Raw genomic sequence first — 51979 nt, forward strand, 5'->3', positions numbered from 1 at the left:
CTCGCCGTCGGCCTGACCCGCCTCATCGGCTGGACCAACATCACCGCCGCCACCGACCACTACCGCAGCCACCCTGCCGACGGTCTTCAACTACTCGGTCTCACCACGTGAGAACGCTTCAGCCCTGGCCCGTGGCCGTCGGTGCGGGTGAGATGCATGACGGGGGCGTTGGCGGCTGGTGTGCCGTAGGCGTGGGCATTGACGAGCAGCTCGTCGTCGGCCCGGTAGATGGAGCTGTACAGGACCGTGCGATGCAGCCGAACCTCGACACCGTCGACGTTCACAAGTGGCCGGAACAACGTCAGCGCGTTCTTAACTCTGGCTGCCATCACCTCGGCCCCGATCCCCTCGTCGGCTCCCCGTACGGCCACTTCCGGGCTCTTGGGGTCACCCAGGAGAATGCAGACCTTGATGCCGGCCTCGGCTCGCTTGGTGAGGGTAGTAAGGATCGCTGAGTCTTCGGCGAGGAACAGGGCGCTGTAGGCGAGGATGTCGATCTCCTCGCGGGCTTTGGCGAAGTGGTTGCGCCAGACCGTCTGCGGGATGGCCCAGCGGTGGGGGTAGATCGCTTGGATGCCGTTGGCGAGGGCTTGGTGGCGTGGTGCGGCTTCGGGCCAGAGGTCGGCTTCGTCGACGTGGAGGAGGTCGGCGACGGCCCAGCGGTGGCGGGGGTAGGGGGTGCGGCCGTTGAGCCATCGGGTGACGGTTTTGGGGTCGACGGCGAGGGCGGCGGCGACGTCGGTGGTGTTGAGCCGGGCGGCGGCCAGTGCGTAGCGGAGGTTGTTGTTCATGACCGGTCTGCTCCTCTCGCGGAACGACCCTGCTCTGCGACGTTAGCATCAGACGTCCCTAGACGTCCCTAAGTTGTGGTGTTCCCGCCCCCAGCGGCGGGGCGAACCTCGACGCACACGAGGAACCGCACAGGACGTCAGGGAGGCCGAAGGTGCAGACGAGCAGGTCCATCAGGGAGCAGCAACGCATCTACGCGGAGCGGCTGCTGGTCGCGCTGGGCGAGCAGCTGGCCGTGCGGGGTGTCACGCATGTGCTGGTGATCACGCAGGATGGGCGGCCGGCCTTGGACGTGACCGACAGCCGGTGCCGGATGCGGCGGGTGTTCGTGCACTTGCCGTTCTGCTGGTTCTACTGGGGCGATCAGCAAGACGAGCGGGTGTCGTTCCTGAAGATGGCCCCTGCGGTGGATCGGATCGAGCAGGCCGCGCGCGAGGGGTGGCGGGAGGGCGAGCAGGGTGACCTGTCCGTCGACTTGAACAAGATGCTTGATGCCTACCGCGGCTGATCCGGTGGCGGAGGGGCGGTGGCTGACCGGCGGGCGGGTCTATACCCAGGTCGCTGATCGGCTGCGTGCGCGGATCCGGGCGGGCGAGTTCGCGCCGGGTGAGGTGCTGCCGTCGGAGGCGGAGCTGTGCCGGGTGTTTGGGGTGGCGCGGAACACGGTACGGCGTGGCCTGGCCCTCCTGGAGGAGGAGGGCTTGCTGATCACGGTCCCGTCCAAGGGGCGGGTGGTGGTCGGGGACGGCTCGGCCGCCTCGTACCGGTATCAGGTGATCGCTACCCGGTTGCGTGAGCAGATCGTGTGCGGTGACCTCGCGCCTGGTGCGGCGCTGCCCAGTGAGACGGAGTTGCAGCGGCAGTTCGGGGTGTCGCGGACCACCGTGCGGCAGGCGTTGGCCGTGCTGGAGGTCGAAGGGCTGGTGGTGGTGGAGCATGGTCGGGGGCGGTTCGTCCGGTAGGAAACGCGGGTGAGGGAGGACGTCCCAGGACGTCTAGCCTTGCCCTCTGCTCCGCTTATGTCCCTGATGCCTATCGTGAGCTCCGTGGGACATAGCGAATGGGCATATGGCCTGGCCAAGGACCTGCTGGGGACGTCGTTGCCCCGGCGATGGGCGCACACGCAGGGGGTTGCCGAGCAGGCCGATTCCCTGGCCTCGATTCTCGGTGCGGACGCTGACACGTTGTTGGCGGCTTGTCTGCTGCATGACATCGGGTACGCGCCGGACGTGGTCGAGACCGGGATGCATCAGCTTGACGGCGCTCGGTACCTGCGTGACGTGGCTGGGGCGGATGAGCGGTTGTGCCGCTTGGTCGCGTACCACTCGTGTGCGGACAACGAGGCTCGGCAGCGGGACCTGTTCGACGTGCTGGCCAAGGAGTTCGATCAGGAACGGCCGGACCTGGCGCGGGCGCTGACCTACTGCGACATGACCACCGATCCGGATGGCCGGCACCTGGACGTGCTCGACCGGCTGGCCGAGATCCACGCACGCTACGGGCCTGAGCATGTGGTGAGCCGGTCGATCACGGACGCGACGCCGTGCATCGTGTCGTCGGTGCGGTCGGTGGAGGCTGCGCTATCCGATGTGCGGCAGGTCGACACCGGCTAGGTAGTGCTCGATCCGCATCCGCATCGACCGATCCATCGGCAGCGACGTGACCTTGTCCCGGGGCACCCAGTGGACTTCTCGGGATTCGTCGCTCGGGGTCGGCTGGCCGCCGGTGGCGCGGGCGGTCAGGACGATGGAGAACTCTTGGCGGGCCTCGCCGTTGCTGGTGTAGAGGATGACGTGGCGGGGGTCGCTGTAGGTGCCGACCAGGCCGGTGATCTCACACGTGATCCCGGTCTCCTCAAGCGTCTCGCGGACGGCCGCCTCTGGGATGGATTCGCCGAGGTCGATCGCTCCTCCGGGGACGGCCCAGTTGTCGTTGTCGGTGCGGCGGATCATCAGCAGGTCGCCGGCCGGGTTGGTGACGATGACGTTGACGGACGGGACCAGGCTGTTGGGTTCGGGTGCGTCGGGGTCGTCGTAGAAGTCGATGCGCTTGGGCACGGTCACGCCTCCACGGTGACGGCTCCGGCCCAGATCTTTTCGAAGCTGTCGGCGTAGGTGGTGACCATTTCCCCGCCGGCCACTCTGCGCAGGTGGAGGACGGGGGCGTTTCCGGCGCGTGTGCCGTACACGTGCATGTTGACCAGGTAGTCGTCGTCGGCCTGGTAGATCGAGTTGTACAGGATCGTCTGGTGCAGCCGAACCTCGAAGTTGTCCAGGCCGAGCAGCGGCCGGTAGAAGACCAGGACGCTGCGGATCTGCGCGGCCATGCTGTCCCCGACGCCTTCGTCGGCTCCGCGCTGGGCGACTTGGGCGCAGTCGGGGTCGCCGAGCAGGATCCGCACCCGCACACCCGCCCGCGCCTTCTCTCCCAACAGGCGGACCATGGCGGCGTCGTCGGCCAGAAACAAGCCGCTGTAGACCAGGACGCCGATCTCCTCGGACGCGGCGGTGAACAGACGTCCCCACGCGTCCCGGGGCACCGCCCAGCGGTGCGGATAGATCGCCAGAACTTCGCTCTCGGAGGCGGCGACGACCTGTTCGCGCGACAGGGCCTGCGGCCACAGGTAGGTCTCGTCCACGCCCAGGTAGGAAGCGGTGGCGAAGCGGTGTTTGCGGTACGGCTCGCGGCCCTTGGTAATCCACCGTTCGACGGTTTTGGGGTCGACCTCGATCGCCTCGGCCAGGTCCGCGACGCTCACGCCCTTCTGCAGCAGGGCCGCGCGTAGCCGTTCGTTCGCCATTCCACCTGCTCCCAAGGACATCCGGGGACCTGGCCATCGTAGGCCGGACGTCTTGAACATGTCCCGTCGTGTAGTGATCTCGTCCTGACGCTGCGTCGCATTCTCGGTTGCACAACGCCACAACGGCACCAACCGAAGGAGGGGATGCAGCCATGAACAACGAGATCACCATCCCGGGCGAGACGCCCTCGTGCGAGTGCGGCAACGCCCTGGGACACGGCCAGGTCCGATGCTCCAAGTGCCTGGCCCGCAACCGGTGGGCGCGCAAGGAGCGGGCCCGCAACCGGCGCAACCGGCGACGCTCGGAGAACCGGCGTCCTCCGCGTGCCCCTCGTGGGCTGGCGCAGGCGGGGGTGACGTGGTCATGACCGCGATTGCGCTGATCGTCGCCGGGGTGCTCGGCGTCGCGCTTCTCGCAGGGTATGTGACGGTGCTGGTCGGCATCCGCCGGGAGGACAAGCGCCTCAGTCTGCGTCAGGCGCCTGACGGGGCGGCGGCGTCGCTGGCCCGCAAGGTCACCGGCTGCTACGCCCGGGGCGGCGTGTCGTGGACGTAGCCAACTGCTCTTCGACCTTGGCCAGCCGCAGCGATAGGTCCTGTACGGCGGCGCGCAGCTCGGCCACCTCGCCGGCGGTGTCGCCGTCGGCCGGTGGGGGTTGCTCGGTGGTGTCGCGGACGAACACGCCTTTGCCTTGCTGGCCGATCACCAGGCCCTCGGTGCGCAGGACGCCGACGGCGAGTTTCACCACTGACAGGGACGCGTCGTACTGCTCGGCGAGCTTGACCGTGGACGGCAGCGGAGCGCCGGGCGCCAGAGACCCGCCGCGGATCTGCGCGCGCAGGTCGTCGGCGATCTGGAGGTAGCCGGGGCGTCCGGTGTTCTTGACCATCGCCCTTCTATCTCACCACGAATGTTCGACCTGGCCAACCGAGGGAACGTTGACAACCGAGCCAACTAGGTTAACTATGTTGCTCACGATGAAAGAGGAGGTCACCACCCATGCGTTCCGTCCCGATCCCCGTGGATGTCAGCAAACTCGCCATCACCTGCGTCAAAGCACCCCGCCCCAGGGTGCTCAACCGCGACACCGGCGAGATCAAGACCGACAAGAACGGCAACACCGTCTACGAAGTCACCGTCTCGGTCGAAGACGAGTTCGGCCGCATCGAACTCGTCAAGATCGGCATCACCGGCGAACCACCCATCACCGTCGGCGACCAGATCAACGCCGTCGGCCTGCTCGGCTACGTCTGGGAGATCGCCGGCCGATGGGGCATCGCCTACCGCGCCAACGCCCTACTCCCAGTACGGGAGGCCGCCGATGCGTGAAGCGCTCGAAGTACTCGCAGTCCCCGCAGTCCTGGCCTCCCTCGCGGCCGGGCTGTGGGCCTGGCGCCGCTACCACTACCGCTCGTTCTGGCTGACGGTCGGCTTCCCGCTCATCGCCCTGTCCGTACGAGCGTCCTGGCGGCGGGTGGCACTCGGCTGCGGGCTGACCAAGAAGCGGCAACACTGGTGGTTCACCACCGTCCCAGGAGCGATCGCCTCCACCGGCCTGGTCAAAGTCCGCCGCCGCTTCCAGCGGGTCGCCGTCGACACCAAACCGTTCATGTGGCTGCCCCTGCCGACCCGGCACGGCTGGCGCGTCACCCTGCACACCCTGGAAGGCCAGACCCCCGGCGACTACGCCGACGCCGCCGAACGCCTCGCCCACTCCTGGGGCGTGCACGCCGTACGCGTCTCCTCACCCCGGCCCGGCCGCGTCGTCCTCATGGCCACCATGCGCGACCCGCTCATCAAAGTCGACCACCTCCCGCCCTCCACTGACCTGCTCAAGGTCACCGTGGGACGGCTGGAAACCGGCCAGCCCTGGGTGATCGACTTCCGCACGGTGCCGCACTGGCTCAACGCCGGGGCAACCCAGTCCGGCAAGTCGAACCTGGCCAACACCTTGATTGTCGGCCTCGCGCCGCAGCCGGTGGCGCTGGTCGGCTTCGACCTCAAAGGCGGCGTCGAGTTCACCCCGTACGCGCCCCGGCTGTCGGCGCTGGCCACCTCGCGGGCAGAGTCCGTCGACCTGCTGTGCGACCTGGTCGGCCTGATGATCGACCGCATGGGGCTGTGCCGCCAGGCCGCCGCGCGCAACATCTGGCAACTCCCGCCCGCTATCCGCCCGGTCCCGGTCGTCGTCCTGGTCGACGAGCTGGCCGAGCTGTACCTGATGGCCGACAAGTCCGAGAAAGACGAGATCGCCAAAACCTCGACCGCGCTGCTGCGGGTGGCGCAGCTCGGGCGGGCGTTCGGCATCTACCTGTTCTGCTGCGGTCAACGGATCGGCTCCGACCTCGGACCCGGCGTCACCGCCCTGCGCGCGCAGTGCTCGGGCCGGATCTGCCACCGGGTCAACGACCCGGAGACCGCGACCATGACGCTCGGCGACCTCGACCCCGCCGCGCTCGTCTCCGCGCGGGCCATCGCCGCTGAGACGCCCGGCGTCGCGATCGTCGCCGGACAGGACGGCCAATGGTACCGCGCCCGCTCCTTCTACGTCACCGAGCAAACCGCCGAACACGCCGCCCGCACCCACGCCCACCTCACCCCGCCCTGGGACGAGATCACCACCCACCTACCTCAGCCCGTCAACGCCTGAACCCAAGGGAGGGAGGAACGATGCGACGCTTCGCCTGCTGGCTGCTCGACACCGGCCCGGTCCTCGTCCTGGCCGCTATCGCGGGTGCCGGATCGTTCACCCACATCCGCGACACCGCCAGCCAGCACGGGCAGACCGGCTGGATGTCCTGGGCCGTCGCCGTCTGCATCGACCTGACCTGCGTCATGGCCGCCCGCGAACGCCAACGCGACAAGAAACACCACCGCACCCGGCACAGTCGCGTCTCCTGGCCCGTCCTCGTCCTGACCGGCGGCATCGCCCTGTCCCTGGCCGCCAACCTCGCCCAAGCCACACCGACCGTCTGGGGCTGGATCAGCGCCGCCACCCCGGCCGCCGCGTTCCTCATCGCCATATCCATGCTCGAACGCCGCACCACCCACGCCCGACCCGACCACCGCCCCGACGGCGTCGTCCTCGACCGTCCTGGCCCCGTCCCCGGCCCCGCAACTCGTCCCGCACCCCGCCCAGGACGAGGACGACGCCCAGGACGAACGGGACGGCGACCTCGCGCCCGCACTCGTCGACTACGCCCGCCGCGTCGCCGACGACCACCACGCCAAACACGGCCGACCCATCACCCGCGACGCCCTACGCGCCCACCTCGGCGTGTCCAACCAACTCGCCTCCGACCTACTGCGCACCCTGCGCACCGCCTGAAAGGAGACCCCGACCGATGAACCACGACCACCGCACCGCCCTCATCAACGGCCTGCTCGACCTGGCCGCCTTCCTCGAAACCCACCCCGACCTACCCGTCCCGCCCAGCGTCACCGTCCACCACTTCCCCCGCCAGGACAGCGACGACGACCAGCGCGCCGAGATCGACCAGCTCGCCGCCCTCCTCGGCACGGACATCAACCACGAGGACGCCTCGCGCGGTCACTACGCCACCTCACGCATGTTCGGCCCGATCGAATACCGCGCCGTCGCCATCCTGGCCGCCGCCCGCGCCCGCTACGACGCCGAGACCAGCTACCGCGGCTGCATCCAGCCCGACCCGACGCCCGCCGCCGCCTGACCAGGAGCACGACTTATGCGTATCCGCATCGACGGCACCCGAGCCGAGATCATCGACGCTCTGTTCCGCCTATGCCTGCACTTCACCGTCCAGGCCGTCTCACGCGCCTACCCCGACCGCGCCCACCCGCACCACTGGCGGGTCTACCTGACCACCCGACCACGCGAAAGGAGATAGCCCCGTGCCCGAAACCCTGCCGGTGATCCACTTCCGCTGCTGCACCTGCAACGGCACCGGCATCGACACCGACAACGCCCGCTGCACCGACTGCGACGGCACCGGCATCGACAACCACGGCGCATAAGCGCAGCGCCCCCGGCCTGGCCGCACATCCGCCAAGACGACCGCCAGGTCGGGGGCCATCCCCATCACCCGAACGAGTGAGAGGAGGTCTCCATCTTGCCTGCAACCCACACCAACGCGCACGCCATCACCGGCATGATCACCCGCCTCAACCGGCCCGACTACGACCGCTGGGCCAGCCAAATCCGCCACACCGGCGGCTGCCGCCAGCCCATCCACCTCCGCGGCAAGGTCGACCACTACGACCAAGCCACCGGCAAACTCCTGCACCGCTACACCACCCGCAGCGAACCCGACGGCGTCCTACGCGTCCCATGCAAGACCGCGCCGCGCCACCCGCTGCCCCGCCTGCGCCGAGACCTACCGCGCCGACACCTACCACCTCATCCGCGCCGGCCTCATCGGCGGCAAAGGTGTCCCCGACACCGTCACTAGCCACCCGACCCTGTTCGTCACCCTGACCGCCCCGTCCTTCGGCCCGGTCCACACCCGCCGCGCGCATGGCGGCAAGGTCCAGCCCTGCCACGCCCGCCGCAACGCCATCACCTGCCCGCACGGCCGCGCCATGTCCTGCACCGAACGCCACAGCAAGGACGACCCGCGCCTGGGCGAACCGCTCTGCCCCGACTGCTACGACTACACCGGCAGCGTCTTGTTCAACGCCCTCGCGCCACTGCTGTGGAAGCGCTTCGCCGACTCCCTACGCCGCCACCTGGCCAAGCTCGGCGGCCTCCTTCTCAAGGAGCTGCGCCACCACCTGACGCTCTCCTTCGCCAAGGTCGCCGAATACCAACGGCGCGGCGTCGTCCACTTCCACGCCGTCATCCGCCTCGACGGCCCCGGCGGACCCACCGCACCACCACCGGCCTGGGCCACCACCGACACCCTGACCCAAGCAATCCACCACGCCGGCAATGCCGTCTCGGCCACCGCACCCCCCTATGCCGACCAGCCAGAGCGGAACCTGCGCTGGGGCGACCAGCTCGACATCCGCCCCATCACCTTGAACGGCGACCTCACCGATCAAGCTGTCGCCGGCTACATCGCCAAGTACGCCACCAAAGCCGCCGAATGCGTCGGCACACTCGACCACCGCATCAACCCCCTCGACGACCTGACCGCCTACAACCTGCGCGACCACGCCCACCGCCTCATCACCTCCAGCATGCAGCTCGGCACCCAACCAGAACTGGCCGAACTCCGCCTCGCCGACTGGGCCCACATGCTCGGCTTCCGCGGCCACTTCTCCACCCGCTCCCGCCACTACTCCACCACCCTCAGCGACATCCGAGCCGACCGAGAACACCACGCCCGCGACACCGACATCACCACCGGCCGCCTCCCCCTCTTCGACGAAGACACCGTCCTCGTCATCAGCGAATGGCAATACGCAGGCAAGGGCCACTCCCGCGGCGACCAACTCATCGCCGCCACCATCGCCGGTGCCCAGCTCGGAGGCACACATGACCTCTGAACTGCTCACAGTCCCGCAAGCCATGGCCGCGCTCAAGGTCAGCCGCTGGACGCTCTACAACCTCATCCGCTCCGGCGAACTCAACTCGATCGTCGTCGGCGTCCGCTGCCGCCGCATCCCAGCCGAAGCCCTGAACGACTACGTGACCCGACTCTGCGAGGAGGCCGCCTGATGCCCACAAATGCCTCACCCGCCACCCCGGAAGAGCCCAGGAGCCCCCGCAGGCGCCGCCGTACTCGCGCCAACAACGAAGGCTCGATCTTCCCGTACAAGAACGGGTGGGCGGGCTACGTCTGGGTCACCACACCGGAGGGCAAGAGAACTCGAAAATGGGCCTACGGCAAGACCCGCGAGGAGACCCACGAGAAGTGGCTCAAGCTCCACGACCAAGCGCGAAAAGGCCCGGTGGCCACCAAGCACGAGACAGTGGCGGCCTTTCTCAAACGCTGGCTGAGCGAAGTCGTGGAGCCCAACCGCGAACCGACAACCTATGTGGCTTATGAGCCCCTGGTTCGGCTGTACATCATTCCCGGCCTGGGCAAGAAGCGACTCGACAAGCTGACCGTCCGCGACGTACAAGCCTGGCTCAACACCCTGCCCACCCTCTGCACCTGCTGCGACCAGAAGAAGGACCACAAGCGCCCTGAAGCCAAGCACCGATGCTGCGCCATCGGGAAGTGCTGCAAGGGATACCCGGCCCGCTACACCATCATCGGCATCCGTCGTACCCTACGAGCCGCCCTCGGCCACGCGATCCGTGAGGAGCTGATCGCGAAGAACGTCGCAGCTCTGACCACCCTCCCCAGCGCGAGCAAGACCAAGAAGAAGCGGCAACAGGTCGTATGGAGCGTGGACGAGGCCCGTCGCTTCCTGGAGCACGTCCAGGACGATCCGCTGTATGCCGCGTACGTGCTCATCCTCGTCCTCGGCCTACGCCGTGGTGAGGTTCTCGGCTTGGCCTGGGACTGCGTAGACCTCGACGGCGAGGAACTCCACATTGCCCGTCAACTCACCAGAGTGCGGGGGCAGCTCCTACTCCGCGAGAAGACCAAGACCGATGATTCGTCGGCCTCGCTCCCGCTACTGGGCATGTGCGTCTCGGCCCTGAAGCAACGTCGCGAGTCGCAAGACAAGGCGCGAGAGAAGGCCGGCGACAAGTGGAAGGACTCGGACCTGGTCTTCACCACGAGGTACGGCACGCCCATCGAGCCGCGAAACCTTAACCGGGCCTTCGAAGCGCACTGCAAGAACGCCGGTGTCCCACGCATCCGCGTCCACGACACCCGGCACACCTGCGCCTCGCTCCTGGCCGCCCTCGACGTCCACCCACGCGTTGCGATGCGCATCCTCAGGCATTCGCAGATCAGCGTGACCATGAACGTCTACACCCAGATCCCAAGCCCCGAGACCCGTAAAGCGCTTGAGAGACTCAACCGGAGCCTGAACGGCTGAGCGGCACCGGCATCGCCGGAAGTAACACGACGAAACCGAGTGCGGCAGATCCCGGTAGTCGGGAGTGCCGCACTCGGCATGTCACCCTAGTGTCTGGGAAGACTCAAGAGATTGTTCGTCCAGACGCCATCCGCCTTCGTACGGAGGTACTTCGCACCGTGCGGCGGCACAACCACGTGGACATCGGCACGGTTGCCCCGGGCGTCTTCCACGTAGGCCTTCCCGTTCTCTTTCTCGATCCACTGCACGAGGTCTGCGCGCGAGTTCTCGCCCGTCTTGCTGGTGCTGGGATTGATCCACCAGAGGCGCACGATGTGCTCGTGCCGAGCACCGCCCTCAAGGCGGATGTGGGTGATACGGATGGCCATGTGTAGGCTCCTCTACGTACTCATTCATGCGGGTACCTAGGGAGGCCTTCGCGTACCAGGCGGGGGCCTCCCCCATTCCACGGGCTCTCCAGCCAAGAACGCTGAAGGAAACCCGGTCTTGCCTTGGGTATCGACACCAAGACGGAGGCCCACGGGGCACGGTTACCCCCTTCCGCTCTGCGGTGGAGGGGGCACCGACTATTAGCGCTCACCCTGTATGAGTGCTAGGTAGATTCCTACCAGAAGAAGTCACCGCTCGCCACTTGAGCCATCCCTTTTCCCACATTTATCCCGAGACTCTGTTCGACGCAGCGAGTACCACCTGAGGACCAAGTGCACAAATGGTCGCAAATCGACCCGGCTTGCGCTGTCCACAAGTCCGGTTGGCATCAGAAGCTTCCACTCTCCCGATCATCGGATCGTATGAGCTCGTGGATGCTTTGAGGGGTGGGTCGATAGGGAGAACGGGTGACGATGAACGATGGCCTGCCGCGCAGACGCCAGGTGAGCGTGTCCGGGTCATCCTTAGGCATCGGCTGCAACGCCCAGTCATACACTCCTATACGGATTTCCCACCCGCTAGGCGGACTGTGGCGCTCCTCCGCCGTGTAGTCCCCTCCATCGCCTTCTTGGGCAGCCCACACCCGCAAAGAGGTCTCAGGACCGCGGGACCAAAGCTCTTCTAAGTTGTTCTTCACCCACAGCTCTCGCCAACGTTCGGTCCACGCACCAATCGTGGTCTCAAAGATGACAACCCCACCAGGCGGTACTCGCACTCCCCGATGATCGGCAAGGGGCTCAGGTACAGGCTCGGGCCATAGCGGGGTTGATCCGCCTACGCATGCCCACCGATCGTCCACAACGATCGTGCGCGTGTCCTCGTTGACGAGAATGCCGCGGACAGGAGCCTCAAGCCAGTTCCCTTCGAAATCCGTCTGATCGACGAACTCGAAGACGTGCTGGTCACAGATCTCCTTCCCGAGGTAGGTCAGCCTCCAATTTTGAGGGCGTTCCAAGCTGATGTAGACCTTCACACGTCCGGAGTCGGCTTCGGTCCGCGCCTGCTGAACGGCTGCAAGCTCATCAGCGTCCGCACTACGAGCAGCTGCATTGGCAGAATCAGCAGCAGCCTTGGCCGAATGCACCGCTGCGATTGCGGATCGGCGAGCATAGAGCAAGGAAGCCACCGCGATGGTGGCAGCGATCAACGCGATCACGTCGGAGGTGGTCACGTGTTCGATCGTAGAAGCGCCAAGCCCGTCAGAACTACTCACCTGCGATAATGGGCGGCTGTTTCGGGAAGAGCTACTCGATCACTTATGTGCCCTCCCAACGGTCGCTGACCTCGACGACGTAAACCCGTAAGGCTCTGTATCCATCCCATACAGACGCCCACTGACCTGAGACTTAGGCCGGCCACTCACGCTTGGCCGCTGCTCGAAGCGGAGGAATTTGTCTCATCCGCGCTGAGGCCGCCCGTTGTGCTGGCACCTTTAGGTGAAAGCAGCTTCCGATGGAAGAAGGATGACATGTGGCAGGTCATTCTCGGAGCAGTAACCGCACTCGGCGGAGTCGCGCTGACCCAGTTCTGGCAAGACCGCAGGGAGACCGTGGCTCGCTCCTACGAGCACCGTCGAGAGGCTCATGCCCAGTTCCTCAAGACCTTCAACCGCTACTGGAACGCAACGGCGTCCCACACCCCGTACGACGAGAGCCCAGCCCCATCTGAGCTTGAACCAGAGCAGTTTGAGGCCCTGGTCAATGCTCTGCTGACGGTCCAGGTCTTCGCCTCGGAGACAAGCTATCGGGCAGCGGAGAAGGCGAAGGACCAACTCCTGATCTACATGAACTCGGATGGATTCAAGCATCTGGATGAACTTCAAGCTGCCTTCGACACCTACGTCCGTGCAGTCCGCAAGGAGCTTCGCGTGCAGTAGGTGTCGCATCGGTGCGAAACCGTTGCTGTACATCGCTGCTGTACAAGATCGAAAAGGCCCCTCCCGAGTCGCGGAAGGGGCCTTTGAGCTGCGAGCCGACGAGGGGAATCGAACCCCTGACCTTCTGTTTACAAGACAGATGCTCTGCCGATTGAGCTACGTCGGCGCGGCCTATCAGTGTAGACGCTAGCGACGCCTGTGACGAGCGACTTCGTACAGTGCCACGCCAGCCGCCACCCCCGCGTTGAGTGACTCGGCAGATGCGTGCATCGGGATGCGGGTCACCACGTCGCACTGCTCGCGCACCAGCCGTGAGAGCCCCTTGCCCTCGGAGCCCACGACCACCACGAGCGGCTCGGTCAGCAGTTGGGCCTCGCCGATGTCGGTCTCGCCGGCCCCGTCGAGGCCGACCACGAACAGGCCCGCGTCGCGGTAGTCGCGCAGGGCGGCCGTCAGGTTGGCGGCACGGGCGACGCGCAGGGTGGCGAGTGTTCCCGCGGACGTCTTCCAGGCGCCTCCCGTGACGCCGGCCGAACGGCGTGAGGGGATGAGCAGGCCGTGGGCGCCGAAGGCGGTGGCGGAGCGGGCGATGGCGCCGAGGTTGCGCGGGTCGGTGACCGAGTCGAGGGCGACGATCAGCGGGGGGTCGCCGGCGTCGTGGGCGAGGTCCACCAGCTCTGACGGGTGCGCGTAGTCGTAGGCGGGGATCTGGAGCGCGATGCCCTGGTGGACGGCGCCTTCCGTCAGGCGGTCGAGCTTGTCGCGGGTGACTTCGAGCAGGGCGATGCCGCGCTCTGCCGCGATCTTGATGGAGTCGCGTACGCGGTCGTCGTTGTCGATGCGCTGGGCCACGTAGAGGGCGTTGGCGGGCACGTCGGCCTGCAGGGCTTCGAGCACCGGATTGCGCCCGCCGATGTATTCGGGTGCGTCTTCCGAACGCCTGGACCTGGTGGGAGCGGCGCGGCGGCTGCCGCCGCGCTCTTCGCGGGCGACGCGCTCGGCACGGGCCTTGTCTTTGTACCAGTGCCGCATCTCCGCGGGTGGGGTCGCGCCCCTGCCCTCTAGCGACCGGCGGCCCTGCCCTCCGGTGCCTTTGGACGGGCCCTTCTTCTTCGCGGGCCTGCCCGAGCCCCTGCCGCCTGCTGCCATGGCATCAAGGGTACTCGGGGCGCGGGGCAACTCGTTCACCGTGAAGAGGCGGGCAACCAGGGCGCCCGCCCCCTCTAGCGGCTCAGCTCCCAGCGCGGCCCGTGCGGGGTGTCCTCCACCGTGATGCCGGCGGCGCTCAGCTGGTCTCTGATCGCGTCGGCGGCCGCGTAGTCCTTACGCTCCCGCGCCGCACGGCGCTGCTCCAGCGCCACCGCCACGAGCGCGTCGACCACCGGCGACAGGTCGGACCCGGTGTCTCGCCACTGCGGCGAGCGCGGGTCGAGGCCGAGCACGTCGAGCATGTTCTGGGTCTCGGCGAGCAGCCGGGCCACGGCTTCCTTGTCGCCCCGCGACAGCGCCACGTTGCCCTCGCGCACCACCTCGTGCACGACCGCGAGCGCCTGCGGGGTGCCCAGGTCGTCGTCGAGCGCGTCGGCGAACGCCTGCGGCAGCGGCGCGTGGGCGTCGACGTCGTGGATGACCTCGGCGGCGCGCGTGACGAAGCCCTCGATGCGCTGGTAGGCCGCGGCGGCCTCCTGCAGCGCCTCCTCGGAGTAGTCGATCGAGGATCGGTAGTGCGGGGCCGCCAGGTAGTAGCGCAGCTCCACGGGCCGCACCTTCTGCACCATCTCGGGGATCAGCAGGGAGTTGCCGAGCGACTTGCTCATCTTCTCCGCGCCGATCTTGAGCATGCCGTTGTGCATCCAGTAGCGGGCGAACCCGTCACCCGCCGCCTGCGACTGGGCGATCTCGTTCTCGTGGTGCGGGAAGATCAGGTCGATCCCGCCCCCGTGGATGTCGAACGCCGGCCCGAGGTATTTCGTCGCCATGGCCGAGCACTCAAGGTGCCAGCCGGGCCGGCCCGGCCCCCATGGGGTCGGCCAGGTCGGCTCGCCGGGCTTCTCGCCCTTCCACAGGGCGAAGTCGCGGGGATCGCGCTTGCAGGACTCGTCGTCGGTGTCGGCCGCGGGCCGCATGTTCTCCACCTTCTGGTTGGAGAGGGAGCCGTAGCGGTCGGCATAGGACTGCACGTCGAAGTAGACGTCGCCCTCGGAGGCGTAGGCGTGGCCGCGCTCGATCAGCCGCTGCATGAGCGTGATCATCTCGGGGACGTGCCCGGTGGCGCGGGGCTCGACGGTCGGCGGGAGGCAGCCCAGGGTGTCGTACGCCCAGGTGAAGGCGCGCTGGTTGCGCTCGGCCACGACGAACCAGGGCACGCCCTCCTCGGCCGACACCCTGATGATCTTGTCGTCGATGTCGGTGACGTTGCGGCAGAACGTCACGTCATATCCGGAACGGGCAAGCCAGCGGCGGAGCACGTCGAAGTTCACGCCCGAGCGGATATGCCCGATATGCGGAGGAGCCTGCACGGTAGCCCCACACAGGTAAATCGACGCCCGACCGGCTTCGACCGGAACGAATTCGCGGATGGCGCGTGTGCTGGTGTCGTAGATGTGCAGGCTCACAAATGAAAGGCTAACGCCTCAGAGCCGCCTCCTGACCGTTAAATCAGCCGCGCAACGTGACCTTGTCCGGAGAGATCCTCACGATGAGTCGCTCGGTGCCCGGTTTGTCCTCCCAGGGCTGCCCCCGGTACTTCTGCGACAGCTCCTCGATGAGCGCGCCCTCCGGGTCGGACGTCATGGACACCCGCCCGCGCACCTCGACGTAGCGGTAGGGGTCGTCCGGATCGATGACCAGCAGGCTCGCCCTCGGGTCGCGCTCGAAGTTGCGCGGCTTCACGCGCCCCTTCACGGTCGAGAAGATCACGTCGTCGCCGTCCGTACGGATCCAGACCACGCTCGAATGAGGGCCGCCGTCCGGATTGACAGAGGTGATAGTGGCGAAATTCGGCGCTTCCAGGAGCTTGCGGGCATCTTCTGACAGCACGGCCATGTGTCCTCCTAGATCGGTCTGGCCCTCCATTCTTCTGTAGGCTCACAACCGCCATGGACGTGACTCCCCCTTCTGCGCTCCGCCGCCTGGGCATCGCCCTTGCCGGACTCGCCGTCGCCGCCCTCACGGGTGCCGCGTGCGCGCTCTCCTTCGACGACCTGCGCGCGCTGGCCGTCACCGGCGAGGCCGCCACCGACCTCGCCTACCTCTATCCCGCGGCCTTCGACGCGCTCCTGGCGGTCGCGCTGATCAGCGTGCTGCTGCTGCGCTCCGCCAAGCTGCTCGTACGCGTGCAGGCGGCGTTCGTGCTGGTCCTGCTCATCGTGGCGGCCGCGGCGGTGAACGTGGCGACGGCGGTGCGGTTCGGGTTCGACGTGCGGCAGACGGCCATCGTCGTGGCCCTCGCGCCCTGGGTCATGCTGGCGCTGGCCCTGTGGCTCTGGCTGCTGCTGATCAAGCACGTGCACGCCCGCCGCGAATCAGCGGGCGGCGCCGACACCGAGCCTGCCGCGGAGCAGGACATCGTGCCGTTCGGCCGGCCGTCGCCGGACACGGAGCCGACCGCGCCGTCGCCGGTCGCGGGTCCCGCGGCCGCCCCCGAGAGGCCGTCTCTCTCCGAGCCCGCGCCAGCCCCCGAGACGCGCGCCGAGCCCGCCCCGAGGACGGCTTCGCATGATGAGCCCGCCCCTTCGCCGGTCTCGGCGCAGGTGTCCGAGTGGCCCGTGCAGGAGGAGGAAGAGAGAAGAGCGCCCGAGCTCCGCCCCGTGGACTTAGATCCGCAGCCGCAACCACAGTCCGAGCCGGACGGCCAGCCGGATCCAGAGCCCAGCCGGCAGTCGGAGCCCAGCCCGGAGCCGGAGCCCCGGCGGGAGCCGGAACAGGAGCCCGTGCGGGAGCCTGAGCCGCCGACTCGGCCCGTGCGGTGGGGCGATCGGGTCAAGCCGGGGGACGTCCTCGTCCACCCGCGCTCCGACGACGACAAGGACGCCGACACGCAGCCGCATCCCGTCGTCGCCGACGACGGGCCCGACCCCGCCCATGGTCCCGAGGCCGCCGACCGCCACGAGGCCGGGCGGGAGGGCGAGGACACCGCCCCGCACCCCGTGGTCCACGACGAGACCCCGGCGCCCTCGGAGCGGCTGCGCAGCACCCCGCGCCCGCCGGAGGACTGACACCAGGAAAGGCCCGCCCGGGAGCCTTCCCGGGCGGGCCTACCCGAATCCGCCTGGAATCTTCGAGCCGCGGCGCAGTGCCGCGAGCCTAGACCTTCGAGCCGCGGCGCAGCCCCGCGACGAGGCCGACGCCGACGACCGCGAGCACGACCTGCATCACCAGTTCGATCCAGTCGATGCCAGATGTCGTCTCCACGCCGAGCACCTGCGCGAGCAGCGTGCCCAGGAGAGCCGCCACGATGCCGACGACGATGGTGAGGATCCAGCCGATGGCCTGCCTGCCGGGAAGCAGCAGGCGGCCGATTGCGCCAATCACGGCACCGATCAGGATGGCGCCGAGGATGGACTGGATTGTCATGACACAAACCTCCCCGTGAGGGTGATCGGTTCACTCCCACGGGGTGCTCGCTACCCGATCTACCGCGATTATGCGCAGATATGACGAACGAGCAGGTCAGCCTAGGTTCTTCCGGTACGGCCGGAGCGCCCGATCCCCATGCGCGTCACGAGGAGCACGCCCACGACCGCCAGCACGAGCTGGAGGATGTGCTCGATCCAGTCGATGCCCTTCGTGTCGGCCCAGCCGAACGCCTGCGCGATCAGCGTGCCGATCAGGGCGGCCACGATGCCGACGATGAGAGTCAGGCCGATGGACATCTTCTGCTTGCCGGGCACCAGCAGCCTGCCGAGCGCCCCGATTATGGCGCCGATGACTACTGCCGAAACTATCGCGCCGATCATGTGTAGCTCCCCCCGAGACGTTCACATGTCTCCGGACAGACCTACCCGTTGAACAGGCAAACTACCCAAAAAAGGAAGGCGGCGGTCCGTACCGCGCCAGTGACGAACCGCCGCCTTCGGACTTCGGCGGGCTTGGCGACGACCCGCCGGGACACCCTCACGCGTCCCTGCGTAAGACGCCCGGCGTTCAGGAAAGGTTGACCACCAGCGCGGTGGCGAACGCGGCGATGCCCTCGCCGCGGCCGGTCAGCCCAAGCCCGTCAGTGGTGGTGGCGCTCACGCTCACCGGCGCGCCGACCGCGGCGCCGAGCGCCTTCTCGGCCTCGGCGCGGCGCGGCGCGAGCTTCGGCCGGTTGCCGATCACCTGGATGGCGACGTTGCCGATCTCGTAGCCGGCGGCGCGCACCTGCCGCGCGGTCTCCTCGAGCAGCGCGGCGCCCGACGCTCCGGCCCATCGCGGGTCGGACGTGCCGAACAGCCGGCCCAGATCGCCGAGACCGGCGGCGGACAGCAGCGCGTCGCAGGCCGCGTGTGCGGCGGCGTCACCGTCGGAGTGGCCGTCGAGCCCGGTCTCGCCCGGCCAGTGCAGGCCGGCGAGGTTGAGCTCGCGCCCGGAAGCGAACGGGTGGACGTCGACTCCGACGCCCACCCGTGGAAGATTCGTAATCAGGAGTTGAGAACCTCGTCGAGAAGGGCCTCAGCCTTGTCCTCATTGGTCTTCTCGGCCAGGGCCAACTCGCTGACCAGGATCTGGCGCGCCTTGGCGAGCATGCGCTTCTCGCCCGCGGACAGCCCGCGCTCGCGGTCTCTCCGCCACAGGTCCCGAACCACCTCGGCGACCTTGTTCACATCGCCGGAGGCGAGCTTCTCGAGATTGGCCTTGTAGCGACGAGACCAGTTGGTCGGCTCTTCGGTGTGCGGCATCCGAAGGACGTCGAAAACTCGCTCAAGGCCTTCCTGGCCGACAACATCGCGCACGCCGACGAGTTCTGCGTTTTCTGCTGGCACCTGGACGGTAAGGTCGCCCTTGTCGACCTTGAGCACCAGGTAGGTCTTTTCCTCACCCTTGATGGATCGCGTCGTGATTGCTTCGATCCGAGCAGCCCCATGGTGGGGGTAGACGACAGTGTCGCCGACCTGGAAAGTCATGTGACAAGTACCCCTTCCGCTGTACTCCAGGGTACCACGCATCCACAGCCTCCCGGAACAGTGAAATCCTCATAACTGCAGGTCAAAGCCGCATATTGGGGCTTGACAAGTGCTCAACTGTATGAATCTCATTTGCGGACATAGCGAATGACCTGCGGGGGTGCGGATATGACCATGCATTCAGGTCGATAAGGTGGGCGCGGCTCATGCGCATGCGCGAGACATGCGGGTGAGCCTCACACACGCATGCGCAAGACCAAGGAGAACCCGCCCGTGACCAGCAGTCGCTGGATTGTCGTAGCCGCCGCGTTCTTGGCAGCCCCCGTGCTCGCGGGCTGCGGGGCAGGATTCGACGCCACCACCAACCAGCCGTACGCCCCCAACGAGGCGCAAGTGTTGATCGAAAAGGGTGCATACGGCATGCGCGGCATTCACATCCCGCAGGCGTTCATCCTCGGCCCCGACCCCGGGGCGCAGCTCGCCTGGCGCGGCTCCGCCCCCGTCTACCTCAACATCCTCAACAAGTCGGACGCACCTGACACCCTGGAGAAGGTCTCCGCAGGGGGCATGGGCGAGGCCAAGGTCACGGCCCCGATCCAGCTTCCCGTCGGCCAACTCGTCAACACCGGCAAGCCCACCCCGCAGATCATGCTCGAGTCGATCCCCAAGAGCCTCAGAGGCGGCGAGAGCATCAAGCTGGACCTCCAGTTCGCCAAGGCCGGCGTCGTGTCCATGAACGTGCCTGTGGTCACGCGCAGCCGCGAGTTCCAGGACTACCCGCCGGCTCCCAACGCCACCCCCGCGCCCACGCCCACCCCGACGCCCTCCGCGACTGCGGAGGAGGGGCACTAGACACGCGAAAACCCCTGTTCCGGTACGCGAGACGTACCGGAACAGGGGTTTTCAGCTTTCGACGGCGTCGAACTTGTAGCCAAGGCCGCGCACGGTCAGGATGCAGCGCGGGTTGGACGGGTCGGATTCGATCTTGGCGCGCAGGCGCTTGACGTGGACGTCGAGGGTCTTGGTGTCGCCCACGTAGTCGGCGCCCCAGACCCGGTCGATGAGCTGGCCCCTGGTCAGGACGCGCCCCGCGTTGCGCAGCAGCACCTCCAGCAGCTCGAACTCCTTCAGCGGCAGCTGCACCTGCTCACCGCGCACGGCGACGACGTGGCGGTCGACGTCCATGCGTACGGGTCCGACGGCCAGCACGGCCGTCTCCAGCTCCTCGATGACGTCTCCCTGGCGGCGCAGGACCGCGCGGATGCGGGCCACGAGCTCGCGGGAGGAGAACGGCTTGGTGACGTAGTCGTCGGCGCCCAGTTCGAGGCCGACGACCTTGTCGATCTCGCTGTCCTTGGCGGTCAGCATGATCACCGGCACCTTGGAGCGCTGGCGGAGTGAGCGGCACACCTCCGTGCCGGGCAGGCCGGGCAGCATCAGGTCGAGCAGCACCAGGTCGGCGCCGTTGCGGTCGAAGGTGTCGAGCGCCTCGGGCCCGGTCGCCGCGACCGACACCTCGAAGCCCTCCTTGCGGAGCATGTAGGACAGGGCGTCGGAGAAGGACTCCTCGTCCTCCACGACGAGCACTCGAGTCATTTGGCGGCCTCCAGGGGAATCGAGGGTGGTACTGCCACCGCCGTGCCGCCGAAAGCGGGCAGGCGGAGCGTGAAGGTGGAGCCGGACCCTTCCTTGCTCCAGACGGTCACCTCGCCCGCGTGCGCGGCGGCGACGTGTTTGACGATGGCGAGGCCGAGGCCGGTGCCGCCGGTCGCGCGCGATCTGGCCGCGTCGACGCGGAAGAACCGCTCGAAGATGCGCTCCAGGGCCTCCTCCGGGATGCCGATGCCCTGGTCGCTCACGCTGATCTCGACGGAGTCGCCCGCGGGCCGCACGCTGACGACGACCCTCGTGTGCTCGGGACTGTAGCCGACGGCGTTGTCGATCAGGTTGCGCAGCGCGGTGACGAGCAGGTCGTCGTCGCCCCAGATGCGCAGGCCCGAGGTGCCGCCGGTGACGAGCGCGATGTCCTTGGCCGCGGCCCTGGTGTTGCAGTGGTCGACGGCGTCGTTGACGGCCTCGTCGATCGAGACCTGGCCGGGGGTGGGGATGGGTTCGGCGCCCTGGATCCGGCTGAGCGTGATCAGGTCCTGGACGAGGTAGTTGAGCCGGGCGGCCTCCAGCTGCATGCGCCCGGCGAAGCGGGTGACCGCCTCGGGGTCTTCGGCCGCGTCCTGGATGGTCTCGGCGAGCAGGCTCAGCGCTCCCACCGGGGTCTTCAGCTCGTGGCTGACGTTGGCGACGAAGTCGCGGCGCACGGCCTCCACCCTGCGCCGCTCCGTCTGGTCCTCGGCCAGCACCAGCACCTGGCCGTGGGAGCCGAGCGGCGCCACGCGGACGGCGAAGCTCGTGGTCTCCTGGCCGAACTTGTGCCCCGCGACGTCGATCTCGCTCTCGCGGATCTCGCCGTCGCGGCGGACCTGCCTGGCCAGCGCGAGCAGCTCGGCGGCCATCAGCCGCTCGCCCTTGACCAGCCCGAACGCCCGCGCCGCCGAGCTGGCGCGCAGCACGCGGTCGTGCGCGTCGAGCACCACGGCGGAGGACGGCAGGACGGCGAGCACGGAGGCCACCCCCTGCGGCAGCGCCGCACCCGTCTCCACGCCGTCGTTCGCGGCCGTGCGGCTCGGGGCCTCGATCTGGTTGCGGTAGAACAGGACCGCCAGGGCGCCCACGACGAACCCGGCCAGGGCCGCGAAGCTCATGGCCATCTCACTCATGTCTCCGATGGTAGGTCGCCTTTTCTGCAGGACAGACCCCCTCATCAGGGGATGAACATGCCTTTCCTGGAAAGTTCATCTGAGCGTTGGAGTTCGTTCATCGTCGGCCCCGTACGGTGACGGCATGCGCGACGCGTACCACGAAGAACTTGATTCGCTGACCGACAAGCTGGTCGAGATGACCAGGCTCGTCCGCTCGGCCATCTCCCGCGCCACCACGGCGCTGCTCGACGCCGACCTCGCACTCGCCGAGAGCGTGATCTCCCGCGACGAGGAAGTGAACGCGACGTTCGCCGACATCGAGGCGTCGATCTTCGAGCTGATGGCCAGGCAGCAGCCGGTCGCGATGGACCTGCGGATGGTCATCACGGCGCTGCGCATGGGCACCGACCTGGAGCGGATGGGCGACCTCGCCGTCCACGTCGCCAAGGTCGCCCGCCTGCGCCACCCCGACTCGGCGATCCCCGCGGAGACCCGCTCGACGATCGTGGAGATGGGGCAGATCGCGGAGAACCTCGTCACCAAGGCCGGCAGCTGCGTGGCGTCCAGGGACGTGGAGTCGGCGCTGGAGCTGGAGCAGGACGACGACGCGATGGACCGGCTGCACCGGCGGTTGTTCAGGAACATCCTGGCCAAGGACTGGCCGCACGGGGTCGAGCCGGCGATCGACATCACGCTGATCGGGCGCTATTACGAGCGCTACGCGGACCACGCCGTCCGTGTGGCCGGGGATGTCGTCTATCTCGTTACGGGGTCGCGCCCGGGTTAGCCGCCCCGGGCGGCGTCGCGGGAGCGCCGCCGCCCTCGGCCGGGAGAGGTCAGCGGCCCTGGTTGGCGACGGCTTCGATGGCCGCCTTGGCCGCCTCGGGGTCGAGGTAGCGGCCGCCCCGCACCGCCGGGTTGTAGTCGGCGTCGAGGTCGTAGACCAGCGGGATGCCCGTCGGGATGTTGAGGCCGGCGATCTCCTCGTCGCTGACGCCGTCGAGATGCTTGACCAGGGCCCGCAGGGAGTTGCCGTGGGCCGCCACCAGGACCGTGCGGCCGGCGGCGAGGTCGGGGACGATCTCGTCGTACCAGTAGGGGAGCATGCGCTCGACGACGTCCTTCAGGCACTCGGTGCGGGGCATGAGCTCCGAGGGGAGCAGGGCGTAGCGCGGGTCGCCGGCCTGGGAGAACTCGTCGTCGTCGGCGATCGGCGGCGGGGGCGTGTCGTAGGAGCGGCGCCAGAGCATGAACTGCTCCTCGCCGAACTCCTCCCTGGTCTGCGCCTTGTTCTTGCCCTGCAGGGCGCCGTAGTGGCGTTCGTTCAGCCGCCAGCTGCGCTTGACCGGGAGCCAGAGCAGGTCGGCCGCCCCCAGCGCCAGCTGGGCCGTCTGGATGGCCCTGGTCAGCAGGCTGGTGTGGACGACGTCCGGGCGGAGCCCGGCTTCCTGGAGGAGCTTGCCGCCCCGGCGTGCCTCGTCTTCGCCCTTGGCCGACAGGCTCACGTCCACCCAGCCGGTGAACAGGCCCTTCGCGTTCCAGTCGCTCTCGCCGTGCCGTAGCAGCACCAAAGTCGCCATACGCCCAATCCTAGGGGCGCTCCGACCTGGCCGGGTCGGCGAAGCGGGCGAAGGCCTGCAGGTTGGCCAGCGACTCGCCGCGCTTGGCCCGCCACTCCCACTCGCGCCGGATCGACGAGGCGAAGCCCAGCTCGAGCGCCCGGTCGAACCAGTCGTCCGCGTAGGTCAGCACGCAGCCCAGCAGCCGGTCGATCTCGTCCTCGTCGACGGCGGCCAGGGGGACGCGGCCGACGAGGTGGACGTCGCCGACGGGGTCGAGGGAGAAGTGCACGCCGTACATCGTGCCGTTCTTGCCGAGCAGCCAGCGGTAGAACTCGGCGTGGTTCTCGTCGGGCCCGCGGCAGAAGAACGCCTCGACGTGCAGGACCGTCTCCCCGACGATCAGCCAGGTCATGGTGGCGAGCTTGTGCTGCCCGGGCAGTCTGACCAGGAACGCCCCTGGTCGCGGCTCGTCGTAGGTGACGTCCGCGGCCTTGAGCGCGGCTTCGACGACATCGCGCATGCAGCCCAGCATAGGCGGGCCAGAACAATGTACGGGTGCTAGAGGTTCACGGCCACGGGCGTCTTGTGCAGATTCGCCACGGCGGCCGCGTACACCTCCATGAGCCGTGCCGCGGTGGCCTGCCAGCCGAAGGCGGCGGCGTGGGCGCGGGCGCCCCGCGAGAGCTCGTCGCGGCGGCGCGGCGCGGTGACGAAGCGGCGCAGCGCTCCCGCCCAGACGGCCGGGTCGTGGCCGTTCACGAGCACGCCGGAGACGTCGTGGCGCACGGCGGTACGCAGCCCTCCCACGGCGGCGGCGGCCACGGGGGTGCCGCAGGCCTGGGACTCCAGGGCGACGAGGCCGAACGACTCACTGTAGGAGGGCACCACCGTCACGGACGCGGCCCGGTACCAGTCGGCCAGCTCCTCCTGCGCGACCGGCGGCACCAGGCGTACGACGTCGGCGATGCCCAGCTCGGCCGCCAGCTCGGCGAGGACCGACGGACGGGCCAGGCCGTTGCCGGACGGGCCGCCCACGCAGGCGACCACCAGCCGGTCACGCAGCGACGGGTCGTCGATGAGCATCCTGGAGGCCGCGCGCAGCAGGACGTCGGGCGCCTTGAGCGGCTGGATCCTGCCGACGAACAGCAGCACGTGCGCGTCCTGCGGCAGCCCCAGCCGGCGGCGGGCGGCGCCCTGCGAGGCGGGGCGGAAGACGGCGAGGTTGACGCCGGGGTTCACGACGGCGACGCGCTGCTCGGCGGCGCCGTACAGGTCCATGAGCTCGCGCGCCTCGTCGGCGGTGTTGGCCACCAGGCGGTCGGCGATCTCCACGACCTGTTCCTCGCCCACCACCCTGGCCTGGGGTTCCGGCTTGTCGCCCTGGGCGAGCAGCAGGTTCTTGACCTTGGCCATGGTGTGCATGGTGTGCACGAGGGGCACGCCCCAGCGTTCCTTGGCCAGCCAGCCGACCTGGCCGGACAGCCAGTAGTGGGAGTGGATGACGTCGTAGCGGCCGGGGTCGTACATGGCCTCGGTGCGCAGGACCTCCGACAGGAACGCGCAGAGCTGGCCGGGCAGGTCGCTCCTGTCCATCTCCTCGTACGGGCCCGCGGTGAGGTGCCGGACGAGGACACCGGGGGCGAGCTCGGCCACGGGCGGCAGGTCGCGGGCGGTGGCGCGGGTGAAGATCTCCACCTCAACACCGGCCTGGGCCAGCCGTTTGGCGGATTCGACGATGTACACGTTCATCCCGCCGGCGTCGCCCGTGCCGGGCTGGTCCAGCGGCGACGTGTGCATGCTGATGGTCGCGACCCGGTGGACCCGTCGTCGCCTCACTCGACACCACCTCCGAACAAATGACAACCCACCAGATTTTTGCGACATTCCCGACACTTAGTCACAGTCGGGGTACAACTCCGGCAGACCTGCCCGCCGACGCGGACCAGCGGGACTGGCAGGATGAGGGGCATGCGCAGAACAGCCGTGGTGACGGGCGCCAGCAGCGGGATCGGGGAGGCGACCGCCCGCCGGCTCGCCGGCGAGGGCTACGACGTGGTGGCGGGCGCGAGGCGCCGCGACCGCCTGGACAAGCTGGCCGCCGAGGTCCCCTCGATCACGCCGGTGACGCTCGACGTGACCTCCCAGGAGTCGGTCGACGCGCTGGCGGGCGCGCTCGACCGCTGCGACGTGCTGGTCAACAACGCCGGCGGCGCGCTCGGCCTCGAACCGGTGTCCGGTGCCCGGCTGGACGACTGGCAGCGGATGTACGACACGAACGTGCTCGGTTCCCTGCGCATGACCCAGGCGCTGCTGCCCCGGCTGATCGAGTCGGGGGACGGCGTGCTGGTCATGCTCACCTCGACGGCGGGCCTGGTGTCGTACGAAGGCGGGGGCGGCTACTGCGCGGCCAAGCACGCGCAGACGTCGATGGTCGAGACGCTCCGCCTCGAACTGGTCGGGCAGCCGGTGCGGATCGTCGAGATCGCGCCGGGCATGGTGCGCAGCGAGGGGTTCGCGGTCACCAGGTTCCGCGGCGACGAGGCGGCCGCGGCCCGCGTGTACGAAGGCGTGCCCGACCCGCTGACCTCCGACGACGTGGCCGACGCGATCGCCTGGACCGTGACGCGCCCCGCCCACGTGAACGTCGACCGCATGGTCATCCGCCCCCGCGCCCAGGCGGCGCAGCACAGGATCCACCGCGTCGGTGGCTGAGGCCGTCCGCGCGGCGGCCGGCTGATGGGCAGGTCCCCCGCCCGCAGGCCGGTCGGGGCGATCACGAGGGGGACGACCGGGCACAACAGGCTGCGGCGCTCCGACCGCTGGGTCGCGGCCGTGCACGGCGGGCTGCTGCGGGCCGCGAGCCGGCCGCTGGTGGTCGACCTCGGTTACGGCGCCTCCCACACCACGACGCTGGAGCTGTTCAGGCGGTTACGACAGGTGGCGCCGCGGGTCGAGGTGGTGGGCGTCGAGATCGACCCGGCGCGGGTGGCGGTGGCGAAGCCGTACGAGCGGGAGGGCCTGACGTTCCGGCTGGGCGGCTTCGAGCTGCCCGTGTCGCGCCCGCCGACGCTGGTGCGGGCGTTCAACGTGCTCAGACAGTACGAAGAGGCCGAGGCCTGGCGCTACTGGGACGTGCTCCGCGACGGGCTGGGTCCGGGCGGCGTCCTGGTCGAGGGCACGTCGTCGGAGAACGGGCGGCGCGCGGTCTGGGCCGGGGTGTCCAGGGAAGGGCCGGGGACGATCACCTTCTCCGCCCGGTTCGACGCCTTCGAGCAGCCCTCCGACCTGGCCGACCGGCTGCCCAAGACCCTCATCCACCGCAACGTGCCGGGTGAGCGGATCCACGCGTTCCTGCGGGACTTCGACCACGCGTGGGCGGTGAGCGCCGCGTACGGGGCTCATGGGAGGCGGCAGCGGTGGCTGGCCGCCGTGCGCGTCCTGGCCGGGTCATGGCCGGTGCCCCTGCGGCCGCCGCTCGGCGGGCCCGCACGGTGGCGGCTCGGCGAGCTGACGTTGCCGTGGTCGGCGGTCGATCCCCGCTAGAGGTTCACAGCAGGGACGCGAACGCGGCGTAGGCCCTGTCGTCGAACAGCACGAACCGGACAGCCGCCACGGACGTCTCGGCCTCCCGCACGGCTTCCATGGCGATCCGCGCCGCGTCGTCGACGGGCCAGCCGTAGATGCCGGTGGAGATCGCCGGGAAGGCCACGGAGCGAGCCCCGAGCGAGTCGGCCACGCGCAGCGACTCGCGGTGGCAGGAGGCCAGCAGCCCGGACCGGTCCTGCGACCGGGAGTGGACCGGCCCGACCGTGTGGATCACCCACCGGGCGGGCAGCCGGCCCGCGGTCGTGGCGACCGCCTGCCCGGTCGGCAGGCCCTTTCCGTAGCGGGAGGCGCGCAGCCGCCTGCACTCGTCCAGGATCTCCGGCCCGCCGCGCCGGTGGATGGCGCCGTCGACGCCCCCGCCGCCCATGAGGGAGGAGTTGGCGGCGTTCACCACCGCGTCGGTCTCCTGCTCGGTGATGTCGCCGAGGACCAGCGTGATCTCCACCCTTCCGAGGGTGCCATGCGATGGGCGGCCGCCGCCAACCGCGGCCGCCGGGCTGGCTAACCTCGTGGGGCATGACCCTCGTCAAGTCCGTGCTGCTGTTCGTGCTGGCCGCGCTCGCCGAGATCGGCGGCGCGTGGCTGATCTGGCAGGGGGTGCGCGAGCAGCGCGGCGCCGTCTGGATCGGCGCCGGGATCGTCGCGCTCGGCCTGTACGGCTTCGTGGCCACGCTGCAGCCGAACGCGGACTTCGGGAGGGTCCTCGCCGCCTACGGCGGGGTGTTCGTGGCGGGCTCGCTGGGCTGGGGCATGGTGGTCGACGGGTTCAGGCCCGACCGCTGGGACGTCGCCGGCGTGCTGATCTGCCTGCTGGGCGTGGCGGTCATCATGTACGCCCCCCGCGGCTGACGTACCGTCGCCAGGAGGCAGGAGGATCGCGCGGCCCCGAATGCCAGCTCGACAGGTTGTAGAGCTAGTCTGAAGGGCGTGAAGGGTCTTGGCGAGCTTGAGCGCAGCATCATGGACATCCTCTGGGCGCAGAGCAGTGCGCTGACCGCCCGCGAGGTCGGCAGGCTCATCGCCGACCGCGATCTCGCCCCCACGACGGTGATGACGGTGCTCGACCGGCTCACCCGCAAGGGCTTCCTCGAGCGCGCCCGTGACGGCCGCGCGTGGAGATATCAGCCGGCGGAAAGCCGCGACGCGTACATCGCTGAGCTTATGCTGGAGGCATTGGACATGACGGGTGACCGATCGGCCGCCCTGACCCGTTTCGCCCAGGCTGTGTCGGGCACGGAGGCGGAGATCCTGCGCAGAGTCCTCACGGAGCTGGAGGAAGAGTGATCACGGCAGCGGTGCTGGCGGCGCTCGCCATGGCGTGCGCGGTCGGCTCCTGGCGTTTCACCACGGCCCGCTGGACCTCACGGGCTCCACGGCTGGCCGTCATCGTCTGGCAGTCGCTCGGCGTGGCGTGGGGGCTGGCGACGACCGGCGCCATGCTCGCCTACGCCGTCCAGCCCTACGGCACGGGGGTGCTGCAGGGGCTGATCGCGTTCGGGCGGGGCGAGACGCCGCCGCAGGCGTGGGACGCGCTGCACGTGCTCGCCCTGATCGCGGGCCTCACCGCGCTGAGCGTGCTGGTGGTGGTGCTCATCACGGCGGGCGTGCAGGCGCTGCGGGCCCGCCGGCGCCACCGCATGCTGCTGGCGCTGATCTCCCGCGACGACCCGGGTGTGCCCGGCGTGCGGGTGCTCGACCATCCGAGCGCCGCCGCCTACTGCGTGCCGGGGCTGCGTTCGCAGGTCGTGGTCAGCGAGGGCGCGCTCAAGCTGCTGTCGGAGGGCGAGCTGGCGGCCGTGCTGGCCCACGAGTCGGCGCACGTACGCGAGCGGCACGACCTGGTGCTGCTGCCGTTCGCCGCGCTGCGCAGGGCGCTGCCCTGGTCGAAGGTGGTGGCCGACGCGCAGTCGCAGGTGGAGCTGCTCATCGAGATGGCCGCCGACGACCGGGCCCGCCGCTACTGCTCGCCGCGCAGGCTGGCGACGGCGCTGCTGCGGTTCGGCACGGCGGGCGCCATGCCGACGCCCCAGGGCATGCTCGGCGTGCACGCCCAGCACGTCATGGCGAGGGTCGACCGCCTGATCAAGCCGGGTCCCGAGCTGGCCGCGCCGGCCCGCTACGGGTTCATCGCGCTCTCTGTGAGCTTGCTCACCGCCACGCCGTTCCTGTGGGTCATCCAGCTCTAGTGCTTGCTGGAGTTAATCACCGCGTTTGCAATTGCAAGCAGCGCGAGGCAGAATACCGGCATGGCACTACCCAAGGTCGGCTCGATCGGCGAGTACATCCGCGAGCAGCGGCAGCAGGCGAAGATCTCACTTCGCCAGCTGGCTGAGGCCGCAGGGGTCTCCAACCCCTATCTCAGCCAGATCGAGCGCGGGTTGCGCAAGCCGAGCGCGGAGATTCTCAACCAGATCGCCAAGGGTCTGCGCATCTCCTCGCAGGCGCTCTACGTGCAGGCGGGCCTCATCGAGGACCGCGAGCCGCCGAGCGATGTGATCACCGCGATCAGGGCCGACCCGCTTCTCACCGAACGGCAACGCCAAGTGCTGATCGATATCTACGAGTCGTTCCGCAAGGAGGCGCCCGCCGGGGACGAGCAGACCTCCCAGAATGCTCACCCCCGGCGCGACGCCGAAACGGACGACGATCCGCTGCCCGAGGAGTTTCTCGCCGCTCTTGAGCCCTACGCGGCGCCCTCCGGCAACGGCAACGTCACCCAGGAAACCAAGGAAGGTTAACCCATGACGCTCGCCACCGAGGTCAAGAAGCTGACCGAGTCCAAGCCGTTCTACGCTGTCGCGGGTGTCGGCGACTACGCCGTCGAGAAGCTGCGCGAGCTGCCCGAGCAGCTGCAGAAGCTGCAGTCGCGCCGCTCCGAGTTCACCCAGGACCTCCCGGTCAAGGCCCGCGCGTTCACCCAGGAGCTTCCCGTCAGGGCCCGCGAGGTCGCCGACAGGGCCGAGGGCCTGGCCAGAGAGCTGCCCGAGAAGGCCCGCGGCTACGCCGACCAGCTGACGCACAAGGCCACCGAGGTCTACGACGACTTCGCCACGCGTGGCCGCAAGGCCGTCAGCAAGGCGTCCGGCGAGGCCGCACTCGAGCTCGAAGAGGTGTCGGAGGCCGCCGAGCCGGCCGTCGCCGAGCCCGTCAAGCCGGCCAGGAAGACCCGCACCACCAAGGCCAAGGCCTGACCCAGCGAAAGGCCCGCCTCCATGGAGAGGCGGGCCTTTCCTCTTTCTGGGTGCCCGCGCGCCGGGGGCGCCTATTAGGCTGAAGCCGATTTCCTCGCGGCGTATAGGCGGAGCCAACGAATATGAATCTGATCAACGGTGTGTTCAACCTCCTCTTCCTGGTGCTCGCCGCCGTCATCTTCGGCATGTCGGTCTACGCGCTCGTGCACGCGCTGCGCGTCCCGACGAACGCGTTTCTCTCTGCGGGCAAACTGAAGAAGAACCTCTGGCTGCTGATCCTCGTGCTGGCGACGCTGTTCTCCGCGGGAGGCGCGTGGGGCTACTTCAACGCCTTCATGATCGTCGGTGACAGGCAGTTCCTCGGCATCGGCATCGGCATCTTCTCGATCGCGGCCGTGATCGCGGCCACCGTCTACATCGTCGACGTGAAGCCGGCCGTCAAGGGCATGGGCGGCGGGCGCGGCGGCAACGGCCCCTACGGCCCCTGGTAGTCAGGCCAGCTGGGCCGCCAGCCAGGCGGCGATGCGCTCGTGCCCGGCGGCCGTGGGATGCACACCGTCGGGCAGCACCGCCTCCGGCGGCCAGCGCGCGGCCATCGGGTCGAGGAAGGCCACATCCTCGCGCCTGGCCACCTCCGCCAGGGCGTCGCGCACGGCGTACGCCTTCGCGGGCGGGACGTCCAGCCAGATGGGGCCGACCATGACGATCCTGGTGTCAGGCCAGTGCCCGCGCACGGCGTCGAGCAGCCGCTCGGCGGCCCGCCCCACGCGCGCCGGCCCCCAGCGCCGGTCGTTGTGGCCGCCCGAGATGACCAGCACGTCAGGGGCCGGCCGCCACGACAGCTCCACCTCGAACGAACGCTGGAACGAGCGCCCCACCCGCCCCTTGCTGAGATAGCCCGTGCCGCCCGCGCCCGCGATGACCGGCTGCCAGCCCAGCAGGCGCGCGGTCTCCGCCGCGTACGTCTTCCATCGCGGCACCGGACCCGACCCCACGGTGAAGCTGTCACCCACGAACATCACGACCGGCGTGGCCGGCCGCACGACGGGCGTGGCGGGCACGAGCGGCGGGGTGGCCTCCGCGCCGGCGTTGCACCCGCTCAGGAACGCCGTGCCGAGGCCCGCCAGCGCGACGACCCGTACGGCTCGGGAACGATGCGTCAGGCCGCGCATGACCACCTCTGAGGGCTAGGCTGCCGATATGACCCACGACCTCCACGGGCGGACGCAACGACTCGAACTGTCAGACCAGGATCTTCGCGACTTCGAAGCCGTGGTGCTGGAGTCGTCGCCTGAGGGGATCGTGCTGAGCAGGTCGGCATTCTATCCGGGTGGCGGCGGCCAGCCGGCGGATCACGGCGTTCTGCTCTGGCAAGGGGTGGAGACCCGCATCGTCGGGGTGCGCAAGGGCGACGACCTCCACCTGATCCCGGCGGAGGGCGACCCCGTGCCGCCGGCCGGCACGGTGGTCAGGGCGGCGGTGGCCGACGAGCGCCGCTCTGCCCTCATGCGCACCCACTCGGGGCTGCACGTGTTGTGCGGGGTGGTGTTCCGTGACTACGGCTGCCTCGTCACCGGCGGCAACATGGACGAGCTGACCGCCCGGATGGACTTCAACCTGCCCGAGGTGCCTCCGGGGTTCAAGGAAGCCGTCGAGGACGCCTGCAACGCCGAGATCGTCGCCGACCGGCGCATCGACGTGCGCGTGCTGCCCCGCGCCGAGGCGTTCGCCATCCCCGACATCATCCGCACGGCCACCAACCTGGTGCCCGAGACCGTGCAGGACGTGCGGGTCGTCGACATCGTCGGCCTCGACACCCAGGCCGACGGCGGCACCCACGTGGCCTCCACCAAGCAGATCGGTCACATCAAGGTCGCCAAGATCGAGAGCAAGGGCCGCGGCTTCCGCCGCCTGCGCATCCAGATCTCCAGCTAGCCGATCTCCACTCAGCCGATCTCCACTCAGCCGATCTCCACTCAGCCGATCTCCACTGCGAGGCCGTCGAGCAGCCGAGCCAGCCCGAACTCGAAGAGCCGGTCGAGCTTCAGGTCGAAGTCGCCGCCCATCTCGGCCAGCGTGCCGAGAAAAGCGGGATAGCGGCCGGACTCGGCGATCGCCAGCACACGGGCCTCCTGCCCGCTCATCCATTCGGCGTCGGTCATCCCGGTGTCGGCCCGTGCCTGCAGTTCCATGTCGAGGTTGGCCGCGATGCCCTGGACGTAGCTGTGCATCAGGACGACCACGTACATCCTGCTCGTGGCGTCGAGGCTGTCGCCCAGCTCCGCCAGTGCCCATTCGGTGTGGCTGAGCAGGGCGGGCGAGGGCAGCGGCCGGGTGAGGGGGGAGGTCCTGGCCATCCACGGGTGTTTGCGGAAGGCCGCCCACTGCAGGCGCGCGGACGTCTCCAGGCGGGCCCGCCAGCCGTCCGGGGCCTCCTCGGGCAGCGGGAACTCCCCGACCGCCGCGTCGATCATGAGTGTGAGCAGGTCGTCCTTGCCGCCCACGTGCCGGTAGAGCGACATCGTGGCCATGCCAAGACGGCCCGCGACGGCGCGCATGGTGAGCTCGGACAGCCCTTCGGCGTCGGCGATCTCGATGGCCGCGCGCACGATGCGCTCGCGGGTCGCGTCATGTCCTGGCGGCGCGGGCCGCTCCGCCCGTCCTGAACGTCCGGAGGGCCGCCCATCGCGCGGCTCCGCCCTCGCACGCCCGCGCGGCTCCGCCACGACCGTGCCGACGCGCGGCTCCGCGACCACCACCCCTTCCCTGGCCAGCAGGGCGAGCGCCTTCGAAGCGGTCGCCAGCGCCACCCCCCAGTCCCTGGCAAGCTGCCTGGTGGACGGCACCCGCTCTCCCGGACGCAGCTTGCCGTCGGCCACGCGCTGCTTGATGTCGGCCGCGATGCGCGCGTGGGGAGGAGTGGTCATCGGATCTCCTGTCCTAGTACAGATCTTCCCAGCATAGCCTTGTGAACAGCTGTATGTACTACGTACATTCACATCGCGTACGTCGTCAACGGCACAAGGGAGCACTGGCATGAAGGTTCTGGTTTCCGGCGCGAGCATCGGCGGGCCCGTCCTCGCCCACTGGCTGCGGCGATACGGCTGCGACGTGACGGTCGTCGAGCGGGCGCCCGCCCCCCGCAAGGGCGGACAGGCGGTCGACATCAGGGGCGCGGCCATCACGGTGATCGCGAAAATGGGCCTCCTCGACCAGGTCAGAGCCCGGAGGACGACCATGCGCGGCATGTCCATGGTCGACGGCGACGGCAACGAGATCATGCGCAGCACCAAGGGCACGCTCAGCGGCGGCAGCTTCGACAGCCCGGACGTCGAGATCACGCGCGACGACCTGAACGAGGTCCTCCTCGGCGCCACCGACGCCGGCTACCGTTACGGCGACTCGATCGCCGCCCTCGCCCAGGACGCCCGGGGCGTGGACGTGACGTTCGAGAGCGGCGAGCAAGAGCGCTACGACCACGTGTTCGGTGCGGACGGCCTGCACTCCAACGTCAGGCGCCTGGTCTTCGGCGAGGAGTCGCGGTTCGTCCACCACCTCGGCACGTACATCTCCTTCTTCACCGCCGACAACTTCCTCGGCCTCGACCACTGGCAGACCTGGCACAACGAGGACGGCATGGGAGCCGCGCTCTTCAACGACCACGACCCCGCCGTCATGCGGGTCGGCCTGGGCTTCTCCGCCGGCCCGATCCCCTACGACCACCGGGACACCGAGCGGCAGAAGCAGCTCGTCCAGGAGCGCTGCTCGGCCATGCGCTGGGAGGGGCCACGGCTGCTGGAGGCCATGTGGAAGGCCGACGACTTCTATTTCGACGCGATGGCCCAGGTGAAGATGGAGCGCTGGTCGGCGGGGCGGGTCGCGCTCGTGGGCGACGCCGGCTACTGCCCCTCGCCGATGTCGGGGCAGGGCACGAGCCTGGCCGTCGTGGGGGCGTACGTGCTGGCTCAGGAGCTCGCCGGCAACCCTGAGACGGCCTGCGACCGGTACGAGGAGCGCATGCGCCCGTTCGTCGCCCGGAATCAGGAACTCGCCACGGAGAACCCCGGCCAGGGCGCCGCGCCGGAGAGCGTTCAGCGGGCGGCTACCAGCATCACGCTGGACTAACAGGTCCGAACCGATACGATTTGCCGCCATGACGGGTATCAGGCTCACGATGGCAGCCCTCGCGGCCACCACTCTGACGTTGACCGCAGCCCCCGCCATGGCGGCGGAGGCCGGGATCACGGACGAGGTGACGATGACCCTCGGCAAGGACGGCACCCTGCACGTGGTCGAGAAGATCACGGGGGCGTCGGGGGGGCTCAAGCGCACGTTCATCACCAGGACCCGGTACGACGACGGCAACGACCGGCTCTACCAGATCTCCAACGTCAAAGGCGGCACGTACGCCGACGGCGTGCTCACCGTGACGGGCGGGACGGTCGAGTACGACGTCAAGGGCGCGGTGACGCCGTCGGGCAACGTCGAGGAGCTGCGCTGGTTCGCGGTGAACGGCTGGAACCAGCAGGTCGCCAAGGCGACGGTCAAGGTGAGCGGCCCCGGCCAGGTGCAGAACCTGTCCTGCTTCGCCGGCGAGCTGACCTCGGCGATCGGCTGCACCTCGGCGTCCATGGACCACACGGCCACCCAGGCGGACTTCGAGCAGGAGAACATCGCGCCGGGCGACGCGCTCACCGTGGTCGTCGGATACCCGAAGGGCTCCAGCACCGGGACCCCCATCCTGGAGAAGCGGTTCTCGCTGGCCGCCGCGTTCACCCTCGACCTCGTCACGGGCGGCGCCCTGGCCGCCCTGCTGGTCCTGCTGCTCGGCGGGTTCGGCCTGCTGTACTGGACCCGGGGCAGGGACGCCAGGGTCGTCGACCACGAGAAGGACTCCGTCAATCCTGTGCAGAACGGGCATTTCGCGCCGCCGGACGGGGTGCGTCCCGGCCAGATCGGCACGCTCGTCGACGAGCAGGCCGACGTGGTCGACGTGACGGCCACGATCGTGGACCTTGCGGTCCGCGGCTACCTGCGCATCGACGAGCAGCCCCGCCAGACGTACGACGCGCCCGACTGGATGCTCGTCAGGCTGCCCAGCGCGCCCGTCAACGCGCTCCTGCCGTACGAGCGGGCGCTCTACGACGCCATCTTCGACGGCCGTGACGCGGTGCTGCTGTCCCAGCTGTCCGGCTCGTTCACCAGCCACCTGGGCGAGGTGCGCGACGCGCTCTACGCGGACGTGGTCGAGCAGGGCTGGTTCGCCCGCCGCCCCGACACCGAGCGCACCAGGTGGACGACCATCGGCCTGGTGCTCATCGGCGCCGGCCTGCTGTCCACGGTGGCGCTGGCCTGGTTCACGACGTACGGGCTGCTCGGACTGGCACTGATCATCGCGGGCGGCGCGCTGGCCGTCGGCGGGCAGTACATGCCGGCCAAGACCGCCAAGGGCTCGGCGGCCCTGGCGCACACCATGGGCTTTCGCGAATATCTCTTCTCCGGCGAGCTGGGCGACGTGCCCGAACAGCACAGGGTGGAGCTGTTCTCCCGCTACCTCCCCTACGCCGTGATCTTCGACGGGGTGGAGCACTGGTCGCGCGTGGTGGCCTCGGTCACCGGCAACGGCCACCAGTCGGACAACCTCTACTGGTATCACGGCCCCGCCGAGTGGGACCTGTCCAAGTTCGCCGGCTCGATGCGCACGTTCACCACGACGACCTCCGGCGCCATCTCCGCCAGCCGCCAGTTCCGCACGCTCTGACGCGTACCGGACCGCGCACGCTCTGGCGGCGTGCCGGACCGCCACCTGCCTCAGCGCAGGCGGACCCGCAACTCGCCGACCGGGCGGCCGCCGCCGAGCACCGCAGGAGCGCCCAGCTCGGCCAGGTCGGGCGCGTCGAGGCCGAGCGAGCGCAGCGCCGCCACGGTGACGGCCACGCGGGCGCGCTGCGAACCGTCCTCGACCTTGACGGTGCCCGCCCGCCCGTCCTCGAACACGAACGCGTCGAACGCCTCCGCCCCCGCCTTCACCATGAGCCCGGGCAGCGCCCGCATGAGCGTGGCCTCGGGGCGGCCGGTGCCGGAGGTCCACTCGGGGTGGGCGCGCATCGCATCGAAGATCCTGCGTTCGTACGAGTCGGGAGACGACAGCGCGTACGCACGGAACGCCTTGGTCACCCCGAGCATCGAGACGTAGTGCAGCGGCGCCCCGCACCCGTCCACGCCGGTGGCCGCGATCCGCTCCCCGGTCAGCTCCTCCACCGTCTCGCGGATCGCACGCTGCAGCGGGTGCCTGGGTTCCAGGTAGGTCTCCGTCGGCCAGCCGTTCGCCACGCAGGTGGCCAGCATGGCGGCGTGCTTGCCCGAGCAGTTCATGTGGACGCGGCTCCGCTCGGTCACCGTCCTGTCGAACGGATGGTCCTCGGGGCAGCGCAGGGCCGTCTCCTCAAGCCCCGCCCCGGCGAGGATCTTCATGACGCCGTCGACGTGGAACGGCTCGCCCGAGTGGGAGGCGCAGGCCAGCGCGAGCAGCTCGCCCTCCAGCTCCAGGCCCGCGCGGAGCATGCCGAGCGCCTGCAGCGGCTTCAACGACGAGCGCGGCGAGGCCGGGACGTGCACCGCGCCGCGCGTCTCGATCAGGCGCCCTTCTGCGTCCACGGTCAGCATGCGCGCCTGGTGCGCGGACTCCACGAACCCCGACCGGACGACTTCCACAACCACCGACATGTCGCGACCCCTTTCGGGACGAGTCTACGGATGGTTCTTCCTGGTCCAGAATGGATGTCCATGCGAGCAGTCGTACAACGAGTGAGTTCGGCATCGGTGGAGGTCGACGGGCGGACGGTGGGGGCGGTCGCCGAGCCGGGCCTGCTCGTCCTGGTGGGCGTCACCCACACCGACACGCGCGCCGAGGCGGCCAGGCTCGCCGCCAAGCTGTGGGGCCTGCGCATCCTGCACGGCGAGAAGTCCTGCTCCGACGTGTCGGCGCCGCTCCTGGTGATCAGCCAGTTCACGCTGTACGGCGACGCGCGCAAGGGCCGGCGGCCCACCTGGCAGGCCGCGGCCCCAGGACCGGTCGCCGAGCCGCTGGTGGAGGCCGTCGTCACCGAGCTGCGCGCGCTGGGCGCCCACGTGGAGACGGGGATCTTCGGCGCCGACATGAAGGTGTCGCTCGTCAACGACGGCCCGATCACGCTCGTGCTGGAGGTCTGAGAGCCTCAGCCTCCCGAGCGGCGGAGCCGCCGACGTCCGGGGTTCAGCGGATCCGGCGGCGCAGCGACGGGTCGATGGTGACGTTGCGGCCCGCGTCAGGCGGCACGATGATCTCCTGCGAGGCGGCCACCCCGCCGGCCAGCAGCGGCGCGTCCACCGGCACGGTGCGTTTGACCACGGCCAGCGCGATCGGGCCGAGCTCGTGGTGGCGCGCCGCCGTGCCGACCACGCCGATCTCCTGGCTCTCGAAGATCACCGGGGCGCCGTGCGGGGGCAGTGTGTCGACGCTGCCGTCGAGGTGGAGGAAGACCAGGCGGCGCGGCGGATGCCCCAGGTTGTGCACGCGTGCCACGGTCTCCTGGCCGCGGTAGCAGCCCTTGGTCAGGTGGACGGCCGCGCCGATCCAGCCCACCTCGTGGGGGATGGTCTTGTGGTCGGTCTCGAACCCCAGCCGCGGCCGGCCCGCCTCGATCCTGAGCGCCTCATAGGCCCACAATCCGGCCACCGGCCTGCCCAGGTGCTCGGGCAGCTCGGCCCGCGGCACCAGGAAGTCCTCGCCGGCCGTGGACAGCACGGCCAGGTCGTCGACCCGCGACACCTCGACGCGCAGCATGAACCGCATCCGGTCGAGATAGTCGATCAGGCTCTGGGCGGTGCCCGGCTCGACGTGGGCGAGCACGCTCTCGCCGTCGTCGACCAGCGTCAGGTGGTGCTGGACGCGGCCCTGCAGGTCGAGGTCGAGCGTCTGGGTCCATTCGCCGGGGGTCAGCGCGTCGAGCTTCTGCGAGGTCAGGTCGTTGAGCCATTTCAGCCGGTCGGCGCCCGAGACGCGGATCACCTCGCGGTTGCTGCGGTCGACGACCGCCTCGCCCTTGGCCAGCGCGCGCTGCTCGGCGAACAGGTCGCCGTAGTGGGCGGCTACGTCGGAGTCCGGCTCGTCGGCGGCGACGGCGCCGGGAAGGTCGAGCAGAGGGCTACGCATGCCCTCCAGGCTATCGGCAGTTGCGGCAGCGCCCGAAGACGGTCAGGTGGTGCACGTCGGCGACGAACCCCAGCTCCTCGTCCAGCCCTTTGACCAGCCCGTCGGCCATCTCGGGACGCACCTCGATCACCTCGTCGCAGCCCCGGCACACCAGGTGCACGTGGTCGGCCTCGGCGGCCAGGTGGTAGGTCGGCGCGCCGTGGCCGAGATGGGTGTGGGTGACCAGGCCGAGCTCTTCGAGCAGCTCCAGCGTGCGGTAGACCGTCGAGATGTTGACGCCGCGGGCCGTTTCACGGACCTTGCCGCAGATCTCCTCCGGTGTGGCGTGCATCAGCTCCTTGATCGCCTCGAGGACGAGCTGGCGCTGGGGAGTCACCCGGTAGCCCTTGGCGCGGAGTTGCTCGTGCCACTGCGTCTCCGTCATGTCCCGAGTGTAAGGCGCGTGGCCGCTGGCTGCGGGCGGACGGCCGGACGGGGCCGGACGATATTCGCTTGCCCCTTCCGAGCCGGAGCACATAGCTTCGTTGGTACGCGGAAAGGAGGTGGTCCAAACAATGGTGATTCATAGTTGGGCTAGCGAGGTGGTTGTCCGCTAGCGCTGCGGACTTGTTGTCTCGTGGCGTTCGCGAATACGAGACAACCACCGGGGCCCCCGGCAGCCGGAGGGCGGGATGTGTCATCCCGACCATGGTCCATCCGGCCCGCCTGCTCGGCAGGCGGAGCGTCGCCCGGGGCCCTTCTTCATGTCCGGACCCGGTTCGCCCGGATCAGTGCGACCCCCGGGCCGGGATGCCCAGCTTGTCGCACGCGTCGCGATAGAGGCGGACGACGGCCATCCGCACCTGGGAGCGCTCGGTCAGCGTCTCGCCCCACGGCACCCGCACCCGCTCGCCGCCGTCCACCGTGAACTCGATGCCCTCGGCGTCGACGTCGCTCGTCACGGCGGTGGTCGCCTCCGGCCGGCCCGCGAGCCCGCGTACGATGATCAGCGCGTCGTCGGGGTGGTCGTCGTTCATGTGACTCTTGATCGCCTGAACGGCGGCGGGAGTGAATGGCGTGCTCATCGCCTCAAGCTACCTTCTTCAGCTCGGCGGACATGTGGTCCGTGAGCGGGTGTCCTACGGCGGCCATCTCGTAAGCCCACATGAGGTTGCCGTTGACGAGCCCGTAGAGCCGGTGACCCGCGGTGTACTCCTTCGCCGAGGAGGTGCGCGCGACCACGTCGGTGTACAGCTCGATCTTGTTGAAGACGACCTCCCCGAGGTAGATCTCGACGATGCCGGTGGGGTGCGACAGCACCACCTCGACCTGCCTGTCGGGCTGCGGCCGCCAGTAGCCCGACTCCGTGGCCAGCGGCCTGACCCGGTTGCCCGCGTCGTCGAGCAGCCACGTGCGGCTCACGTACGTCAGGAACGGCTTGCCGTTGTGCCCGAACTCGATCTCCTGCCCGAAGTTGAAGCTCTCGATCGTCGGATAGCCGCCCACGCCGGCGCCTTCCCACCGCCCCAGCAGGAACGCGATCGGCTCCAGGTCGGGGTGCACCTCAGGTTCTTCCATGCTCGGTAGTTTAGGGTGACGGGCATGGCACGATCTCTGGTGATCAAGGTGACCGCGGGAGCCGACGCGCCCGAGCGCTGCAACCAGGCGTTCACGGTGGCGGCCGCCGCGCTCGCGAGCGGGGTCCCCGTTTCCCTCTGGCTGACCGGCGAGGCGTCGTGGTTCGCGCTGCCGGGGCGGGCCAAGGAGTTCAGCCTGCCGCACGCCGCGTCCCTCAGCGACCTGCTCGACGCCGTGCTGGCCGGCGGCCGGGTGACGCTCTGCACGCAGTGCGCCGCCCGCAGGGAGATCACCGTCGACGACCTCATCGACGGGGTGCGCATCGCCGGGGCTCCGGCGTTCGTCGAGGAGGCGGTCGCCGAGGGCGCCCAGGCCCTCGTCTACTGACCGCTGCCCGCGGGGAGCGGCTCGCCGGTCTCCAGCAGGGTCTTGAGGCTGGAGACCAGCTCGGGCCAGCCTTCGCTGACGGCGTCGCGCACGACGCTGTCCGGCGGGAAGCCGCCGTGCACGACGGTCAGCTTGACCATCTCGCCGGCCTGCTCGACCTCGAAGGTCACCGTTGACCTGGGCTCCGCGGCCATCGCGGCGCGGCTCTCGCCGCTCAGGCCGACACTTTCCGCGAACTCGGGCGTGAAGGTGTGCCAGGTGTAGGCCAGCCGGCGCGGCGGGTCGGCCTCCAGCACGACCTGTCCGGGGTCCTTGATCGTGACGCCGAGCTGTTTCCAGGTCACGGCCGATCCGGCCGTCCAGTCCGATTCGAGCTCGACGCCCCAGTAGCGCTTGGTGAAGGCGGGCTCGGTCAACGCCTGCCAGAGGCGTTCTGGCGTGGTCCTGATGTATGTCGTGTAGACGAAGTCGTGGCTCGTCACGGGGGTGTCCTCCAATGCCGTCTTGAGGTCGGTCAGGGCGCCGGCCCGGTGGCGGTCGTACCTGTTGATCCAGCGGTCGGCGAGTGCGTTGATCGGCACGGCGTTGAGGTAGTGCAGCTTCTCCCGGCCGCGCCACACCGTGGTCACCAGGTTGGCCGCCTCCAGCACGGCCAGATGCTTGCTGACCGACTGCCTGGCCATGTCGAGCTCGGCGCACAGCTCGCGCAGGGTCTGCCCGCTGCGCGCGTTGAGACTGTCCAGCAACCTGCGCCGGCCGGGGTCGGCCAGCGCCTTGAACACCTCGTCCATGTTCCGCCGCCCCACATTCATGCAGCCCGTTGGCTGCCTTTTTACGATAGGCAGCCAACGGGCTGCATGTCAATGGCCGAGCACGCGGCGCAGCGCCCTCAGGACGGAGGTCAGCCCGGCAGGACGGCCGCGAGGCGTTCCTGGCGGAGGGCTTCGTAGCGGGAGTCGTCGAGCGGCGCCAGATCGCCCACGCACCACGACAGCAGCAGGTCGGCCAGCGCCGGGTTGCGGGCCAGGGCGGGCCCGTGGAGGTAGGTGCCGACCACGTGCCCGGTGTAGCAGCCTTCGAAGCCGTCACCGTTGCCGGTGCCCACCAGCGTCTTGGACAGGGGCTTGACCCCCGGACCGAGGTGGGTGACGCCCATGTGGTTCTCGAAGCCGGTCAGCGTGGGCAGGTTGAGCGCGGCGTCGACCTCCGCCACCAGCTCGCCCACCGCCCGCGCGGGCCCGCGGGAGCTGGAGAGGTCGAGCAGCCCGATGCCGTCCACCGGCTGGCCTTCCTCGCCGCCGAACGTGCTGCCCATGATCTGGTAGCCGGCGCAGACCGCCAGCAGGACCGCGCCGCCGGCGATGGCGCGGTGCAGGCCGCCGTCCCTGCGCAGGCGCTCGGCGGCCAGGATCTGGGGGCGGTCCTCGCCGCCGCCGATGAGGTAGAGGTCGCCGGTCTCCGGGACCGGATCGGCCGAGCGTACGTGGACCGTCTCCGTCTCGATGCCCCGCAGCTGCGCCCGCCGCTCCAGGACGAGCACGTTGCCCTGGTCGCCGTAGGTGCTCAGCAGGTCAGGGTAGATCCAGACGATACGCAGGGCGCTGTCAGACGGCACGACCGAACTCCGATCGGATCTGCTGGAAGGCGGTGTAGTTGGCGATCACGTCGACCCGGCCGGGCGGCTGCATGGCCAGCGCCTCGGTGAACGTGTCGCACAGCATGAACGGCACGTCGGCCACGTCGAGCCGGAGCGCCAGGTCGAGGCGGCGCTGGCCGGTGACGAACACGGGCCGGCCGCGCAGGATGCGGTAGTCGACGTCCCACAACCACGAGGTGTCGCGGCCGTCGGGACCTTGGGCGTTGACCGACAGGATGATCGGCAGCTGCGGGTCGGCGACGTCGAACGCCTCCAGCCAGCCCGCCGGGTTCTTCGACAGCAGCAGCCGCGCGTAGCGGCCGTCACGCTCGACCGTGGTGTAGCGTCCAGCGACCGAGGTGACCTCGCGCAGCCGGGGCAGCGCCCGCTCCACCGGCACCCCGAACGCGTCGGCCACCGCCAGCGCCATCACGGCGTTGGAGCGGTTGGCCGCGCCGGGCAGCTGGACGTCGAGCAACCACCGCTCGCCGTCAGGGCCGACCGCCATGTCGTCGTCGACCGCCCACTGCGGCTCCGGCCGGTGGAACGTGCACTCGCGGCACGCCCAGTCGGCGTCCTTGCGGTCGAGCGGGCCGCCGCACTCGGGGCAGCACCAGGAATCTTCCTTCCACCGCTGGCCCCCGGCGACCCAGGTGACCTTGGCGGCCGTGGAGGCGCCCCAGGTGACGAGCGGGTCGTCGCAGTTGGCGATGACGTGGGTGGGCTTGCCCGACAGCGCCCTGCGCCACTTCTGCGCGAGCAGCCAGATCTCGGCGGCGCGGTCCATCTGGTCGCGGCTGAGGTTCATCAGGCAGACGACGCCCGCCCCGGTGGTGTCGAGCACCTCGGGCAGGTATTTCTCGTCGACTTCGAGCACGCCGTAGGGGGCGCCCTTGTGCTGGGAGAGCGCCGAGACGTGGCCGGCCGGCATGTTGGCCCCGAACGCGTTGGTGGCCACCTCTCCGAGCTCCAGAAGCGCCGAGGTGACCAGCCTGGTCGTGGTCGTCTTGCCGTTGGTCGCGCTGATCAGCGCCAGCTTGCGGTCGCGGGCCAGCTTGCGCAGCAGGTCGGGCTCGAGCAGCAGCCCGACCCGGCCGCCGATCACCGAGCCGTCACCGCGCCCCGTCATCCTGGACAGCGTGGCGGCACTGCGGCCCAGGGCACTGGCGAGCTGCGCCCGCAGAGGAAGCTGGGTCATGTGCATGGATCCTAGTCGTGGTTGGCCCCTTCGCCCGCCCACGCGGCGGAAAACGCGGCCCGGCAGCACACCTCAGGGGGTCGGGACCGGAGCGGGTGACGCGGCCGGCGGTTCGGCGAAGGCGATCTCCGGGACGCCGCCGTGGTCGAACGGCAACACGAAGCGGCGCGGCCACGACAGCACCCCTTCCAGCCATCCGGCCCCCATCGTCTGCGCGACGTGCCGGATCCGGGCCGACGACTCGATGCCGATGGCGACCGTCATGACGTCCCGCTGCACGGACTCGTTCTCGTCGTCCCCGAGGATCACCCGCCAGGCCAGCTCCCGGTTGCGGTCCACCTCCATCGACAGCGGGTGGTGGCGCAGCGCCTTGGCCCGGTGGCCGAGCAGCTCGGTCGGCGCGAGGTCGCCGACGCCGTTGCCGTTCGGCTGGCGGAAGAGGGCGTACTCCATGGGCGGCGCCGGGGTGCGCAGGTCGGGAGCCGGGCGGCCGTACGGGAAGAGCCGGTCGACCTCGTGCAGCCAGCGCACCTGCGGGATGACCCATGACGCCCCCGGCCGTTCGCCGCCGTTGTCGAGCGCGGACAGCAGCCGCGTGGCCGTCTCCGCGGCCTTCTCCGTCAGCAGCGCCGGGTCGAACCAGCTCCGCAGCGACCAGGCGCGCCGCTGCACCGAGCGCTCGATCAGGGTGGCCAGCAGGCACTCCCTGCGCCGCGCCGGCAGGTCGGCCCAGACGGCCGACAGCGCGCGCGGCACGCCGGGCAGCGGCCGGTTGCTGACGAACGCGAGGACGACCGTCTCGCACCAGATGCGCAACCAGGCCCACTCGGGCGCGTCGGCGAGCACGTCGGCCTCCCGCAGCTCGACCAGCGTGCACGCCTGCCCGGTGCGGCACTGCTTGCCGCAGGCCGCCGACCTGCGGCCGCGGATGGGCGGCGGCGGTCCCGGCAGGACCTTCTCCCTGGACTCCCCCAGCGGCACGCGCACCCGCAGCGGCCGGTCCATGCCGTCCGCGAAGACGGCAGCCGAGCCGGGCTGCAGGGAGACCACGTGACGGGACTGCTCGTCGCTGAGGTTCATGGCGGCGCCGACGAGCTTCCTGTCGTCCTCGGCGGGCAGCCGGTGCACGACCTTCAGCGCGGTGTTCTTGACGACGTCGGAGATGAGCTTGGTCGGGATCTGCTCGGCGACCACGATGCCCTCGCCGTACGCCCTGATCTCGGCGAGCAGGCCGGCCAGCAGCTCGACGGCGTGGGTGGAGGCCCGGCCGTGGCCGCGGTCGCGCAGCAGCCGGTGCGCCTCCTCGATCACGATGACGTGCCGCAGCTCGGGCGACTTCTCCCGCCTGGCCCGCATGCGCAGGTGCTCGACGATCCTGATGATCAGCGTGCCCATGAGGAACGCCTTGTCCTCGTCGTTGGCGACGTCCTCGATGGCCAGCACGACGTCGCGCTCCAGCAGGCCGCCGATGTCGGCGGGGTGGCCGCCCTCGAAGAAGCGGCCGGCCGAGCCGACGCGCAGGGAGCGCAGCCGCAGCGAGATGAAGCCCTCGACGTCGGCCTGGACCTCGCGGCCGTAGCCGATCTCCTTGATGACGTCCATGGCGTGCTGCTGGAGTTGTTCGAGGGTGGGGACGCTGGGCGGGACGTTCGCGCCGGGGACGGCGCCGCCCGTGACGACGTCCCAGCCGGTGGCCTCGTAGACGCGCTGCAGGGCCAGCGACATGATCTGCGGGAACGGCTCCTCGGCGTCGAACGCCGCCATGAACAGCGCCCTGACCATGTCGATGTGGGCCTGGACGGGGTAGCCGGGCTCGGGTTCGAGCGGGTTGATGCTGAACGGCACGCCGTCGGGCGCCGACGGGTTGATCACTGTGAGGGGGTCGTCGATGCGGCCGGCCATGGCGGCGTACTCGGACTTGGCCGGCTCGATGGCCAGCCAGGGGATGCGGGCCCTGCTGAGCTGCTCCAGCAGGTGCCTGACGGTCTGCGACTTGCCGGAGCCGGTCGCGCCCGTGATGAACGCGTGCCGGTTGAGCGTGGCCAGCGGCACCTGGAACGTGCCGACGCCCCTGTCCTGACCGTCGAGGATCTCGCCCAGCTCCAGCTCACCCGCGTCGGCCTCGGACGTCACGTCGAAGAAGCCCGAGTCGAGCACGCGCACCCCCGGCACCTCCCGCCGGGGCAGCCCGGCCAGCGCGGCCAGCGCCCCCGCGGTCGCGGCGAACGGGGCCGCGGCCCCGTCGGCCGGGTCCTGCATGGTGATGGCGAGGGCCTCCGACAGCGCGTGGACGGCGCCGTGCGAGCTGCGCAGCCGGTACGGGTGGTGGCTCATCTCGACGGACCCGACGAGCACGGGCGCGATCTGCCGCAGCTCGTCCGCGGTGGCGCCGCCGGCCAGCACGCGCACGTTCCAGAGCCCCGCCTCGCGGAAGGCGTCCAGTTCCTGCATGCGGCGCTCGGCGCGCTCGGCGTCGAAGCGGGAGCGCTCGGAGGCGTCGCCGTACTGCCTGAGCACGTTGAGCTGGGTACGCAGGTGCGCCACCTCGGCGTCGAGCAGGTCGGTCGGCTCGGCCACCACCAGCCACGCGAAGGGCCGCGACATCAGCGTCACCAGCGTCGACTCGAACAACGTCGGCCGTTTCAGCTCGTCGGGGTCGAGCTCGGACAGCTCCCGACCCCTGCCGCCCAGCGGGGGCGCCTGCCGCCCCGGGCACGGCGTCCACACCAGGTCCGCCAGATCGGCGAGGTACTCCTCGTCGAGCTGCACGCCGCGCGCCCCGCCAGGGAACAGCAACGGTTGCGGCCCGCTCGGCCGGCCGGGCGCGTCGGTGGACCTGCGCGGCTGGCGCGGCGGCGAGAGCGGGCCCGCGTTCGTGATGAGTTCCAGCGGTGCTCCGGACCCTCTGGACAGCCACCCGATGACGAACGGCCGGTCGCGCTGCGCCGCCGACAGCACCGCGGGAAGCACGGTGACGAAATCCCATTCCGCCGACGAGCTTCGCGAGGGTGCTGCGATCGACTGGATTCGGTACCAGGGTCCGCTCAGCGAGACGCTCGGCTGCATTTCATTCCCCCACAGACGGTTCTTTGTTAAATTCCGTCAACCGTCAGCTCGTCGCCTTGACATTGACCATGTCATTGCCTGCCCTTGCGCCAGTCCAGGCGTGGCGGTGGTGGTCCGAGGTTCGGAGGGGGCTCTCCGTCGCCGTCCTGGGCGCTGGGGTCGAGCGCGAGCACGGCGTCGCGTACGTGCTCCAGCTCGCCGAGCGTCGTCTTGGGAAAGGCCAGGATGGCCGGGTTGGCGTCGGCGAGGCGGACGCGCCTGCCCTGGGCGGTCGCGTCCGTGACGATCACGGACGTCGTGGGCAGCTGCTGGAGCTGGTGCGGCTCGACCAGGAACTCGCGCGAGCGCTGCAGCACCCGCTCCTTCTCCGAGATCTTGTCGGCGGTCCTGCCCCACTCGGTCGACTCCGTGATGTCGCCGGCGAGGTCGTGGCTCTCGTCGCGGTCGTCCCTGGCGTCCTCCACCTGCGCGACCGTGGAGATGTAGCCGCCGTTGAGCCCCGGCAGCGAGTCGCTGATCGTCTCGGTGAGCTGTGCCAGCTCCAGCCGGTGCTCGGTGCCGACGTGCTCGCTGGCTACCCGGGCGTCCTCGGCGTTGCCGAGCCGCATGAACGCCACCGCGGCGTGCCCGCGGCCCAGCCGCTCGCGTACGGCCGGGGTGAGCGACCTGTACGTCAGCACGAGCCCCGTACGCGAGGTCTCGCAGGCGTCCATCAGCCGGTCGAGCACGTCGCCCCTCAGCTTGTCCGCGCCCGCCACGATGATCGTGTGATACCAGGGCCGGTCGGAGGCGGGCGACTGGCGCAGGATGTGGGTGAGCGCGGTGGCCACGTACGTGCCGAGCACCCGGTTGCCGAACATGCCCGCCTGGCGGTCCATGCTCACCACGCGGAGCCTGGCGGGCGGCAGGCGTACGGCCTCCGTGCCGAGCGACTCCAGCTTGCGCAGCTGCGACTCCAGCGCCCAGGCCCGCTCGATCACCACGCGGTCGCTCACCCCGCGGCCGAACAGCGTGCCGATGCGCTCCAGCTGCGTCGCGGTGATCAGCCCGAACCTCAGGTCGTCGCGCGGGTCGCCCACCTGCGCCAGCGCCCGCAGCGCGGCCGTGACCTGGCTGATCGTGGCGTTCTCGCCGAGCACCTCGAGCACCCGCTCCAGGATCGCGTTGTCGAAGCTGAGGTCGCGCGTGCTGCGGTGCTCCTCGCTCACGCTCACCACGTGCGCCAGCACGTCGGCGAACGCCTCGGGCTTGAGCGTGGCGCCCAGGTCGAGCTTGGCCAGGTCGACGGGGAGCACCCAGACCAGCGGGTCGTCGCCGCCCTTGCGGGCCAGCTCGATCAGGTCCTTGGCGATCGCGCCCTCGGACAGGTCGAGCACGGTCAGGTGGCCGCCGCTGTAGAGGCGGGTAGCCCCGAGCAGGGTGACCAGCGCCGACCACCCGGGTAACGTGCCGCCCGCCACGTCGATGCGGTCGAGCTCGTCGGGCACGGCGACGGCGTACCAGGTGAGCTGCTTGTCGTGGCGGTCCTTCTGCTCCTGCCACTCGCGGTAGCGCTGGGCGTGCTCCTCCTGCGCGCGGAACAGCTCCCTGTCGCGTTCGCGGCGCTGGCGCTCGTCCTCGGCCTGCTGCTCGAGCACCCGGTGTTTCACCGCCCTGTCGCCCTGCAGCAGCGCGAACGTGCAGATGCCCGCCACTCCGCCGGCGGCGACCAGGCCGAGCAGCGCGAACGACCACGCGAGGTAGCCCGCCACCGCGGCGGCCAGGATCAGCGCGACCACCACCAGCATGGACCTGCGGAAGCGGCGTACGGGCAGGTTGAGCATGTCCTCCTGGCGGCGCTCGCGGCGCAGGAGTTCGAGCCGGGCGGGGTCGTCCTCTCCGGCGGTGGGCTGATCCTCGACGGGGGACGGACGCTTCGGGGGCGGGCCCGGGTCGGGATGCAGCAGGATGTACTGCCAGCCCAGGTAGATGCGGTCCGCCTGGAGCTGGGCATGCTCGGGATGCACGTCCGCCACGTGACCCTCCGGCCGCCGATATGTCATTTGGAGTTGGGGTCAGCCCTTTCCGTTCCGTGCCAGCGTATGAGTTACAACCCCCGCAGGGGCAGGGTTTCTCGGCAATTCGACCACTCCGATGGGAGCATTGCGGCAGATGAGACAAGCGAGACCTATTACCATCCTTATTCATGACGGAACCCTCCGGCGGCAGCAGTGACAGGGCCAGACGCCCCGTAGTGGTGCCCGCACTCGCGCTGACGGCTTTCACGGCCGTCGGCATCACCGCCCTGCTCGGCGGTCTGCGCGAGGCCCCGGAAGAGCCGGAGGCGCTGGGCCCCGGCGCGGTGATCGACCAAGGCCAGTTCGTCACCAAGGTCGTCGGGTCCCGCGTGACGGTGGAGCCCGCCCGGAACCGGTTCGAAGAGGACAAGCGGTTCGTGGACGTGGTCTTCGACGTCAAGAACAACGGCGACGAGACCGCCCCGGTCGGTGTCCCGCCCCAGAAGATCGAGTCCGCCTTCACCCTCGCGTCCTTCGCCGGCTCGCTCGTCAAGATCGACCCCGTCTTCCCCCAGGACGCCGGCCCCTACGTCTTCGCCAGGAGCAAGGGAGACGAGACCCGCCAGCTCCACCCCGGGATCACCAGCCAGGTCGTCCTTCGCTACCGGCTCAAGGACACCGAACAGCCGCCGCAGAAGATCACCCTCGACGTGGCCGCCTTCGAGTGGGAATCCGACTTCAACAACGTCACCCCGCGCTGGAAGATGGTCGCCACCGATGTAGGCGACAAGTGGCTTCCCGAGATCAAAGCCCGGGTGACCCTGTCGGTCAAGGAAGGTGACGCAGCGTGACCGACACACAGCAAAGATCATCCGCGCCGCCCGCCCGCCGCGGCCGGCGAGCCGGACGCCGGCCCGCCGGCACCTCGCGGCTGCTCAGCGCCCTCGTCGGGCTCGCGCTGGCCGGGGCCGCCATCATGCTCCAGACCGCCTACCTCGACGAGGGCGAGCTGAACCTGCCGCTGACCTACGTGGGCGACAAGGGCGAGGACGTGGACGCCAAGCGGTTCACGGTGCGGGTCGATTCGTACGTGAGCGCCAAGTCGATCCAGAACGACAGCAACGAGACCATCGGCACCGACCACCTCTTCCTCGTCGTCAACGCCTCGGCCAAATCCAGCCTCAAGCCGTACAAGCTGGGACAGCCCGTGCTGATGACCGAGGACGGCAAGAAGTTCAGCGCCACCGACCGGGTGGACAGCTCGCAGACCCTCTCGAACGTGTGGGTGCAGCCGGACATCTGGGTCAGCGGCCGCTACTTCTTCGAGGTGCCGGCGTCGGCGCTGCCCGGAGCGCGGGTCGTGTTCGCGATGCCCCAGACCTTCATCGTGGAGTCGTACCAGCCCGAGGTCGAGGTGGACCTCGGCCTGGACGAGGCGGCCGCGCGCAAGCTCGCCGCCTCGCCCCAGGACGTCTTCTCGACGGCCAAGAAGTGAGCGCAGGATGAGTACGAACGACGAGCGCAACTGGTTCGCCCCGAGGAACGACCGGCGCCGCGAAGAGGACCCGCCGCCTCCGCCCAGCCAGACGACCCCGGCGGGGCTCGGCACCCACTCGGGCCGCTTCCCTCCCGGGCAGGTGATCCCGCTCGAAGAGGGCATGTATCCCGACCTCACTTCGGGCGAGGGCGCACGCCGCAGCCCCGAGGAGACGGCCCCGGTGCCCAGGGTGCCGTCGGGTCCGCCTCCTGAGACCGCCCCAGTGCCCAGGGCGCCGTCGGGTCCGCCTCCTGAGACCGCCCCGTTGCCCAGGGTGCAGGGAACCCCCGACGGGGAGACCGCGGCCGTGCCGCGGCTGCCGTCGGCGGGCGAGGTGCCGCCCCGCCGCGAGAGGCCTGCCCCTCGCGGCGGGCGTCGCAGCCGCGAGGCGCCGCCGTCCGGCTACGGCACACCACCCCCGGGACAGCAGCCACCACCCAGCCCCGGCTCCCCCTACGGACAGGAACCGCCCGGCCAGAGCCCGCCTTTCGGGCAGGAACCGGCCGGCCAGGGTTCGTTGTTCGGCGCGGGCGGGCGCGCCGGGCAGGGCGGTGGCGTGTCCGAACAGGACATGCACCCCGAACAGGGCATGCGTCCGGGGCGGAGGGCCGCGCGGGGGGTGCACGGACAGGCGGCGTCCCCACGGCATGGGATGGCGAGTGCTCCTGGCATGCCCCAGAGCCGGGCCCGGCATCGGCATCCGGACCAGCAGGTCTGGCCCCCCGCCTCCCGCGAGCCGCAGGAGGGCCTCACGCAGCCGCTGCCGGCCGTTCCGTCCACCGCCGACCAGCCGCCGTCCCCGTACGACCAGCCCTCACCGTACGACCAGCCCTCGTACGACCAGCCCTCGCCGTACGGCGGCTCTCCGGCCGGATCGCCGCCTCAGGGCGCCTCTGGGGCGGCGCAGGCCGCCGCGGGCGCCGGGGCGGCAACGGCCGCCGCGTCTCATGCTGCCGGGCCAGGCGGGTTGCCCGAGCACGCGGACCCCGCGGCCGGCGCGGCATCGGCCGCGCTCGCCCAGCACCGCACGCCCCATCCCGACGATCCCCAGAGCGGGCCCCAGAGCGGGCCCCAGAGCGGGCCCCAGAGCGGTTCGCCGGGTGGCTCCCGGAGCGAGGCGCGTGAGAGGGCGCAGGACGGCGCTCGGGGCAGGACGCGAGCGGGCGGCGGGAGGCGTTCGGCGCGGGGGTCGCGCAAGCGCAAGGTCCTGATCGCCGCCGGGGCCGTGGTCGTGTCGCTGCTCTCCATGGGCGCGCAGACCGTCGACGGCTACCTGTTCTACGAGAAGGTCTCCGCGCAGGAGACCAAGGAGGTCGTCGTGGCCGCCGGCCAGGCGGGCACCGTCCACGACATCGAGTGGACGGCCTCGGTGGCGCCCATGAAGGCGCCCGCGGGCAGCAAGCACGGCCCCGAGGTCACCTGGCTGAAGGTGGGCATCACCAAGAAGGTCGTCAACGAGTCGAGCGCCACCATGACGGCCCTGCCCTACGACATCAGGCTGACGGACCGCGCGGACCGTACGTGGACCGTGGAGCTGCAGGACGGCGAGCGGCCGACGGACCGGCTGGTCGTGGGCAGGACGTACAAGATCGACGGTGTGGCCATCGTGCCGACCCCGGTGGCGAACGAGGTCGAGATCTCGTTCAGGCCGAGCGGCTACCGTTCCGACACGCCGGTGGACGACCTGTTCGACAGGGAGGCCATGGAGAAGGCGGAGAAGGACGACACGGTGCTGCGGTTCCGGCGTCGCTGAAGTCGCTCGCCCAGAGCGGCCCGAGGGTCAGGCGTCGCTGAGCCGCTCGCCCCTGGCGCGGGCTCTGGTGGCCGCGATGTCGAACGTGGCCGCCAGGAGCGCCATGGTGAGCACGGTCGTGATCATCTCGCGCAGGAAGCCGACGGGCGGCCCGGCGAAGGCCCACGTCCATTCCGCGCGCGAGCCGATGAGGGCCCGCAGCCCCCGGTCGCCGTACTGGGCGGCCACCGAGATGGCCACGTAGCACAGGCACAACATGCCGAAGAGCGGCGCGCCGCCGTTGAAGACCATCCGCAGGGAGTTGGCCAGCGGCACCCAGCGGTCCCTGAAGCCGGCGGTGACCTGGTCGAACGACTTCTTCGTGAGGTCGTGGCTGGACTCGATGCGGTCCACGCCGCGCTCCAGGCGGGTGCCCTTGAACAGGGTTCGGGTCTCGTCGGAGAAGGCGCCGTAGACGAGCATGGCCACGGTCAGCCAGGCCAGCGGGACTGCGATCGCGTCCAGGAACAGCGGCCAGAACTCGCTGAACGTGCTCGTGATGCCGTCCCACAGCGGCACGTTCTTCTGCGCCTCGGACCAGACCTCCTTGGACCCGGCGACGACTGTGCGGTGCTCCATC

66 protein-coding genes, 1 tRNA gene and 1 pseudogene (1 of these 68 cut by a window edge) are annotated in these 51979 nt (G+C 69.8%); 35 read left to right on the plus strand and 33 right to left on the minus strand.

The annotated features are described in order from the left end of the window. Window positions 1-86 precede the first annotated feature (86 nt). Window positions 87-791 carry an XRE family transcriptional regulator gene (locus tag ABGB14_RS43035; protein WP_347649665.1) on the minus strand — a complete coding sequence of 235 codons (705 nt, stop codon included), beginning with the start codon at window positions 789-791 and terminating at the stop codon, window positions 87-89. 152 nt (window positions 792-943) lie between these two features. On the opposite strand from ABGB14_RS43035, the gene ABGB14_RS43040 reads away from it, so the two are divergent. The 3 genes from ABGB14_RS43040 (at window position 944) to ABGB14_RS43050 (ending at window position 2402) form a co-directional block, all read left to right on the plus strand. Beyond that, window positions 944-1297, plus strand: a complete 354-nt coding sequence (locus tag ABGB14_RS43040) for a hypothetical protein (protein ID WP_347649666.1) — start codon at window positions 944-946, stop codon at window positions 1295-1297. Further along, the gene (locus ABGB14_RS43045; RefSeq protein ID WP_347649667.1) at window positions 1281-1751 is read left to right on the plus strand and encodes a GntR family transcriptional regulator; all 471 of its coding nucleotides are present in this window, start codon (window positions 1281-1283) and stop codon (window positions 1749-1751) included. The genes ABGB14_RS43040 and ABGB14_RS43045 overlap by 17 nt, the downstream gene beginning before the upstream one ends. A gap of 84 nt (window positions 1752-1835) precedes the next feature. Then, window positions 1836-2402, plus strand: coding sequence for an HD domain-containing protein (locus tag ABGB14_RS43050; RefSeq protein WP_347649668.1), 567 nt, complete (start codon window positions 1836-1838; stop codon window positions 2400-2402). Here ABGB14_RS43050 and ABGB14_RS43055 read toward each other — a convergent pair. Both ABGB14_RS43055 and ABGB14_RS43060 read right to left on the minus strand, forming a co-directional pair. Next, complete coding sequence (locus tag ABGB14_RS43055; RefSeq protein ID WP_347649782.1) at window positions 2370-2846, minus strand: NUDIX domain-containing protein; 477 nt, start codon at window positions 2844-2846, stop codon at window positions 2370-2372. The genes ABGB14_RS43050 and ABGB14_RS43055 overlap by 33 nt on opposite strands. A gap of 2 nt (window positions 2847-2848) precedes the next feature. Further along, the gene (locus ABGB14_RS43060) at window positions 2849-3589 is read right to left on the minus strand and encodes a helix-turn-helix transcriptional regulator (protein ID WP_347649669.1); all 741 of its coding nucleotides are present in this window, start codon (window positions 3587-3589) and stop codon (window positions 2849-2851) included. A gap of 152 nt (window positions 3590-3741) precedes the next feature. Here ABGB14_RS43060 and ABGB14_RS43065 point away from each other — a divergent pair, with 152 nt between their 5' ends. Beyond that, a complete protein-coding gene (locus tag ABGB14_RS43065) occupies window positions 3742-3957 on the plus strand; it encodes a hypothetical protein (RefSeq protein ID WP_138208052.1) in 216 nt (71 codons plus the stop codon). Beyond that, window positions 3954-4145: a hypothetical protein gene (locus ABGB14_RS43070; protein WP_347649670.1), complete on the plus strand. Its 192-nt coding sequence runs from the start codon at window positions 3954-3956 to the stop codon at window positions 4143-4145. The genes ABGB14_RS43065 and ABGB14_RS43070 overlap by 4 nt, the downstream gene beginning before the upstream one ends. Here the strand turns inward: ABGB14_RS43070 and ABGB14_RS43075 are convergent. Then, window positions 4105-4479, minus strand: a complete 375-nt coding sequence (locus ABGB14_RS43075) for a winged helix-turn-helix domain-containing protein (RefSeq protein ID WP_347649671.1) — start codon at window positions 4477-4479, stop codon at window positions 4105-4107. The genes ABGB14_RS43070 and ABGB14_RS43075 overlap by 41 nt on opposite strands. A 110-nt stretch (window positions 4480-4589) precedes the next feature. Here ABGB14_RS43075 and ABGB14_RS43080 point away from each other — a divergent pair, with 110 nt between their 5' ends. The 10 genes and pseudogenes from ABGB14_RS43080 (at window position 4590) to ABGB14_RS43125 (ending at window position 10508) form a co-directional block, all read left to right on the plus strand. After that, window positions 4590-4919, plus strand: coding sequence for a hypothetical protein (locus ABGB14_RS43080; protein ID WP_347649672.1), 330 nt, complete (start codon window positions 4590-4592; stop codon window positions 4917-4919). Further along, entirely contained in the window at window positions 4912-6240 is a 1329-nt protein-coding gene (locus ABGB14_RS43085; protein WP_347649673.1) for an FtsK/SpoIIIE domain-containing protein, read from the plus strand. The genes ABGB14_RS43080 and ABGB14_RS43085 overlap by 8 nt, the downstream gene beginning before the upstream one ends. Before the next feature lie 20 nt (window positions 6241-6260). Further along, window positions 6261-6938 carry a DUF2637 domain-containing protein gene (locus ABGB14_RS43090; RefSeq protein ID WP_347649674.1) on the plus strand — a complete coding sequence of 226 codons (678 nt, stop codon included), beginning with the start codon at window positions 6261-6263 and terminating at the stop codon, window positions 6936-6938. Then, the gene (locus ABGB14_RS43095; protein ID WP_347649675.1) at window positions 6935-7279 is read left to right on the plus strand and encodes a hypothetical protein; all 345 of its coding nucleotides are present in this window, start codon (window positions 6935-6937) and stop codon (window positions 7277-7279) included. The genes ABGB14_RS43090 and ABGB14_RS43095 overlap by 4 nt, the downstream gene beginning before the upstream one ends. A gap of 15 nt (window positions 7280-7294) precedes the next feature. Continuing rightward, window positions 7295-7456: a hypothetical protein gene (locus ABGB14_RS43100; protein WP_347649676.1), complete on the plus strand. Its 162-nt coding sequence runs from the start codon at window positions 7295-7297 to the stop codon at window positions 7454-7456. A 4-nt stretch (window positions 7457-7460) separates the two neighbouring features. Further along, a complete protein-coding gene (locus ABGB14_RS43105) occupies window positions 7461-7583 on the plus strand; it encodes a hypothetical protein (protein ID WP_347649677.1) in 123 nt (40 codons plus the stop codon). A 134-nt stretch (window positions 7584-7717) separates the two neighbouring features. Then, window positions 7718-8017, plus strand: coding sequence for a replication initiator (locus ABGB14_RS43110; protein ID WP_347649783.1), 300 nt, complete (start codon window positions 7718-7720; stop codon window positions 8015-8017). Continuing rightward, a pseudogene (locus ABGB14_RS43115) lies at window positions 7947-9056 on the plus strand (replication initiator); the annotation flags it as partial. The gene ABGB14_RS43110 and the pseudogene ABGB14_RS43115, both read left to right, overlap by 71 nt. Then, complete coding sequence (locus ABGB14_RS43120) at window positions 9046-9228, plus strand: helix-turn-helix domain-containing protein (RefSeq protein ID WP_347649678.1); 183 nt, start codon at window positions 9046-9048, stop codon at window positions 9226-9228. The pseudogene ABGB14_RS43115 and the gene ABGB14_RS43120, both read left to right, overlap by 11 nt. Continuing rightward, window positions 9228-10508, plus strand: coding sequence for a site-specific integrase (locus ABGB14_RS43125; protein ID WP_347649679.1), 1281 nt, complete (start codon window positions 9228-9230; stop codon window positions 10506-10508). The genes ABGB14_RS43120 and ABGB14_RS43125 overlap by 1 nt, the downstream gene beginning before the upstream one ends. Before the next feature lie 86 nt (window positions 10509-10594). Here ABGB14_RS43125 and ABGB14_RS43130 read toward each other — a convergent pair whose 3' ends face one another. Next, window positions 10595-10876, minus strand: a complete 282-nt coding sequence (locus ABGB14_RS43130; protein WP_347649680.1) for a DUF3892 domain-containing protein — start codon at window positions 10874-10876, stop codon at window positions 10595-10597. Between the two features lie 389 nt (window positions 10877-11265). Then, complete coding sequence (locus ABGB14_RS43135) at window positions 11266-12108, minus strand: hypothetical protein (protein WP_347649681.1); 843 nt, start codon at window positions 12106-12108, stop codon at window positions 11266-11268. A gap of 297 nt (window positions 12109-12405) precedes the next feature. Between ABGB14_RS43135 and ABGB14_RS43140 the strand changes: the two genes are divergently transcribed. Further along, window positions 12406-12813 (plus strand): hypothetical protein, encoded by a 408-nt coding sequence (locus ABGB14_RS43140; protein ID WP_347649682.1) that lies wholly within the window; start codon window positions 12406-12408, stop codon window positions 12811-12813. A gap of 93 nt (window positions 12814-12906) precedes the next feature. Here ABGB14_RS43140 and ABGB14_RS43145 read toward each other — a convergent pair. From ABGB14_RS43145 to ABGB14_RS43160, 4 genes are all read right to left on the minus strand, one after another. Continuing rightward, a tRNA-Thr gene (locus ABGB14_RS43145) sits at window positions 12907-12979 on the minus strand. A gap of 20 nt (window positions 12980-12999) precedes the next feature. After that, a complete protein-coding gene (gene rlmB, locus ABGB14_RS43150; RefSeq protein ID WP_347649683.1) occupies window positions 13000-13962 on the minus strand; it encodes a 23S rRNA (guanosine(2251)-2'-O)-methyltransferase RlmB in 963 nt (320 codons plus the stop codon). Window positions 13963-14036: 74 nt separating this feature from the next. Beyond that, the gene (gene cysS / locus ABGB14_RS43155) at window positions 14037-15428 is read right to left on the minus strand and encodes a cysteine--tRNA ligase (RefSeq protein ID WP_347649684.1); all 1392 of its coding nucleotides are present in this window, start codon (window positions 15426-15428) and stop codon (window positions 14037-14039) included. Window positions 15429-15471: 43 nt separating this feature from the next. Further along, window positions 15472-15858, minus strand: coding sequence for a PPOX class F420-dependent oxidoreductase (locus tag ABGB14_RS43160; RefSeq protein ID WP_347649685.1), 387 nt, complete (start codon window positions 15856-15858; stop codon window positions 15472-15474). A gap of 53 nt (window positions 15859-15911) precedes the next feature. Here ABGB14_RS43160 and ABGB14_RS43165 point away from each other — a divergent pair, with 53 nt between their 5' ends. After that, window positions 15912-17030 (plus strand): DUF2637 domain-containing protein, encoded by a 1119-nt coding sequence (locus ABGB14_RS43165; RefSeq protein WP_347649686.1) that lies wholly within the window; start codon window positions 15912-15914, stop codon window positions 17028-17030. Window positions 17031-17118: 88 nt separating this feature from the next. Here ABGB14_RS43165 and ABGB14_RS43170 read toward each other — a convergent pair whose 3' ends face one another. From ABGB14_RS43170 to ABGB14_RS43185, 4 genes are all read right to left on the minus strand, one after another. Then, window positions 17119-17388 carry a GlsB/YeaQ/YmgE family stress response membrane protein gene (locus tag ABGB14_RS43170; RefSeq protein WP_347649687.1) on the minus strand — a complete coding sequence of 90 codons (270 nt, stop codon included), beginning with the start codon at window positions 17386-17388 and terminating at the stop codon, window positions 17119-17121. Between the two features lie 101 nt (window positions 17389-17489). Beyond that, window positions 17490-17771 carry a GlsB/YeaQ/YmgE family stress response membrane protein gene (locus tag ABGB14_RS43175; RefSeq protein ID WP_347649688.1) on the minus strand — a complete coding sequence of 94 codons (282 nt, stop codon included), beginning with the start codon at window positions 17769-17771 and terminating at the stop codon, window positions 17490-17492. 187 nt (window positions 17772-17958) lie between these two features. Then, on the minus strand, window positions 17959-18420 hold the full coding sequence (gene ispF / locus ABGB14_RS43180; RefSeq protein WP_132606794.1) for a 2-C-methyl-D-erythritol 2,4-cyclodiphosphate synthase: 462 nt from the start codon (window positions 18418-18420) through the stop codon (window positions 17959-17961). Window positions 18421-18437: 17 nt separating this feature from the next. After that, entirely contained in the window at window positions 18438-18920 is a 483-nt protein-coding gene (locus tag ABGB14_RS43185) for a CarD family transcriptional regulator (RefSeq protein ID WP_020544658.1), read from the minus strand. A 273-nt stretch (window positions 18921-19193) separates the two neighbouring features. Between ABGB14_RS43185 and ABGB14_RS43190 the strand changes: the two genes are divergently transcribed. Beyond that, complete coding sequence (locus ABGB14_RS43190; protein WP_347649689.1) at window positions 19194-19772, plus strand: copper chaperone PCu(A)C; 579 nt, start codon at window positions 19194-19196, stop codon at window positions 19770-19772. Between the two features lie 51 nt (window positions 19773-19823). Here the strand turns inward: ABGB14_RS43190 and ABGB14_RS43195 are convergent, their stop codons facing one another. Next, entirely contained in the window at window positions 19824-20516 is a 693-nt protein-coding gene (locus ABGB14_RS43195; RefSeq protein WP_132516891.1) for a response regulator transcription factor, read from the minus strand. Then, window positions 20513-21685 (minus strand): ATP-binding protein, encoded by a 1173-nt coding sequence (locus ABGB14_RS43200; RefSeq protein ID WP_347649784.1) that lies wholly within the window; start codon window positions 21683-21685, stop codon window positions 20513-20515. The genes ABGB14_RS43195 and ABGB14_RS43200 overlap by 4 nt, the downstream gene beginning before the upstream one ends. Window positions 21686-21818: 133 nt before the next feature. Between ABGB14_RS43200 and phoU the strand changes: the two genes are divergently transcribed. Then, the gene (gene phoU, locus ABGB14_RS43205) at window positions 21819-22463 is read left to right on the plus strand and encodes a phosphate signaling complex protein PhoU (protein WP_347649690.1); all 645 of its coding nucleotides are present in this window, start codon (window positions 21819-21821) and stop codon (window positions 22461-22463) included. Between the two features lie 49 nt (window positions 22464-22512). On the opposite strand, the gene ABGB14_RS43210 is transcribed toward phoU, so the two are convergent. Genes ABGB14_RS43210 through mshA form a run of 3 tightly spaced genes read right to left on the minus strand, consistent with a single transcriptional unit; the run spans window position 22513 to window position 25035 of the window. Then, the gene (locus ABGB14_RS43210; protein ID WP_347649691.1) at window positions 22513-23256 is read right to left on the minus strand and encodes a phosphoglyceromutase; all 744 of its coding nucleotides are present in this window, start codon (window positions 23254-23256) and stop codon (window positions 22513-22515) included. Between the two features lie 10 nt (window positions 23257-23266). Further along, the gene (locus ABGB14_RS43215) at window positions 23267-23758 is read right to left on the minus strand and encodes a YbjN domain-containing protein (RefSeq protein WP_347649692.1); all 492 of its coding nucleotides are present in this window, start codon (window positions 23756-23758) and stop codon (window positions 23267-23269) included. A gap of 38 nt (window positions 23759-23796) precedes the next feature. Continuing rightward, window positions 23797-25035 carry a D-inositol-3-phosphate glycosyltransferase gene (gene mshA, locus ABGB14_RS43220; protein ID WP_347649785.1) on the minus strand — a complete coding sequence of 413 codons (1239 nt, stop codon included), beginning with the start codon at window positions 25033-25035 and terminating at the stop codon, window positions 23797-23799. A gap of 171 nt (window positions 25036-25206) precedes the next feature. On the opposite strand from mshA, the gene ABGB14_RS43225 reads away from it, so the two are divergent. Together ABGB14_RS43225 and ABGB14_RS43230 are read left to right on the plus strand one after the other, a co-directional pair. Continuing rightward, window positions 25207-25950, plus strand: coding sequence for an SDR family NAD(P)-dependent oxidoreductase (locus ABGB14_RS43225; RefSeq protein ID WP_347649693.1), 744 nt, complete (start codon window positions 25207-25209; stop codon window positions 25948-25950). Window positions 25951-25974: 24 nt separating this feature from the next. Next, the gene (locus ABGB14_RS43230; RefSeq protein ID WP_347649694.1) at window positions 25975-26781 is read left to right on the plus strand and encodes a class I SAM-dependent methyltransferase; all 807 of its coding nucleotides are present in this window, start codon (window positions 25975-25977) and stop codon (window positions 26779-26781) included. Between the two features lie 4 nt (window positions 26782-26785). Here ABGB14_RS43230 and ABGB14_RS43235 read toward each other — a convergent pair whose 3' ends face one another. Beyond that, window positions 26786-27289, minus strand: coding sequence for an O-acetyl-ADP-ribose deacetylase (locus ABGB14_RS43235; RefSeq protein ID WP_347649695.1), 504 nt, complete (start codon window positions 27287-27289; stop codon window positions 26786-26788). 71 nt (window positions 27290-27360) lie between these two features. On the opposite strand from ABGB14_RS43235, the gene ABGB14_RS43240 reads away from it, so the two are divergent. The 6 genes from ABGB14_RS43240 to ABGB14_RS43265 all read left to right on the plus strand — a co-directional run bounded on the left by ABGB14_RS43240 (window position 27361) and on the right by ABGB14_RS43265 (window position 30526). Next, window positions 27361-27693 carry a YnfA family protein gene (locus ABGB14_RS43240; RefSeq protein ID WP_347649696.1) on the plus strand — a complete coding sequence of 111 codons (333 nt, stop codon included), beginning with the start codon at window positions 27361-27363 and terminating at the stop codon, window positions 27691-27693. Window positions 27694-27771: 78 nt separating this feature from the next. Further along, on the plus strand, window positions 27772-28128 hold the full coding sequence (locus tag ABGB14_RS43245; protein WP_347649697.1) for a BlaI/MecI/CopY family transcriptional regulator: 357 nt from the start codon (window positions 27772-27774) through the stop codon (window positions 28126-28128). Further along, window positions 28125-29030: a M56 family metallopeptidase gene (locus tag ABGB14_RS43250; protein ID WP_347649698.1), complete on the plus strand. Its 906-nt coding sequence runs from the start codon at window positions 28125-28127 to the stop codon at window positions 29028-29030. The genes ABGB14_RS43245 and ABGB14_RS43250 overlap by 4 nt, the downstream gene beginning before the upstream one ends. 60 nt (window positions 29031-29090) lie before the next feature. Next, the gene (locus ABGB14_RS43255; RefSeq protein WP_347616917.1) at window positions 29091-29582 is read left to right on the plus strand and encodes a helix-turn-helix transcriptional regulator; all 492 of its coding nucleotides are present in this window, start codon (window positions 29091-29093) and stop codon (window positions 29580-29582) included. Between the two features lie 3 nt (window positions 29583-29585). Continuing rightward, entirely contained in the window at window positions 29586-30035 is a 450-nt protein-coding gene (locus ABGB14_RS43260) for a hypothetical protein (RefSeq protein ID WP_347649699.1), read from the plus strand. A gap of 122 nt (window positions 30036-30157) precedes the next feature. Further along, window positions 30158-30526: a DUF2516 family protein gene (locus tag ABGB14_RS43265; protein ID WP_347649700.1), complete on the plus strand. Its 369-nt coding sequence runs from the start codon at window positions 30158-30160 to the stop codon at window positions 30524-30526. Here ABGB14_RS43265 and ABGB14_RS43270 read toward each other — a convergent pair whose 3' ends face one another. Then, the gene (locus ABGB14_RS43270) at window positions 30527-31207 is read right to left on the minus strand and encodes an SGNH/GDSL hydrolase family protein (protein ID WP_347649701.1); all 681 of its coding nucleotides are present in this window, start codon (window positions 31205-31207) and stop codon (window positions 30527-30529) included. Between the two features lie 28 nt (window positions 31208-31235). Between ABGB14_RS43270 and ABGB14_RS43275 the strand changes: the two genes are divergently transcribed. Then, the gene (locus ABGB14_RS43275; protein ID WP_347649702.1) at window positions 31236-31970 is read left to right on the plus strand and encodes an alanyl-tRNA editing protein; all 735 of its coding nucleotides are present in this window, start codon (window positions 31236-31238) and stop codon (window positions 31968-31970) included. A gap of 41 nt (window positions 31971-32011) precedes the next feature. On the opposite strand, the gene ABGB14_RS43280 is transcribed toward ABGB14_RS43275, so the two are convergent. Beyond that, entirely contained in the window at window positions 32012-32962 is a 951-nt protein-coding gene (locus ABGB14_RS43280; protein ID WP_347649703.1) for a TetR/AcrR family transcriptional regulator C-terminal domain-containing protein, read from the minus strand. A gap of 109 nt (window positions 32963-33071) precedes the next feature. On the opposite strand from ABGB14_RS43280, the gene ABGB14_RS43285 reads away from it, so the two are divergent. Together ABGB14_RS43285 and ABGB14_RS43290 are read left to right on the plus strand one after the other, a co-directional pair. Next, window positions 33072-34160: an FAD-dependent monooxygenase gene (locus tag ABGB14_RS43285; RefSeq protein WP_347649704.1), complete on the plus strand. Its 1089-nt coding sequence runs from the start codon at window positions 33072-33074 to the stop codon at window positions 34158-34160. A 28-nt stretch (window positions 34161-34188) separates the two neighbouring features. Then, on the plus strand, window positions 34189-35796 hold the full coding sequence (locus ABGB14_RS43290) for a DUF2207 domain-containing protein (RefSeq protein ID WP_347649705.1): 1608 nt from the start codon (window positions 34189-34191) through the stop codon (window positions 35794-35796). Between the two features lie 50 nt (window positions 35797-35846). Here the strand turns inward: ABGB14_RS43290 and ABGB14_RS43295 are convergent, their stop codons facing one another. Further along, entirely contained in the window at window positions 35847-36761 is a 915-nt protein-coding gene (locus ABGB14_RS43295; RefSeq protein ID WP_347649706.1) for an asparaginase, read from the minus strand. Window positions 36762-36821: 60 nt separating this feature from the next. Here ABGB14_RS43295 and dtd point away from each other — a divergent pair, with 60 nt between their 5' ends. Further along, on the plus strand, window positions 36822-37247 hold the full coding sequence (dtd, locus tag ABGB14_RS43300) for a D-aminoacyl-tRNA deacylase (RefSeq protein WP_347649707.1): 426 nt from the start codon (window positions 36822-36824) through the stop codon (window positions 37245-37247). A 43-nt stretch (window positions 37248-37290) separates the two neighbouring features. On the opposite strand, the gene ABGB14_RS43305 is transcribed toward dtd, so the two are convergent. From ABGB14_RS43305 to ABGB14_RS43320, 4 genes are all read right to left on the minus strand, one after another. Beyond that, entirely contained in the window at window positions 37291-38229 is a 939-nt protein-coding gene (locus ABGB14_RS43305; RefSeq protein WP_347649708.1) for a folate-binding protein, read from the minus strand. Window positions 38230-38239: 10 nt separating this feature from the next. After that, window positions 38240-38653: a Fur family transcriptional regulator gene (locus ABGB14_RS43310; RefSeq protein ID WP_347649709.1), complete on the minus strand. Its 414-nt coding sequence runs from the start codon at window positions 38651-38653 to the stop codon at window positions 38240-38242. 343 nt (window positions 38654-38996) lie between these two features. Beyond that, complete coding sequence (locus ABGB14_RS43315; protein ID WP_347649710.1) at window positions 38997-39293, minus strand: DUF2470 domain-containing protein; 297 nt, start codon at window positions 39291-39293, stop codon at window positions 38997-38999. 4 nt (window positions 39294-39297) lie between these two features. Next, the gene (locus ABGB14_RS43320) at window positions 39298-39786 is read right to left on the minus strand and encodes an FABP family protein (protein ID WP_347616930.1); all 489 of its coding nucleotides are present in this window, start codon (window positions 39784-39786) and stop codon (window positions 39298-39300) included. Window positions 39787-39810: 24 nt separating this feature from the next. Between ABGB14_RS43320 and ABGB14_RS43325 the strand changes: the two genes are divergently transcribed. After that, window positions 39811-40173: a DsrE family protein gene (locus ABGB14_RS43325; protein ID WP_347616931.1), complete on the plus strand. Its 363-nt coding sequence runs from the start codon at window positions 39811-39813 to the stop codon at window positions 40171-40173. On the opposite strand, the gene ABGB14_RS43330 is transcribed toward ABGB14_RS43325, so the two are convergent. From ABGB14_RS43330 to ABGB14_RS43350, 5 genes are all read right to left on the minus strand, one after another. Beyond that, complete coding sequence (locus ABGB14_RS43330) at window positions 40167-40964, minus strand: metalloregulator ArsR/SmtB family transcription factor (protein ID WP_347649711.1); 798 nt, start codon at window positions 40962-40964, stop codon at window positions 40167-40169. The genes ABGB14_RS43325 and ABGB14_RS43330 overlap by 7 nt on opposite strands. A gap of 110 nt (window positions 40965-41074) precedes the next feature. After that, window positions 41075-41788 (minus strand): glutamine amidotransferase, encoded by a 714-nt coding sequence (locus ABGB14_RS43335; RefSeq protein ID WP_347649712.1) that lies wholly within the window; start codon window positions 41786-41788, stop codon window positions 41075-41077. Further along, window positions 41778-43007: a MurT ligase domain-containing protein gene (locus ABGB14_RS43340; protein ID WP_347649713.1), complete on the minus strand. Its 1230-nt coding sequence runs from the start codon at window positions 43005-43007 to the stop codon at window positions 41778-41780. The genes ABGB14_RS43335 and ABGB14_RS43340 overlap by 11 nt, the downstream gene beginning before the upstream one ends. Before the next feature lie 72 nt (window positions 43008-43079). Next, on the minus strand, window positions 43080-45977 hold the full coding sequence (locus ABGB14_RS43345; protein WP_347649714.1) for an ATP-binding protein: 2898 nt from the start codon (window positions 45975-45977) through the stop codon (window positions 43080-43082). Window positions 45978-46144: 167 nt separating this feature from the next. Continuing rightward, window positions 46145-48088 (minus strand): hypothetical protein, encoded by a 1944-nt coding sequence (locus ABGB14_RS43350; protein ID WP_347649715.1) that lies wholly within the window; start codon window positions 48086-48088, stop codon window positions 46145-46147. Window positions 48089-48258: 170 nt separating this feature from the next. Here ABGB14_RS43350 and ABGB14_RS43355 point away from each other — a divergent pair, with 170 nt between their 5' ends. From ABGB14_RS43355 to ABGB14_RS43365, 3 genes are read left to right on the plus strand one after another with little or no spacing between them, the layout of a single operon-like run. Beyond that, window positions 48259-48921 carry a hypothetical protein gene (locus ABGB14_RS43355; RefSeq protein ID WP_347649716.1) on the plus strand — a complete coding sequence of 221 codons (663 nt, stop codon included), beginning with the start codon at window positions 48259-48261 and terminating at the stop codon, window positions 48919-48921. Continuing rightward, the gene (locus ABGB14_RS43360) at window positions 48918-49565 is read left to right on the plus strand and encodes a hypothetical protein (RefSeq protein WP_347649717.1); all 648 of its coding nucleotides are present in this window, start codon (window positions 48918-48920) and stop codon (window positions 49563-49565) included. The genes ABGB14_RS43355 and ABGB14_RS43360 overlap by 4 nt, the downstream gene beginning before the upstream one ends. A 7-nt stretch (window positions 49566-49572) precedes the next feature. After that, a complete protein-coding gene (locus ABGB14_RS43365; protein ID WP_347649718.1) occupies window positions 49573-51360 on the plus strand; it encodes a hypothetical protein in 1788 nt (595 codons plus the stop codon). A gap of 27 nt (window positions 51361-51387) precedes the next feature. Here the strand turns inward: ABGB14_RS43365 and ABGB14_RS43370 are convergent, their stop codons facing one another. After that, window positions 51388-51979, minus strand: the 3' end of a protein-coding gene (locus ABGB14_RS43370) for a hypothetical protein (protein WP_347649719.1). Its footprint extends 650 nt past the window's final position; only the last 592 of its 1242 coding nucleotides appear in the window; the start codon falls outside the window, past its right edge — the gene reads right to left on this strand; the stop codon is at window positions 51388-51390.

It is taken from the genome of Nonomuraea sp. B10E15, from assembly GCF_039871615.1.
Taxonomy (GTDB): domain Bacteria; phylum Actinomycetota; class Actinomycetes; order Streptosporangiales; family Streptosporangiaceae; genus Nonomuraea.

Excerpts from the sequence above, each read along its gene's own strand:
- ABGB14_RS43320 (WP_347616930.1), bottom strand. The coding sequence starts at position 39,786 with ATGGAAGAACCTGAGGTGCACCCCGACCTGGAGCCGATCGCGTTCCTG.
- phoU (WP_347649690.1), top strand. The coding sequence starts at position 21,819 with ATGCGCGACGCGTACCACGAAGAACTTGATTCGCTGACCGACAAGCTG.
- rlmB (WP_347649683.1), bottom strand. The coding sequence starts at position 13,962 with ATGGCAGCAGGCGGCAGGGGCTCGGGCAGGCCCGCGAAGAAGAAGGGC.
- ABGB14_RS43090 (WP_347649674.1), top strand. The coding sequence starts at position 6,261 with ATGCGACGCTTCGCCTGCTGGCTGCTCGACACCGGCCCGGTCCTCGTC.
- ABGB14_RS43365 (WP_347649718.1), top strand. The coding sequence starts at position 49,573 with ATGAGTACGAACGACGAGCGCAACTGGTTCGCCCCGAGGAACGACCGG.
- ABGB14_RS43170 (WP_347649687.1), bottom strand. The coding sequence starts at position 17,388 with ATGACAATCCAGTCCATCCTCGGCGCCATCCTGATCGGTGCCGTGATT.
- ABGB14_RS43255 (WP_347616917.1), top strand. The coding sequence starts at position 29,091 with ATGGCACTACCCAAGGTCGGCTCGATCGGCGAGTACATCCGCGAGCAG.
- ABGB14_RS43125 (WP_347649679.1), top strand. The coding sequence starts at position 9,228 with ATGCCCACAAATGCCTCACCCGCCACCCCGGAAGAGCCCAGGAGCCCC.
- ABGB14_RS43065 (WP_138208052.1), top strand. The coding sequence starts at position 3,742 with ATGAACAACGAGATCACCATCCCGGGCGAGACGCCCTCGTGCGAGTGC.
- ABGB14_RS43305 (WP_347649708.1), bottom strand. The coding sequence starts at position 38,229 with ATGCGTAGCCCTCTGCTCGACCTTCCCGGCGCCGTCGCCGCCGACGAG.
- ABGB14_RS43035 (WP_347649665.1), bottom strand. The coding sequence starts at position 791 with ATGAACAACAACCTCCGCTACGCACTGGCCGCCGCCCGGCTCAACACC.
- ABGB14_RS43095 (WP_347649675.1), top strand. The coding sequence starts at position 6,935 with ATGAACCACGACCACCGCACCGCCCTCATCAACGGCCTGCTCGACCTG.
- ABGB14_RS43225 (WP_347649693.1), top strand. The coding sequence starts at position 25,207 with ATGCGCAGAACAGCCGTGGTGACGGGCGCCAGCAGCGGGATCGGGGAG.
- dtd (WP_347649707.1), top strand. The coding sequence starts at position 36,822 with ATGCGAGCAGTCGTACAACGAGTGAGTTCGGCATCGGTGGAGGTCGAC.
- ABGB14_RS43165 (WP_347649686.1), top strand. The coding sequence starts at position 15,912 with ATGGACGTGACTCCCCCTTCTGCGCTCCGCCGCCTGGGCATCGCCCTT.
- ABGB14_RS43295 (WP_347649706.1), bottom strand. The coding sequence starts at position 36,761 with ATGTCGGTGGTTGTGGAAGTCGTCCGGTCGGGGTTCGTGGAGTCCGCG.
- ABGB14_RS43315 (WP_347649710.1), bottom strand. The coding sequence starts at position 39,293 with ATGAGCACGCCATTCACTCCCGCCGCCGTTCAGGCGATCAAGAGTCAC.
- ABGB14_RS43080 (WP_347649672.1), top strand. The coding sequence starts at position 4,590 with ATGCGTTCCGTCCCGATCCCCGTGGATGTCAGCAAACTCGCCATCACC.
- ABGB14_RS43275 (WP_347649702.1), top strand. The coding sequence starts at position 31,236 with ATGACCCACGACCTCCACGGGCGGACGCAACGACTCGAACTGTCAGAC.
- ABGB14_RS43140 (WP_347649682.1), top strand. The coding sequence starts at position 12,406 with ATGTGGCAGGTCATTCTCGGAGCAGTAACCGCACTCGGCGGAGTCGCG.
- ABGB14_RS43240 (WP_347649696.1), top strand. The coding sequence starts at position 27,361 with ATGACCCTCGTCAAGTCCGTGCTGCTGTTCGTGCTGGCCGCGCTCGCC.
- ABGB14_RS43260 (WP_347649699.1), top strand. The coding sequence starts at position 29,586 with ATGACGCTCGCCACCGAGGTCAAGAAGCTGACCGAGTCCAAGCCGTTC.
- ABGB14_RS43100 (WP_347649676.1), top strand. The coding sequence starts at position 7,295 with ATGCGTATCCGCATCGACGGCACCCGAGCCGAGATCATCGACGCTCTG.
- ABGB14_RS43110 (WP_347649783.1), top strand. The coding sequence starts at position 7,718 with ATGATCACCCGCCTCAACCGGCCCGACTACGACCGCTGGGCCAGCCAA.
- ABGB14_RS43230 (WP_347649694.1), top strand. The coding sequence starts at position 25,975 with ATGGGCAGGTCCCCCGCCCGCAGGCCGGTCGGGGCGATCACGAGGGGG.
- ABGB14_RS43340 (WP_347649713.1), bottom strand. The coding sequence starts at position 43,007 with ATGACCCAGCTTCCTCTGCGGGCGCAGCTCGCCAGTGCCCTGGGCCGC.
- ABGB14_RS43195 (WP_132516891.1), bottom strand. The coding sequence starts at position 20,516 with ATGACTCGAGTGCTCGTCGTGGAGGACGAGGAGTCCTTCTCCGACGCC.
- ABGB14_RS43210 (WP_347649691.1), bottom strand. The coding sequence starts at position 23,256 with ATGGCGACTTTGGTGCTGCTACGGCACGGCGAGAGCGACTGGAACGCG.
- ABGB14_RS43160 (WP_347649685.1), bottom strand. The coding sequence starts at position 15,858 with ATGGCCGTGCTGTCAGAAGATGCCCGCAAGCTCCTGGAAGCGCCGAAT.
- ABGB14_RS43070 (WP_347649670.1), top strand. The coding sequence starts at position 3,954 with ATGACCGCGATTGCGCTGATCGTCGCCGGGGTGCTCGGCGTCGCGCTT.
- ABGB14_RS43130 (WP_347649680.1), bottom strand. The coding sequence starts at position 10,876 with ATGGCCATCCGTATCACCCACATCCGCCTTGAGGGCGGTGCTCGGCAC.
- ABGB14_RS43185 (WP_020544658.1), bottom strand. The coding sequence starts at position 18,920 with ATGACTTTCCAGGTCGGCGACACTGTCGTCTACCCCCACCATGGGGCT.
- ABGB14_RS43075 (WP_347649671.1), bottom strand. The coding sequence starts at position 4,479 with ATGGTCAAGAACACCGGACGCCCCGGCTACCTCCAGATCGCCGACGAC.
- ABGB14_RS43265 (WP_347649700.1), top strand. The coding sequence starts at position 30,158 with ATGAATCTGATCAACGGTGTGTTCAACCTCCTCTTCCTGGTGCTCGCC.
- ABGB14_RS43325 (WP_347616931.1), top strand. The coding sequence starts at position 39,811 with ATGGCACGATCTCTGGTGATCAAGGTGACCGCGGGAGCCGACGCGCCC.
- ABGB14_RS43270 (WP_347649701.1), bottom strand. The coding sequence starts at position 31,207 with ATGCGCGGCCTGACGCATCGTTCCCGAGCCGTACGGGTCGTCGCGCTG.
- ABGB14_RS43085 (WP_347649673.1), top strand. The coding sequence starts at position 4,912 with ATGCGTGAAGCGCTCGAAGTACTCGCAGTCCCCGCAGTCCTGGCCTCC.
- ABGB14_RS43355 (WP_347649716.1), top strand. The coding sequence starts at position 48,259 with ATGACGGAACCCTCCGGCGGCAGCAGTGACAGGGCCAGACGCCCCGTA.
- ABGB14_RS43120 (WP_347649678.1), top strand. The coding sequence starts at position 9,046 with ATGACCTCTGAACTGCTCACAGTCCCGCAAGCCATGGCCGCGCTCAAG.
- ABGB14_RS43045 (WP_347649667.1), top strand. The coding sequence starts at position 1,281 with ATGCCTACCGCGGCTGATCCGGTGGCGGAGGGGCGGTGGCTGACCGGC.
- ABGB14_RS43200 (WP_347649784.1), bottom strand. The coding sequence starts at position 21,685 with ATGGCCATGAGCTTCGCGGCCCTGGCCGGGTTCGTCGTGGGCGCCCTG.
- ABGB14_RS43310 (WP_347649709.1), bottom strand. The coding sequence starts at position 38,653 with ATGACGGAGACGCAGTGGCACGAGCAACTCCGCGCCAAGGGCTACCGG.
- ABGB14_RS43060 (WP_347649669.1), bottom strand. The coding sequence starts at position 3,589 with ATGGCGAACGAACGGCTACGCGCGGCCCTGCTGCAGAAGGGCGTGAGC.
- ABGB14_RS43175 (WP_347649688.1), bottom strand. The coding sequence starts at position 17,771 with ATGATCGGCGCGATAGTTTCGGCAGTAGTCATCGGCGCCATAATCGGG.
- ABGB14_RS43215 (WP_347649692.1), bottom strand. The coding sequence starts at position 23,758 with ATGCGCGATGTCGTCGAAGCCGCGCTCAAGGCCGCGGACGTCACCTAC.
- ABGB14_RS43280 (WP_347649703.1), bottom strand. The coding sequence starts at position 32,962 with ATGACCACTCCTCCCCACGCGCGCATCGCGGCCGACATCAAGCAGCGC.
- mshA (WP_347649785.1), bottom strand. The coding sequence starts at position 25,035 with ATGCACACGTCGCCGCTGGACCAGCCCGGCACGGGCGACGCCGGCGGG.
- ABGB14_RS43330 (WP_347649711.1), bottom strand. The coding sequence starts at position 40,964 with ATGGACGAGGTGTTCAAGGCGCTGGCCGACCCCGGCCGGCGCAGGTTG.
- ABGB14_RS43285 (WP_347649704.1), top strand. The coding sequence starts at position 33,072 with ATGAAGGTTCTGGTTTCCGGCGCGAGCATCGGCGGGCCCGTCCTCGCC.
- ABGB14_RS43290 (WP_347649705.1), top strand. The coding sequence starts at position 34,189 with ATGACGGGTATCAGGCTCACGATGGCAGCCCTCGCGGCCACCACTCTG.